This is a genomic window from bacterium, assembly GCA_016699595.1.
Lineage (GTDB): Bacteria > Patescibacteriota > Dojkabacteria.
In genome coordinates this window covers 576,715-634,385 of record CP064982.1, presented here as the reverse complement: position 1 = coordinate 634,385, position 57,671 = coordinate 576,715, and the positions used below count along the sequence as shown (strand labels likewise).

The window sequence follows — 57,671 nt, the reverse complement described above, 5'->3', positions numbered from 1 at the left end:
TAGTCATTTTTGGCATAGCTATTGCTCCAGTTGTAATAGTAGCAGCTGTCGTTATTGGCGGAGTATACCTGACACAAACTACACACGGAAAACAAATGGTGCGTACAACTGGTCAGTTAATAGATTCTAGTGTTAGGTCAATATCAAACGCAATATCTAACACAAATGCAGCAGCAACAACAGCGACAGGAACAGCAGGGGTAGCAAAGAGTATAGGTGATGGATGCAATATTCTGAAAAGTTGCAATACGAAAAAAAATAATAGTCAACAGAGGAGTGGTATTAGAAGTGTGGATAGCTCTACTGTCTATGAAGGGAAAGATGCTTCTGGAACCACTAAATATGTCGGAAGGACAACAAGAAACCCATTGGAAAGATTTTCAGAGCACCTTCGTTCATTTGGTACTGGGAAAGAGAATTTAACGTATTCCCCAGTAAGATCGAACTTATCCTTTACAGAGTCAAGAATATTTGAGCAACAACAAATTAATGAATACGGTCTAAATAACTTATCAAATCAACGGAACTCAATAGCCCCACAGTTTTGGGATGATTTTGGAATTTTTAAATAATTATTATCATGAAAAATTATACAGATCAAGCAATGGTTATCTCTTTTAATTTCGGTGTGAGTTCGTGGAATGAAATAAAGCCATATACTTTAAAAATATATGAACTAGAGGATAAATTAAAAACTATAATTGGTGATGAGTATGATGGACATGGTTTTTATGATGATGGGTTATGTCTATTATATTTTTATTCCAAAAATATTGTAGAAACATACCAGAAAATAAAGAAATTAATATATGAAATTCAATTGAAACCAATAACTGTTACACTATTCGACGAAAATAACACCACTATAACAATAGAAACGGTTGAATAGTGTTTGCAATTGATAAATGAGAATATATCTATTACATGGAAAACTCAAAAACTCAGAAATACAATTGACTTTATCGAGAAGGAAATAATTAATGGAAAGTGATGATATCTATTATAGAAAGATTGAACCACCGGAAGATATGATCTTTGATCTTAAGAGCGGTCGGGACTGGGGAGATTTGATTCATATAGGAGTGCAATAACCTTTGTATATTCGAAAAAATTCATACAAATTTTGAAAGATAATAAAATAACCGAATGGAAGGAATTTCCAATAAAAATATATGATATGAAGGGAGAAGAAGTTGATGGTTATACTGTTTTACTAGTAACTGGAAGAGCAAATGCAGATGCATATTATCGAATTAATAAAATTCTGAATATCATAGTTGATATGAACAGTTGTGACAATACTGATATTTTCCTAATTGGAAACAGAGGTGGAGCATATATATCAGAAAAGTTAGCAAAAATTTTACAGGGCCATAAAGAGTTAAAGAATATTGGATTTCAAAATCAGCATTAGAACTTACCGACAAGGGTGGTGCCGACTTATAATAAACACTATATATCATAATAGGCTTGATTGAAGATTTCTAAGTATAGATCCAGTTGAAGGAGGAACACAGAATGACTATGTGTACCCAGTTGATCCTGTGAATGGGAATGACTTTAGTGGACAAGCTGCAATAGTCATTTTTGGCATAGCTATTGCTCCAGTTGTAATAGTAGCAGCTGTCGTTATTGGCGGAGTATACCTGACACAAACTACACACGGAAAACAAATGGTGCGTACAACTGGTCAGTTAATAGATTCTAGTGTTAGGTCAATATCAAACGCAATATCTAACACAAATGCAGCAGCAACAACAGCGACAGGAACAGCAGGGGTAGCAAAGAGTATAGGTGATGGATGCAATATTCTGAAAAGTTGCAATACGAAAAAAAATAATAGTCAACAGAGGAGTGGAGTAAACATTGGATCCAATTCTGGATCTTCAGAAGGTTACACACAGTCATCGTTACAAAGGGGACAACAAATGCATTTAGAATATAAGGTTGGTCTAAATAATCCAGATGCAGGTTTATATAAAGAATATAGAGGCATCCAAGGTATACGCCCTGATTTCGTGGATTTTAATACAAGGACTATCTTTGAACTAAAACCAAACAATCCGTGGTCAATAACCAGAGGAATAAATCAATTAAATAACTATCAATCTATTTTTGAAGCACAAACCGGATCAGAATGGAATACAGTATTGGATCTATATTAATTTCACAACACAATGATAAAAACTGAAATAAATAAATTAATAACTTGTTTATTGATACCTTGTGGATTCAAGAGAAACGGTAATTATTGGTATAAAAACTTAGGTCAAATTTGTCAAATAATTAATCTACAAAAATCAGTATATGGTAATATTTATTACATAAATTGGGGATATAAATTTTTAAACGTTTCCTTGACAAATTCAAAATTTGATATTTTCTATAGGGTCTCCATTGAAGAAAAGGGACATATTGATGCAGATAAATTGAGTGTTGAACAGGTTAATGCTAATGTGTTGACAGCAATAAATAAAATTATAACTGAATTTGCTAATAACATGTCTGAGACTGAATTAATGGAACATCTGAAACAAGATAAGAGGAAACAAAATGAACTCATGTTATCTGTTAAGAAGTTCATTGGGATTGTTTAAAAATAAACACAAGCGGTAACATAGTCGATCGTTATGTGAGTTTTCCAGGAGGAATACTCTTGACACTGAAACAAACGAGTGACTATAGTATCTATACAAGTACGGGACACCTGCTATCAAAAGAAAGTGGAAGTATGTATAGATATGGACCATTTGGAGAAACTGTAACAATAAGTACAGACAAGTATGAGTATGGTGGATCAGCACTAAGACGAACTGAGAGAGACTTCAGTGTACAGTTCATCACAATGGGAGCGAGAGTATATGTACCAAACTTAGGAAGATTTCTAAGTATAGATCCAGTTGAAGGAGGAACACAGAATGACTATGTGTATGTGGTAGACCCAATAAATGCAAATGATTTTAGCGGACAAGGGTTCTTTGATGGACTATCAAATGTAGTAAATCAAGCAGAAAATTGGGTAAAAGAGAATAAGTGGGAAATAGCTAAGACTTCTATGATAGTAAAACATGATATTAAATAACTAGTTAATGGGTTATCTAAGGTTGCAAAATCATACCTCGCGAAAGCGGGGCTTTTTTTGCTATAATTTGAATGTGAATGATTTTTCTCAACTCAAAAAATTAGCTGATAAGTTATTATCAGAAACAAATTTAATTGAAGAATTAAAGAACTTTGGTGAAGTTGAAATTACTGTAAGTTACAAGTATGACTTAATGACAAAACCGGATATTGACATTCATATTTATAATAATGCGGAGTTAGACACTGCTAAAAACTAATTTCTGAGATTATTAACCAGGAGAAGTTTAAGTACCTTAGTTATCAAAACTTTCTGTATAAATATAAACCACATTTACCAATGGGAATTTATATTTCATTGATTGATAAAATAGAAAAGATTGCGTTTAATGTTGATATTTAGATTACTAATTCTAAAGTTGATTATGACAAGCAAAATATTCAAGCAACTAAGTTGAGAAAAAATTTAGATAAACAAGAATTTAATTTGAAACAAAAAAAATTAATACTAGCTTGCAAAAAATATATACAAGAAAATAGTTTAAAAAATTAGAAGTATGCAAGTTTATGATGCTGTAATTCATCAAAAATTAAAAACAATTTCAAAAATTATAGATTTTAACCATCAATTCCAATATTGATATTTTCTAAAAAGCTGAATTTACTATCATTCATCAATATCTTCGTAATTGATCCGGTAGAAGTTTCTGGTAGTTCAAGGTTTCTCCAACCAACATTTAAATCAATTTGCAAAATATTAGCTAAAAACATTTTTATAATTCCAGAATGAGTTATGATTATTACATCTTGAGTTTTAGCTGTAGTTGAAATTTCAGTGATAGCTTCAATTGCTCTAACATAAAATCTTTTTCCAGATTCTCCATTTGGCGGATAAAAATCAAGTGAACTTTTGAGCCATTCTGCATATGCAAGTGGAAAATCAGTTTCAAACTTTTGTTCATCATAACCTTCAAGATCACCAAAAAACATTTCAGATAAATCTGGAATTGGAACAATTGGTAGGGCAAGTTTACTTTGAACGATTTTTGCAGTTTGAAATGCTCTCTCAACTGGGGATGCATATATTTCAGTTGCATCAAGTTCAAATTCTCGAAGTTTAGCTCCAGCATATGCGGCTTCTTTTCTTCCATCGTCATTAAGTTTATACTGTGATCTAGCTCCGATCCAAATTTTATTTTTGTTTGCGTCAGTTTGTCCGTGTCGGACTAAGTAAATATGTTTCATAGTCGTTTTAAATTATATTATTATGCCTATTAACTTTTAATCTTTTAGTTTTCTAAATCTTACAATATTAAGAATTGTGAATATTATTATTGTTATTACTATTATCAAAAAAGAGGTGCCAAAACTAATTTTATGATCTAGAAAATACAAATCTATTCCATTTGTTTTTCTGTAAGTATCAATAATGTTGGTTGGAGCATTGTTAAAAACTTTCTTGATAGAATCATCTAGAAAAATTTGTCTTGCAATTGATGCAATATGTGAAGTTGGAAGTATGTTTGCAATAGTTTGAGCAAAATTTGGCATAATCCCAATTGGCATATAAACACCTGATAAAAAACCTAAGAAGGCACTCATAATCCCATTAATAATTCCAACTGATTGCATATTTCTCAAATATGAAATAATAAAAAGTAAAATTGTGCTCGAAAGAATCGATGACACTACAATCAAAATCAACATTTCAATAATTCTAATACTACTTAATAAGCTTCCACCTTGAGAAATTATGTAAATTTCAGCTAAGAGAAAAAGTATTATTGATAATAAGCTTGAAATTGTTACAGTAGATAAAACATATGAAAAAACAATTTTGATTCTATTTACGGGAGTTACCAAAAAATCTGAAGTTTTTTTATCTTCTCGATCTTCAACAAATCTGCTTAAAACACCGAAAGCCACAGTAACAGTTGCAATAAAAATAATTCCAGCCATAAGCCAACTATTGACTAAGTTTTCTATTCCAACTACATTTCCAATAGTTGATTTAACTGCATCAACTTGCGTTTTACCTAAAAATAAAATATATAATACTAAAATAATTAAAACCGAAAGAAAGGAGAAGAATACAGCTGACTTGTTTCTGAGAAATAATTTGAAATTTCGATTCGTTAAAGTTAGAATTTGGTTCATCTTATTTGTTTTCCTGTTAGATTTATAAAGACTTGGTCCATATTTCCTTCAATAATCTCAAAACTCTCTAGTTCAATCATAAATTTATTTACTAAATCAAATGCTTCAAAACAGTTTTGAGTTTGAATTTCTAGTGTATCTGCATTTTGTTGAAATTCAACATTACTTTTCTTCAGATCATTCATAAAATCTTTCAAATTCTTTGGAGCTAATCTCAATATACTTCTTGCATATTTCTGTTTCAAACTCATTGGAGTATCTTGAGCAATTATTTGTCCATTATCTATAATTGCAACTTTATCTGCATTTACTATTTCTTCCATATAATGAGTTGTAAGAAATATAGTCATTTGTTTTTCCTTTCTAATTTTATCTATAACCTCCCAAACTTTGACCCTTGTTTGTGGATCAAGTCCGGTAGTTGGTTCATCTAAGAATAAAACTTCAGGTTCATGTAACAAAGCTCTTGCTATATCAACTCGTCTTTTCTGGCCACCAGATAATTTACCATAATATTTTTCTAAAATATCTTTCATTCCAATCATTTCAGAAAGATAATCTAGTCTTTGTTGAAAAATATTATTACTCAAGTTATATAATTCTGATCTAATCTTTAAATTTTCTTTGACAGTTAGAAGATTATCTAAAATTGATGTTTGAAAAACGATGCCTATACTATTTCTGATTTTGTCATCTTCTAACCCAAGTTTGAAATTATTAATCAAAATATTATCAGCCTTATAATCTCCAAGAGTTGTTGATAAAATATTTATTGTAGTTGATTTACCAGCTCCATTTGGACCAACAAATGCAAATAAGCCTCCTTTTTCAACAGTGAAACTTATATTTTTAACGGCTTGAAACTCATCGTAAAATTTTGAAAGTTTTTGAACTATTATTGAATTTGACATTATTCCCATTTTAACACATTATTCAAGGTACTTCGTACATCATTATTATCTATATTTATGCCATTTCGGATTTGTCTTACAATCCTCTCTCCGTTAGTTTCATACAAGAGTTCGATTTTATAGCTCCCTGGATTACTTTGTATGCATTCTTTAATTTTATTTAGCAAATCCTTGTCCTTAATCCCTGTCAGATCAAGTATAGCTTTTCTAACTTTTGAACTAATGCTTTTTTGAGATATTTCTACTGATTCATCAGCCACAGTAGCTGAGGTATTATAATCAATATATTCTGGAGGTATATCCTCCTCACCATATTCATAATCAGAAGTACCATCAGTGTCAGCTCTATCATCGCTGTCATTTTTTTGAATTTTATCAAGCCCAATACTCAAATCATCAAAGTCGTTTATCAACTTCATCTCATCAATTATCAAACTCTTTTCAACTTCATCTTGGGCAGTTTCATCTGCAATGGTATTCTTACGTTCACGCTCTGAGAGTTTACCTGTGATTTCATAAACCTCACCTGCTTTTATATAGTCTTCTTTCCCTACTTTTTCCCATATTGAGTTAAATATAGCAGATTCAATTTGTAAATTCAGATCTTCGAGTTGCAAAAATGCCATCTCTTTATTGTCTCTTTTTGTGCGAATTTTCTTTATACTTTTGACTAGTAGCAGGGTTCTTATCTTTTTTCCTGACTTACTCTCAAGAATTTTTTGTACAGTTAGATAGTTTTTATTGTCAAAAATGTCTTGAAATTTCGTTAATGGATGATTTGAGAAAAATGTTCCTAGATACTCATTTTCCCAAGAAATCTTTTGTTTATCTTCAAAATCTTCGGTTGCTTCAAGTGGTGTAACAAAATTTGTTTTTCTTACTGCAAGTTCGTCAAATGCAAAAAGAGAGTCTTGAGCAAAAGTATCTTTGCCAGTTTTCTTATTTCTCTGCATGATGGCAGGTACAATCTTGAGAAGTTGCTTTCGATTGCCAAATGAATCAAGCGCTCCAATTTTGATCAAAATCTCTACAGTACTTTGAGTTAAATTCTCAGTACCAACTCGTTCAATCATATCATCCAAATTTGCAAAACTTCCAGACTCGTTACGGATATTGATAACCTCCTCGATTGCTTTGTGAGAAATACCTTTGACACCCCCAAGTCCAAACCTTATATTTCCATTTTCGATTGTAAAACTAATGCTAGAACTATTTATATCTGGTGGCAATACTTTCAAATTCATATGAATGGCAGTTTGGATATTTTGTTTTAATTTTTTATTGTCGCTTATTTCAACTTGCAAACATGCAGTTATGAATTCAATTGGATAGTTAGCTTTCAAATATGCAGTCTGGTAGGCAATCATTGCATATTGTGCAGCATGTGCTTTGTTGAATCCATAATCAGCGAATGGCTTCATATAGTTGTACAATGCTTCTGCGATCTCTTGAGAATAACCCTTCTTTACACATTTATCAATAAACTTTTTCCCTTCTGCCTCCATTATTTCATGAATCTTCTTTCCCATAGCTCGACGCAACATATCTGCTTCACCCATACTATACCCTGCTATATCTACTGCAATTCTGATAACTTGTTCTTGATAAATTGCAAGTCCATAAGTATTTTTCAATATCGGTTCAAGTTCAGGTATCAAGTAATCAACCTTCTCTTGTCCGTACTTCCTTTTGATATATGGCGTGATAAATCGCATTGGACCAGGCCTATAAACAGCAACCATGAAGCATAAATCATCGACAGTTGTTGGCTGTAGCTCTTTCAGGTACTTTTTCATACCTGAAGATTCCAACTGAAATACTGAGTCAGTATTGCCCTTCTTCAACAATTCAAAAGTTACTGGGTCATCTTGCGGAATATTCAATATGTCAATTTCAATATTATGATACTCTTTGACTAGGCTAATGCATTTGGAGATTATCGTAAAGTTTGCAAGCCCAAGAAGATCAAACTTCATAAGTCCCATCTCTTCGATAGGTTTCATTTCAAGTTGACATGTGACACGTCCTTCACTATCCAATTGTAGAGGAGCATACTCAACAACCGGGTGTGGAGTTATAAGCATGCCACAGGCATGAACTCCAGCTTGTCTAGGCATATCCTCAATCTTTTTTACAGTTTCGATCATCTCAATCAATCTGGGGTCTGAATTTACTAGATCTGCAAAATCTGGAACCTCACTCATCATCTTTTCAGCTTTGAAAGGTTGTCCAAACACTACAATTACCATTTTTGATAATTTATCAGCAGTTGCAAGTGGAATTCCCATAACTCTGCTCACATCTTTAATTGCAGCTCTAGTTTTCAATCTTCCAAGTGCCAGTATTAGAGAGCAATTCTCTTGCCCATATTTATTTTCAATGTACTCAATGATTTCTGTCCTCCTATCATCTTGTAAGTCACAATCAATATCTGGAGGGGAAGGTCTTTCTGGATTTAGAAATCTCTCGAAGTAAAGTTTCCACCTCAAAGGATCAATATCAGTAATTCCCGAAGTATAAGCAACCAATGCTCCAGCAACCGATCCTCTGACCCCAACCGTCATTCTTTGAGCTTTTGCCCAATTCATAAAGTCTGCAACTACTAAAAAGTAGTCATCATAACCTTTGTCATGTATGATTTCCAATTCAAAATCTAGTCTGTCTTTAATTTCCTTTGACAATCTAATTTCTAGCTCTGGTATTGCTTTCGTTCTATCAATAATTTCAGAATAAGTACTTTCATATTTCAATGCTTTGGTAAAAATTTGATTTATTTCATCCTGTGGCTCCCACCAAAGTTGTACATTTTCCTTTTCATAGTCAGTTTCATTTTGGTCAATAGGATATCTCAGGCTGGCTCCAATATAGCAAAGTGATTTCAACATTTGAAATGCAGAAATACCCGATATTTTATTTGGATACAATGGCTGTACCCTATCGTACTTTATATCATAAAACTCAATTGAGTCAGCAATCTCTTGTGTATTGGTTATCGCTGTAGGTATATCCGCAAATAACTGAAACATTTCTTCTGGAGACTTGACATAAAACTCTTCCGACCACTTTTTGTTTCTATTCGGGTCGCTCAGAAGTTTAGCATCCCGTATACACCAATTTATCTCTTGTACGCTTGATTCACCCTTGTTCAAATAATGAGCATCACAAGTAGCAATTACTTTGAGTCCAAGATCATTTGCAAGCTTAATCATTGTAGGAACTGCGTTCTCAAGCTCCTCAACCCCATTCCTTTGGATTTCAGAATAAAAATTTTCTCCGTATATTTTTTTGAAAAACTTTGCCCATGTGTAAGCTAGTTCAATATTGCCATGTAATAGGTTGCGGTTTACAGGGCTTGCGGCGCAACCAGTTGTCGCAATGATGCCCTCACTATACTTTTCAAGAATTTCCCTGTCAACTCGTGGTTTAGTATAGAATCCTTCAGTATGTCCGTAGGATGTGATCTTGATCAGGTTGTGGTAACCAACTTGATTTTTTGCAAGTAATGTAAGATGATATCTTTTCTTGTCCCTCTTTGAATCTTTGTCAAACCTAGAAAAAGGGGCTACATAAACTTCGCAACCTAGTATTGGTTTGATATCATTTTTTTTGCACTCGCTCCAAAATTCGTATAATCCATACATGTTGCCGTGATCTGTCATGGCACATGCATTCATATTCATCTCTTTTAGTCTTTTCACAAGTGGTTTAATCTTGATTAACCCATCAAGAAGTGAATATTCTGTATGTAAATGCAAATGTACAAAACTCATAACTGAGGTATTCTAGCAAAAATTTTGAGAGACTTCTGCTCAAATTCTTGAAGTTTTTCTTTCCAAAAGTTTGAGAATATGATATCATCAAATATACTTTTTAGGTCGCTTAGCTCAGTTGGCTAGAGCATCTCATTTACACTGAGAGGGTCAGAGGTTCGAATCCTCTAGCGACTATTTAATTCCTATGAATCCAAACAACCTTCCAATTCAAAAGCATGAAACTGCTGGATGCGTTTTGTACTTCAAAGAGAACTTGCAAATTTATACTATATTGATATTTAAATCTTGGTCAGAAAGTAATTTGGGCTACTTTATGCCAAAAGGTCATATTGAACCAGCTGAAACTATAGAGCAAACTGCAGTTTGTGAATCAATTGAAGAAACTGGATTTCAAAATATAAAAGTTCAAGAGTTTCTAACTGAAGAGAATATAAGTTATCCTTGGGAAGATGGATTTTGGCATGAAAAGAAAATTTATTGGTTTCTTGCTGAAGTAGATAAAAATAGTAGAAAAGAAGTAAATTTAACTGAAACAGAAGTTGGAATTCAACAGAAAGTTGAGATATTTCAAATTGATGAAGCTATAGAAAAGTTAAAGTTTGATAATGATAAAGAAGTTTTGAAATCAGCAAAAGAAAGAATCAAAGCAATTTACAAAAATGCAAAGTAAAGCAACTACAGTAAGTCAATATTTAAATGAACTTCCTGAAGATAGAAAAACTACATTCTTGAAATTGAGAGAAACTATTCTTTCGAATTTACCAGATAAGTTTGAAGAATGTATGAATTATGGAATGATAGGTTATGTTGTTCCTCATTCGATATTTCCTGAAGGATATTACTGCGATCCAAAACTTCCACTTCCGTTTCTTGCACTAGCGAATCAGAAAAATTCGATAAACTTTTATCATATGGGTTTATATGCCGATTCTAAATTACTCAATTGGTTTCAGAGTGAATATGCGAAAGTTTGTAAATCAAAATTGGATATGGGAAAAAGTTGCATTAGGTTCAAGAATTTAGATGATATACCATATGAATTAATTGGAGAACTAGTGAGAAAGATGAGTGCAAATGAATGGATTTTTCTTTATGAAAAAAATATCAAAAGATAAAATAATAATAATTCCTGGACTTGGTAATGATACAAAGTATTATAGTATCATTACTTCCTTCTGGAAGTATATTGGGTATGATGTAAGCATAATCTCAGTTGATTGGGTAAATTCAAATTTAACATTATCAAATGAGATACACAAAATAAAATCATTGAGAGACAAGTTGATCAATGAATCGATAAACAGCTCAAGAATAACTTTGATAGGTGTTAGTGCTGGAGGAAGTTTAGCTTTGAATACATACTTTTCATACCCAAATGATTTTCATAAGGTTGTAAATATTTGTGGAAGATTGAAAAGAGGGCAAGACACTAACTTTCAGTTAAGAGCAAAAACTAGTAAATTATTTAGAGAATCAGGTTTAAGTTGTGAGAATAAATTGAAAGATATTGAGAATTGTCAGAAAGAAAAGATACTAAGTATAAGTGCAAAATTTGGAGATGAGTTAGTTCCAAAAGAATGTTCTAAAGTTGATAATGTTCAGAACATAGAAATATTTAGTATAGAACATTTGATGAGTATATTTTTGAGCTTGACATTTTACTCAGCAGAAATTTTTAAATTTATTAATAAAGTTTAAAGTTACTCATATCTCAACGCTTCAATTGGACTCATTTTCGAAGCTTTGACACTCGGATAAATACCAAATATTATCCCAATTAAACTTGAAACTATAATTGGCAATATCACAGAAATTGGATCAAGTTCAAAGCTTAAACTCGCAACTTTGGAAACTATATAAAATACTGCAATTCCTAATCCAAGTCCGATTAAACCACCAAGTAATGTTACAGTTATAGATTCAGCTAAGAACTGTAAAAATATATCCCTGGCATTTGCACCGATTGCTTTACGAAGTCCGATTTCCTTGGTTCGTTCTTTAACAGTAATCAACATCACATTCATAATTCCAATTCCTCCAACTAGAAGTGATATTCCACCAATTGCGGCAAGAAAAATAGTCAATAGATTTGTTACATTGTTGAAGGTTTCAAGCGCATCTTGAGAAGTGTTTATGGTGAAGTTACTTTCTTTTGTATCGTCCAATCTGCGAACTTTGCGAAGCAGTGTTTCTGCTTCTAATTTTGCATTGTCAACATTTTCGCTATCAATAGCTTTCATCGAGATTGATAATGTGTCTTGATCTTGATCAACAAACTTTCTTAATGTTGACAAAGGAATAAATGATTCACTGAAACTCAAGAATCCATCCGATTTTGCCTTTACTCCGATTACTCTGTATGTAGTACCATTTATCCTTAGATTGTTACCAATGGGGTTTATATCATCTCCGAAAATATCATTTGAAGTGTCCTCGTCAAGTATAATCACCCTTTTGAAGTTTTGATTATCTTCTAGGTTGATTTCTCTCCCATATTTAAGTGTGTAACCCCTCACAAAAAAATAATCTTTAGTTGCACCTCTTATTGCCTGTGAATTTAGGGTCTTTTCTTTGTACTGTATATTTGCTGTGGTGCTAATTTCTTCTACTGCAGCTGCTATATATTTTTTACTTAAATTTAGAAAACTTTCAACTTCAGTTTGGGAAAAGTAATTATCTGATAAACTTCTATTTGATTGATTGAATGGCGATCTAGTATTGTTGCCAGCAACAATATTCAACAAATCTGATCCGAAAGATGAAATTTCATCCTCGATATATCTTTGTGCAGCTTTTCCTAAATTCAACAAAGTGACAACTGAGAATATTCCAATAACTATTCCAAGTAATGTCAAAGTAGTTCTTCCCTTGTTGTGTTTTAGGTTTTTTAGTGAATTATTTATCAGCTTGAACATGAGTTTGATTTGCAACAGCGAATCTGACTAATTCTTCGAAACTTGATTTATTATATTTCTCTCTAACTAATGATTTTAGTTCTGTTAATTGAGGGTAATTTAATAGAAAGTCATCTCCTTTTGATTCATCAGTCCAAAGAGAATTAAGTTCAGAGTCAAGCCCAAGTAATGCATTTGTTATTACTTCATTTACTCCCCAATATTTATACCAAATATCTGGTTTTGCATACTCGTTAGATTCTGGGAAATTGCGAAATAAATAATGCCATATAAAAATCATAGTAAGTTCATGCGCTGTGATTCTCATCTGATAAGCAGGTTCAGCTAATCCTATAGTAATTATTTGATTATCTTTAAATTCAGAGATACCTTCAGTAATCGGACTTAAATTTACTATATAATCATTATGTGGCCAATCTAGATTGATGATAGAATTTAACCTGTTAAAAAATTTATCGTTTATTTTATTCCAAGCTTTAAGATATTTAGGTACATTGTTCTCCAATATTTGTTGGCATTCAGTATAAGTTTTTAGAAAGTATGCAGATAACTTTGTACTATCTATTTTTCCTTTTTTTTCATCAAAAATATCTACTGGTGCATTCATGCTTTTAAGTCTTGAATCAACACCACTTGGGTCATTTTTGAGCAAATCGAGTGTCGCTTTCAGATCAAATTCTGGGTTTTGTTGAAACACTACCTTAGGCATATATTTTATTCGACTACAACTCCGTCTTTCAAATGAATTGTTCTTTTTGCAAACTTTGCTATATCTGGTTCGTGAGTTACGAGAATTATAGTATTTCCCGCATCATTCAACTCTTGAAAGATTTTCATAACTTCAATACTAGTTTTGGTATCAAGGTTTCCAGTAGGTTCATCAGCTAGTATGATCTTTGGGTTCATTACCAAAGCCCTTGCTATAGCTACTCTTTGAATTTGACCTCCTGAAATTTGATTTGGCATATTATCCGCCTTTTCTCGAAGTCCAACTCGAGCTAGTGCTTCAAAAGCTTTTTTTTGAGAATCTGAAGCATTATTGCTATATTCAAATGGAAGCAAGACATTGTCAATTACAGATAACTTTGGAAGTAAGTTGAAACTTTGAAATACAAATCCCATTTCAGAATTTCGAACTTTGGATAATTCATTATCACTATATTTAGCTATATTTCTTCCATTAAATATATATTCTCCAGAACTTGGTTTATCAAGTGCGCCGATTATATGCATTGTTGTAGACTTTCCAGAACCAGATGGTCCCATAAGTGCTACAAATTCACCTTCTTCAATTTTCAAGTTTATACCACGCAAAGCCTCATAATAACCATCTCCAATTTTGTATTTCTTTTTGATGTTTTTAAGTTCAATCATACTTCATAAAACATGTGCTTATTTTCTTTAAGTAATTCTTCAAACTCTTTCCATATTTCAACTAATTCTTCACATCGAGTTACCTTTGGAGCTTTTTTCGTAAGTAACATTTCAATAGTTACTTTATTTACTGTCCATGTTTTCCCATTATCTAGATAGATATTTAAAACTGGAATTATCTTTTCAAAACAATTTACAAACTTTGCTTCTTTATCAACTTCTTGTTCATAATCGTGTATCAGATTAGTTATATCTTTTGCGTCTGGAAATTCTGTTTCTATCTTTTTCAAAGCTTCAGCTTCCTTTTCAGCTTTTTGATCTCTATTTCCATAAAAATAAGTATCACCTGCGTAAGTTTCAACAAGGTCATGAACAAGAGCGTATTTGATAATCTTATCTAAATCATAGTCAAGTTTTTTGTATGAAACAAAGTACCAACAAAGTAATGCAACTTGAAGAGAATGTTCAGAATCGTTTTCCATCCTATCTTCATGATTTACAAAAATCATTCTTTTCACTTGTTGAAATTTATGAGTAAACTCAGTAAATTTAAGTAACTTTTGTAGGTCTGACATAATTAAGCTAAATTATTTATTGAATAAATTAAATCTGTTATTTGTTTTTACTTCTTTTTTTTCTAGAACTATTTCTTCACCTTCTTTAAGTCCAGAAATAATTTCAGCTTCTGTATCATTATTTATACCAACTTCAACTGGTCTTATCTCAAATACTTTCTCACTTGATTTAGTTCCATCATTATTACTAACTTCTTTTTCAGTTTCAATTTCAACTGAATATTTCGAAGCGGTAGACTTCAATGCGCTACTGCTAACTTTCAAAATATTATCTTTTGAGCTTATCACAATATCAGCGTCAAACGAAAAACCATTTCGCAAATTACCTTGATCATCAAGTTCTATTTTTACAGTGTAAGTTATGCTTTTTGTAAGTGAAGTACTTGCACTTGGATTTAGAGCAACTTCGCTAACTTTTCCATTTTTATCAAACCCATCAAAATGCAAAGTCACACTTTGACTTGGTTTAATTTTTGCTACATCATACTCTGAAACTTCAAGTTCTGCATAGAGTTTTTCTGAATTTATAGTAACTAAACTTCGTTGATAACTTGGAACTTCATCTGCAAACATATTTAAATTTGTGATAATTCCATCAATTGGAGAAACAATTTCACGATCAGCCCAAATGTTTGTAGTAAATTTTGCCAAAACTTGGTCTTTTGTAACTTTTTGACCTAGGGATACAGCCAATTCACTAACTTTTGTTTGAGTTGCTTTTGCAAATAAGCTAACTTGCCTTTCTGGTTTGATAGTTCCTGAAACTGAGACAAATTCTTGGATATTTCCAACTAAAACTTTTTCAGTAGTTGTTTCATAGTTTATTTTTGAGGATTTATTGTTGAGATAGAAATATATACCAAAACCCAAAATTAGTAAAACTGGCAATAATTTAATAATTTGTTTGATTGTTTTTGTGATAATATTCATTGTTATGCTTTTGAAGTTAAATTTATGACAAATATTATCATAAATGTCTTAGTTTATCTTCATTTTTCAAGTATGCTAGAACTTACAGTTGATAGTACAACTCAATATCTATTTGAGCAAGTCGCAAATGCTTCACTAAGACAACACTGCCTAAATGTTGGCAAGTGCATGAAATATTATGCCGAGAAACTGAAATCCAGTGAAATCAAAACTGATAAATTTACCGAAGAAGAGATTCAAAATATAAATCCTGAATATTGGCAGATTGCTGGAATTTTGCATGATTCAGATTGGGAATCAAGTCCGGACAAACATCCGGCAGTTATAGTTCAATATTTGAAAAGTATAAATTTCCCTATTGAAATAATTCAAGCAATAAATTCACATGCAGATATTGATTGGATAAATAGAGAAAATCTAAGTAATGAAGTCGAAGTTGTAGGAGGAATAATTCATCGCTCAATTCCAAGAGTTAGGATCATGGATAAATTTCTCTTTGCCTGTGATGAACTTTCTGGATTTATAGTAGCTGTTGGCAAAGTTAGACCAAATGGAATTTCTGACTTAGAACCAAAGTCAGTTATAAAAAGATTGAAAGAAAAATCTTTTGCCTCTGGAGTAAATAGAGATGATATCTATAAGTCAATTGAAGAAATAGGAATATCTCTTGAAGAACATATTGGCTTCCTGATAGAGGCACTGAAACAAAACTAAGTGTAGTTTTCTAAAACCTTAACTATATCCTCTAAAACCTTTTGTTTTTCTTGATGGCCATCAATGATGAAAATTTTTTCAGGAAATTTCTCTTTTAGCCAAAGATAATTTTCCCAAGCTTTGGTAAGTTTATCAACTTTCTCAAATAGCTCAATATCAAACCTATTTTTGTGAATTCTCTTCACACATTCTTCGGGATCAAGCTTTATAAAAAAAGTAAGATCAGGTAATTGTACATCTTTTTGAATGTCAAGTAACCAGTCTCTATCAATAGAAATGCCTCCAAATGCAACTGTGCTCCAGAGGTATCGATCCGTAATGACATTACTTACTTCTAGTGCAGGCAAGATAAATTTGTGCAAATGATGTAGTCTATCTGCAACGAAAAGTAACTGCAATGCAGTTGGCGGCATGTCAGAAATTGTTCCAGTTAGAGTTCCTCTGATCAATCCACCAATAACATTATCTGTAGGTTCCTTAGTAGCAATTGTTTTGAGACTTTTTTGATTTAAGTATTCGCTAAGTAATGAAGCTTGAGTTGAAGACCCACTTCCATCAAGCCCTTCAATATCAATAAAAAGATTTCTGCTTGGCATTTTGAGATTTTACATTATATTTTATACACTGCAAGAAGTTTCTATACTTGGCTATCCATTTCCTATACGATATAATTGAAGTGTAGGTCGCATGGCTCAGCGGTAGAGCACTTCATTCACATTGAAGGGGTCACAAGTTCAAATCTTGTTGCGACCATTAAATACCAAACCGGTTATGAACAAAATCAAAATAGTTACAATTTCTGGTGGAACAGGTGGATTTACGATTCTCAAAGGTTTGAGACAAATTCCGGAATTTGAAATTACATCTATTCTTCCTTCAACTGATTCTGGTGGTTCTACTGGAAGATTAAGGGACGAATTCGGCTACTTACCTATGGGAGATTTTCGGCAAGCTTTAGTCGCTCTTTCAGACAATGATGAAGATGAAAATACTCTTCGAGATCTCTTCTTGTACAGATTCGACAATGGAGAAACTGGACTTAAAGGACATAATGTAGGGAATTTATTACTAACTGCTTTGACTGATATGTATGGTGATGAACTTATAGCAATTGAAAAAGTTAGCAAATTGCTCAATGTGAATGGCAGAATACTTCCAATAACACTGAATAAGTGTGAACTTGTTGCAGAATACGAAAATGGCTCTACGCTGCTGGGAGAGCATTTGATTGACGAACCTCCATATCCACATGATGGTAGGCTGAAGATCATGAAACTATCTATTGATAGAAAAGTTGAGACATATGATGCAGTAAGAAATGCCATTATTTCTGCAGATGTAATTTTGATAGGTCCTGGAGACTTGTACACAAGCATTCTTGCAAACTTGGTGATTGATGATATTTCGAAAGTCATCTGTGATTCGAATGCCAAACTTTTTTATATTTCCAACCTTGTTACTAAGTATGGCCAAACATATAAATTCAGTCTGCAAGATCATGTGAGAGAGGTTGAAAAGTACCTTGGCAGAAGTATTGATACGATACTTTGGAATGATTCGAAACTACCAGAGGATATAGTTGAGAAATACAAGTTACAAAATGACTTTCCTGTAATTGATGATATGACAAATGATCTTCGAGTCAAGAAATCTGATTTTCTAGCAACTGAAACAATATCTCAAGTATCAGGCGATGTGATAAGTCGAAGTCTAATTCGCCATGATGGTGCAAAGGTTGCAAATTTCTTGCTAAAGGTTTTGGTAAACCGACAGTAGAAGCTTGTATGTTTGCAAAGCCAAATTTAGTCTGCTAAAATGATTACTCATGAGAGATCCCTACGAAATCTTGGGTGTTGCAAAATCTGCATCCAAAGATGACATCAAAAAAGCATATAGAAAATTAGCCAAAGAGTATCATCCAGATAGAAATAAAGCTCCAAATGCAGCTGACAAATTCAAAGAGGCAACTGATGCTTATGAAATGTTGTCAGATGATCAAAAAAGATCTGCATATGATCAGTATGGTTTTGCGGGTACTCAAGGATTCGGAGGAGCTGGAACAGGTGGGGTTGATTTCGGCGGGTTTCAGGGATTCGGTGGATTTGGTGGTGAAGGAATGGAATTTGATTTGGGCGATTTATTTGGCTCTATGTTCGGAGGAGGAGTGAGTAGAAGTAGGACAAATAGACGAGGCGAGGATCTAGCTATGAGACTTGAATTAAGTTTTATGGATGCTATATTTGGTACTGAGAAAAGTATTCACTACAAAAGAAAGATAGAGTGCCAACAATGTGGAGGATCGGGTGCACAGGCAGGCAAAACAGCTACAAAATGTAATAAGTGTAATGGGACTGGAAGAATGTCCAAAATCCAAAAAACTTTTTTGGGTCCTATGCAAACAGTCGTTGAGTGTGACAATTGTCATGGCACGGGAAAGATGATAGAACATAAGTGTGAGGTTTGTCATGGAGACGGTTTGGTAGATCACAGTGAAGAATTGTCAGTCAAAATCCCTAAAGGAACTCCGGATGGATTGAATCTAAGATTTGCAGGTAAAGGAAATGCCGGTAAGCATAATGCTGGTTATGGTGATTTGTTTTTGGAAATTGAAGTTCAATCGCATGAACTATTCGAACGAAATGGCAGTGATATATATGTTGATTACAAAATTCCACTAACTTTGGCAGTTTTGGGTGGTGAAGTTGAAGTTCCTACGGTTCATGGTCAAGTAACTATCAAGATTACAGCTGGAACTCAACCGGACAAAATATTGAGACTGAAAGAATATGGGGCTTTCAAGTTTCGAACTGAACAGAAAGGAGATGAATATATAAAGTTGAAAATTCAAATCCCAACAAAGTTATCAAGAAACGAAAAGGAGCTTTGGGAGAAGTTAAAAGCAACCATGGGGGAGTAGTAGATGTTGAATGTAGCGAGATATTGGTCAGGTAATTTCTAAAAGTTTATACCAATAACTTCAACATGGGAAATAAAAGAAATTAATTGTTTAGGTAAAATTTTGTTTTAGGGATAAAGTGAACTATAGTTATTTAGAAAGTCGCTTACTTAGTCTACCATATAGCACTATGCTTCCAGCAACCGTAACATTTAAACTTCTTTCTCCATAGATGCAAACGTTTCATTACATGCTTTTAGAACTTCTACAGGTAATCCATCATCTTCTGCATCAATTATATAAATTGCTCTCTTGGGATGAATAAATTCTGTTAAGTTAATTGCTTCGTGAGTTATTTCGATACCAATCAAATTGCAATCAAATGTTCTTTTCCGTGAATTATGCCAATTCCATAAAAACCATTTTTTCATAGTGGTTTGATAGTTTTTTCAAAAGTATTTCATATATCCTATTTTAGCAAATAATCACTTCTAATAATTCAGCGAACTCTTTAGTTCCAATATCATCTAAAAGGTAATGTCCATGATCTTTAAGATTTACTATTGTCCACCGAGGGCATTATGAAAAATCTTTAAATTTTCTTTTCCCTAGTCCTCTTCATTGTTGAAAGTAAACATAATTATTTTATTTATTCTATCTTTGATGGTTTCAACAATTTTGTAAGCGTAAAGTGCTTCGCTAAAATCCTTTCTTTATCAGGAAACTTCCAAGGAGTAACTAATATAAGTCCACAAACATTTCTTTTATTTCCCCCGAGCCGACGAACAAGAAATGCACAACCGCAACTATGGCCAACTAAAATTGTATTTTCGTCAACATCATACTTTTCAAATTGCGCTTTAATTTTTCATAATCAGGTTGCCAAGGCGAAGGTATAAGAGGAGTTTCTAATAATATTACAACTCTAATATTTAGTACGCTATCTTCTAGTAAAATAGTAGAATCTTGTTGTTTATCTATGATATCAATTTACCTAATATCAAATAAATGTAACATATTCTTGTTATATCTCATGATTGAAACAAAGTGTATTGAGAATGTAAAGTGGCGCAGAGAGTAATACAGTGAGTTTGAGTAAGGAACATGCTAATAAATAAAGTGGTGGAATTTATTTCGACTAGACGTAATCACTGTTACCATCAGTGAACCATTTAAGATTCTATGAATAACCTCAAAAATTGCACCATAGTCTATAATCAGAATTGGAAACGGTTTCTATATAAGTGAAGTCCTTATCATGGCTGAAACTTTTGTTGCTAATAACACAAATTTCACTATCTGTAGGAAAAGTTGTACTTGGATTCACTTTCTCAATCTTTTCGTCCAATACAATTTCATAAAACTTCCTATTTATATCCGGATAGTCATTAACTAAATATATTTGTTGTGGCTCTTTTTCAAATAATTTGTTGATTATCGGTTGAAACCCATAATTTTCAGTAGCATTTCTAGACTGATATTGATATCCACTTGGAGCAAAGTAATATGTGAGATAACCGATGATTTGAATGATAGTGAAAATCAACAGAGCATAAATAGTTTTTCTGTCCTTGATATACTCTAGTCCGGAAAAAACGAATGGTAGTGATGTGAGAAATATTATAAATCCTCTAAGTGAGTGGTAAGTATCATTAGTCAACGCTGTAGATATAGGTGAGACTATGAAAAGTCCGACAAGAACAGCATTGATCGGCTTCGAGATCAAAGTTTTTGTGTGCTTGAAATATAACAAGACAGCGACAAACATTACTACATATATTTCGCCGAAATAAATCGTTGAGTGCCTAGAATTTCTATCTCCAATGATAAGTAGATAAGAGAGATCGAAGTTTACAAAATAGTTTAATAAAAACTTGCCACTTTTTTCAAGTAAATTCAATTTAGGATTGTTTATGTAAGTAAGCGAATCAAATCTTCTGGTCAAAGCATTATCATTCACATAGCTAAAAGTCATCGCTGGCACAATGAGTCCAGCACCTATCACTACCAACAAAATAAGATGGCTTTTAGTTGCCCTTTTTTTTAGTAAGTATAAAAACAAAATCAGGAAAGCTAAAATTACGAACAAACGAGCTGTAGAATAAGAGTAATAACTAATGCCAAGTATAGAAGCTGCAAAAATCAGAAATTTGATTTTTCCTAAATTGTCATACCTTAAGATGAAATAGTAAAACCAAATCATAAAGCTTGCCATACTTATAACTTCGAATGAAATTCTTGAAATTTGGAATATAAATGGGCTAAAGGCAGTTACCAAAAGACCTAAGATCAAAACAAACTTGGAATGTGAAAAAACTTGTATAACTTTGTAACTACCTATAAAGAAAATTAACCAAAACAAAAAAGATGTCAATCGAAGCAGTTCAATATATCCAAGTCCAGAAGTAAACTTGAAAAGGAGGGCAGTTGTATAAATATAAATAGGATTTTTGTATTCTCCAAACGCTTCAAAATAAAGCGGCAAATGTTTCCCATGTTCATCAAATAAATTTTGTGAAATTAGATAAGCATTGTAGCCAATTGATGTTTCGTCCACATATAGATCAGGCAAGATAGTCGTTATTTTGTATGTATGAAAAAAGATTCCAACAAATAAGATTAATAAAAAAATCACGTTAGAACTTGTAATGATTTTTAGCTTTGATAATTTTATAATTATTTTACGGTTTAATATTACAATCCAAGTTTTCTAGCAACTCTAAGAAGTCTATTGTACTTGCTAACTCTTTCCCCCCTTGTTGGACCACATTTGATCCATTTGGCTTGAACACCAACTGCAAGATCTGCTATAAAATCATCATTACTTTCTCCTCCACCTCTGTGAGAAACTATTATTTCAATTTTATTATCTTTGGCAAGTTTACAAGTTCGAAGTGTTTCGGTTATAGTTCCAACCTGATTCGGTTTTATTATAACTGCATTGCAGCATTTACCCAAAATTGCTTTTTCAAGAAGTTCTGCATTACTTACAGTCAAATCATCTGCAACTATATATTCAAAATTGAGATTTTTCAAGCTATCTTCCCAACTCATAAAGTCAGTTTCTGAAAAAGGATCTTCCAAAAGTCCTAAAACACTTTTGTCAAACCTTTTATACAAATTCATAAGTTCAGAACTTGAGATATTATGCAAATTATCTTTAATTAAGGTGTAATTATTATCTTTATCACAAAACTCAGAAGCAGCAGCATCTATATAAATTTTTACATCATCAAAGCTATATCCGGCATTTGCAATAGCAATTTCAAGAATTTCCACGGGTTCAATGTTGCTAACAATTTTACTTGGTGCGAATGCACCTTCGTTTCCGACATTTGTATTGTAATTTCGTTTTTTTAATTCCTTTTTAACCTCAAGGTAAATTTCTTCAAGTATACGGATTTGATCAAGATAATTTACTGTGTCGTTTTGATAAGCAAGTGCATATTCTTGTAAATCTGTTGAATTATCTGCATGTTTTCCACCTTCTATCATAACCATATTTGGCATTGGCAAATATTCAACATATATTTGCATAAAATCAGAAATCAATTCGTAAATTTCTTTTTTTTCTGATTTTGCCTGGGTTTTGCAAATGGCTTGAGAAACTGAAAGAATTGCATTGCCACCAAGCTTTGACTTATCAAAAGTTGGATCTAATTCTAGAAGTAGTTTGTCAATTTCTAAAAACTCACATTCTCTGCCAATTATTTTAGGAACTATGATTTCATTTATATTTGAAATTGCTTGAAGCATACCATTCCCTTTGAATCTTGAATCACTTTTATCAACAAGTTGCATAGCTTCACGACTGCCTGCAGAAGCTCCGTAACTGATTGAGCTAAATTCAACAATACCGTTTTCAAGCTCAATGCGAACTTCAATTGTTGGAAGGCCGTTTGATGCTAGGATTTCATATGATTGAAGAGATTTGATTTTTGCCATATATACATAATTGTTATAAATATTATTTGTTATACTTAAGAAAACTACTATCTTTTGTAGCATTATTCATTGAGTTTACCATACCAAACATTACAAAGAAAATCAAATTTGAGGTGCCACCATAACTCAAAATAGGCATAGGTATTCCAGTATTTACTACGAAACCCATGTTGATAAATATATGAAGTGTCGTTTGTACTGCAATTGTGATGGCAAAGCTAGTCAAAAGAATCTTGTTTGTAGGATTCTCCATTGTATTTGCTAGATCAAGTATCCTCAGGAGTATTAACGAAAACAAAGTCAAAAGTCCAAGTGTTCCAAGAACTCCAAATTCCTCAGCGAATCCTGCAAAAAAAAAGTCATTGAAACTATACGGTAAATTTGGAATAGGTCCCTTGGACTGGATTCCTTGTAGGTAACCTGCCCCAAAAAAAGCACCATTCTGTATAGCTATCTTTGCATTGTCTTGTTGGTAACTTTGATCTTGACTTCTAGCTTCTTGTGATAGGAACGATTCTACTCTTGCCCTTTGATAATCATTTAGTACTTGTTTGTATGCATACTCGGTTAACGGAAGTAAGGATAAACCAAGGCAAACTGAGATTACCAGAACAAGTTTTGATGTATCTAGTAATTTTGAAAGCAAAATTGAAAAGCTCAACAATCCTGCAATAGAGAAGAAAAACTTAGACCCTAACTCAAAAGGAAAAAAGAAAAGGAGCAACGAAAATGATGATACTACAAACAAAGCAAGTACAAGAGGTTTCTTGTATGGCCAAAAATAAATTAAAACTAGGACTTGAATTATCGTTATCAAAACTGCACTACCAAGCGATGGTTCAAGAGAAATGAGAAAAAATGTTACCAAAATCAAGCCCAAGATCAACAATCCATATAGCCAAGCATCCTGCCTTTTTTTGACTTTTGTGAACAAATCAATCTCAAAAAAATGAGAGAGCAAAAAAGTAATTAGAACGAGATTTATGAGCTTGGTAAGTTCAGAAACTTGCACTTGTACAGGACCAAGTACAAACCATCTGTGAACATTTGCAATCTCGGGGGTAAATAGAACCCCAATCATTAAAAGAATGTTTACTAGGGCCAGCAAAAAGATTACTTGTTTCTCAAAAATAAAGTTTATATTGATTTGTGAAACCAATACATATGTTGTAAATCCTACAATAAGAAATACTGTATGCTTTATCAAAGTATTGCCTCCTAATGCTGGATTCTCAACTCCGAAAGTGAGAGAGTAATTCATTGTAATGCTTATAATCACGAGAACAACTATAGGTATGCTCAAGCGTATATCTATTTTTGAAAAAATATTTTTGATCATTTAGAATTATGTTTGATAATCTCAGCGTCAACAGCAGCAGATCTGATTTGCTTACCTATCTTTTGATGTTGATTATTTTTAGTTAAGACAATCTTTTTTGTACCTTTCAATATTTTATTTAAATCATCCTTGTCCTTCATAAACTGTATCAATGATACTATGAAGTAATTTGGAACAGTGCCGCCAGTTGTAAATTCAAGGAAAGTGTTTGAAATGACATCTGTACCCAATAAAATCAGTGGGACATCAGGGGTAAGATTTGGTATCTTATAGCCAAACTTTGAAGCCAGTTTAGATAGAAAATTAAATGTTTGAACAAGGTCAGTAATTATTGTTATAAAAGGAAGCGCGTCAGCAAGTACAAGGAGTAAGTTTACACACGTACGAAATATTACCTCTAAGCTTTTAGGATCTTTTTTGAAGTAGTTGTAAAGACTGAGGTACTTGTTCATAGTTTAATTTATCAAAATTGCTTGCTCATAAAATAGATGCCTTCTATGAGTGTTTGTATGTCATAACTGTCATTGTAAATACTAATGCTTGCTCTGCAGGTTGCCTTTAGACCAAGTTTTTTATGCGTGATATGCGTGCAATGTTGTCCTGCTCGAATACAAATATTAGCTAAACCATTCAAATATTGTGCTACATCATGTGGATGAATATTATTTAAAGTAAATGTGAAAATTGGAGCGTGAGTTTCGACATCCCAATTTGAAATTAACTTCAATTTTGGAATATTTGATAATTCTTGGTAGGTATATTCTGCTAAATTTTGAGTTTCATTTCTAATTTTTAACTTTTGTTGGGTAGTTAAATTATTTGCCTGCCTAAAGACTTCTCCAAGTCCAATTGCACCAGCTATATTTTGAGTTCCTGCTTCAAATCTTTCGGGAGTACTTTTATAAGTAATTTCCAAATTTTCACTATTATTTTCAATTTTTAGTTCCAGATTTTCGATAGTTCCACCGCCCAAATTTGTTTCAAGTTCACTAATTAAATCTAAATTGTTGATAATCAAAACACCAATGCCTGTTGCTCCGAAAACTTTATGACCTGAAAATGAAACAAAGTCAAATAATTTCAAATTTTCTATATCAAATTCTGGATCAAATAAAATGTGTGGAACGAGTTGAGCTGCATCGAGTGATAAAAGTATATTTTTATGAATGTTGGACGAAGGGTTATGGAGATTTTGAATTTTTTCAAAATTCAAAATCTCGCCAGTTACATTTGAACACCCTGTAATTGTCAATAAAGTGCTTTTGTTATAAATAGCCTGTGCAATGTTTTCATAACTAAAACTTAAATCATTGTTGATTTTTGCTATTTTGATATTTAAAGATTCGCCTTTACATTTATAGAACGGTAAGATATTTGAATTATGCTCAAGTTCTGTTGTGACAATTTGCTCAATGTCGAAGTTTTTACAACTTCGAGCAATTATATTTAATGAGTCTGTAGCTCCTGAGGTAAAAATGATTTGGTGTGGAGAAACATTGAAAAACTTGGCAATTTCAGCTCTAGCATTCTCAAATTCTTCAGTTGCCGTTTCTGATATCGTGTAAATTCCTCTATGAACATTTGAACAATAATTTAAATAATACTCATTCATTTTTTGAAGTACTGAATCTAGTTTCTGAGTAGTTGCAGCACTATCTAAGTAGATTAAGTCTTTGCCAAATTCTTTTTTGTAGTTTTCAAAAATCGGGAAATTGGATTTGTCCATAAAATAAATAATTCTTTATTTATCTCATACCAACTCTAGCCTTGCCTAAAGTTATGGAATTTGGAGATAAATATTATAATTATGTTAAAAATGCATCTACCAGTATTTTCTTTACCTCTTTTATTTCAATTCCTCTACTTTGCAAGTAATACATTTCATCCATGTTAAACTTTCGAATGCTTGCAGCATGTCCAGCTTTTACATTGTTTTCAAGTATTTCAAGAGCTGGGGTGATATTGATATGAGAATCAGGGTCCAGAACCATGACATCAAACTTCAAAAATGTTTCAACTTCGCTTGACCCTTTTGGAATTATAATTTTAACTTTCAGATTGAGTTTAGAACCGTTATCCAAAACAAACTTCAAAACTACCTTGTTTTTCACGCCCTTGTTAAAGATTAAATCTAATTCTGATTCTATATGTTCTGAACTCAGTAATTTCATAAAAAATAAATCATCTGAAGCTGAAATATTGAAAGTTTGTGTTTTGGTTAGTTCTAAGGTCATTAGATTCTACAACGTGATTTAAACGATGGGCTTTAATATTCAAAATTGCTAAATTTTAATTTTACTTTCTTCTCTCGTTTTTAAATTTTTCAGAACAAAATTACTTTCTTTAATTTCATCTTCTCCAACAATTGCAACAAACTTGAACCCAAGTTTTTCAGCTTTAGCAAACATACTTCCAGACATTTTTTCAATTTCCAAACCTGAAGTTACTGAGTAACCTTCCTGTACTAAATGATTTTTAAATTTATTCAAAACTTCAACATTTTCAACCAACATAGGCATATAAACTGTTTTGTTATCTTTCCCAAAATCTGGAAGTAAGTTCCAAGAAGTCAAAAATAGCTTCATAGGTTCATCTCCAGGTGCCATTCCAACTGCAGGAATATCATCTAATCCAAATATCTTTGCAAGTCCGTTGTATCTACCACCTCCAAAAAGGGAGCGAGTATTTTCGGAATTTTTATCAAAAAATTCAAATATAGTTCCATCGTAGTAGTCAAAGCCACGAATCATTGTTGGGTCAAACTTCAAAAAGTTTCCAAAACCCAATTGGGTTAATTTAGTGATGACTTGATTTAAATTAGATTTAATTTCATTTGGAACATTAAGTTCACTAAGTGATTTTGACTTTAAGAAATCTGTTATTATGTCTAAATCCCCGATATCTAACTTATCAAGTTCTTCTTTAAACTCCATATCTGTCAATTTTAAATATTTATCCATAAGTCTCACCAACTCAATTTTCTTTTCACAATCTTCGGTTACTTGAGATAAAATATAATCAATTATTTTGCGATCATTCAGTCTAACTTCAAACATATCTTCACTTGATTTAAACTTTTTCATTATTTCAATTCCTACTTGAATAATTTCAATATCAGCATTTATCGAATGTGTTCCAAAAATATCAAAATTCAACTGCCAAAATTCTCTATTTCTTCCTTTTTGTGGAGCTTGATTTCTATAAAAATTTGCAATTGAAAATAGCCGAATTGGTTTTGCAGTTTCTTTATAAATTTTTGTAACTAAGCGAGTTACACTTGGAGTCATTTCGGGACGCAATGCTAATTCACGACCTCCTCGATCTGTGATAATTGTAAGTTCTTTCCCACCTACATCTTCTCCAGATTTTACTCTATAAATATCTGCATACTCTAGAAGCGGAGTTAAGTATTCTTGATAACCAAACGAAGTGCAAACTTCTCTCCAAGTATCAAAGATATATTTACGAACTTTAAACTCTTCAGGCAACCAATCATAGGTTCCTTTAGGTGGTTGATTTGTAATTATGGCGTTGGACATGAGTCAATTATACTATAAATAATTCAAATACTAAGATTATATCTTAATTAAAGTTCAGTAAAGACTGATATTGATATAACCTTCCGTCTCACTTTGTGAGACACCTTCCTATGAGGAAGGATTTTAGAAGTTTACAAAACTAGTCGTGTAACCTATCGATTACACGGTTGCGATGAAAGTTGATTTCAGATGCAAGAAGAGTATTCGTTGCTGAATACTGTAATACAAAATGATAAAATTGAAAGTATGAAGAAATTTTTTGAAAAATCATTCCTAACCTACATTCGAATAATTGCAAAATTGCAACTTAAAAAATACAAGTTATTAAGTAAGAATTTAAAAATAATTGGGATTTCAGGTTCTGCTGGAAAGACTTCCACAATGGATGCACTTTATGCAGTATTGAAGACTAACTTTAAAGTTAAATATAGTTACAAAGCAAATTCAGAAACTGGAATTCCTTTAGACATTTTGGGAATTCAGCCACCAGAGGAATATTCTATTTTTGAATGGTTCAAAATTGCAGCTTTAGTAATTTTTAAACTTATCACAAACTGGCAAAAGTACGATATTTATATAGTGGAAATGGGAGTTGATGCAATAGAAGAACCTAAAAATATGAAATATTTGTTGAGAATTGTGGTTCCAGATATTGCAATATATCTCAATATAAATGCAGTTCATAGTAGTAATTATGAAACTCAAATTGAGAGATTTAATGAATCTGATGAAAGTTACAAAAATAAAGTTGAAGATGCAATTGCAAAAGATAAAAGTTTGCTTATCAGTTCAATTTCTGAAACGGGAGTTGTGATTTTGAATATGTCTGACCAAAGAGTTGCTAATTCAAAGAAACTTGCAAAGTGCAAAGTTATAGAGGTTTCACAAGATAATCAGATTCACTTTATCAAACTTGGCGATCAAATTTACCCAAAACATTATGATATAACTTTCAAAATTGCTCATGAAGTTGGAAAATTGTTTAATCTAACCGATCTTGAAATTGAGAATAACTTGATAACTAACTTTCATCTTGAACCGGGAAGATGTTCGATATTTGATGGGTTCAAAAACTCTACACTGATAGATTCAAGTTACAATAGCTCAAAAGAACCTTGTATGGATTTACTTGAATTATTGAAGTATTGTCATGTCGAAAATAGTTACAAAATTGGAGTTTTAGGCGATATGCGAGAACTTGGAAGCAGTTCAAAACTCGAACACACTAGTTTGGCCGAGTTTGCATTTAGCAATCAAGTTGCAGACGAATATTATTTAGTTGGACCAGAGATGAAAAATTACTTTTCAACTAAGCTAATCGACCTTGGTTTTGAAAAGGCTAAGATACATACCTTTGAAAAAGCTAGTGAACTTGCAAATAGTTTGATTGATTACTTGCAACATAGAGTTGTTTTGAAAGACAAAAAGCTAGTGATTCTCGTTAAGGGCTCGCAAAATACAATTTTCACTGAGATTGTAGTTGAACAATTACTTGCAAATCCTGAAGACAAAGCTAAACTTTGCAGACGAGGTAAATTTTGGGATGAAAGAAGAAAGAATTATTAAGTTAAGTTAAAATATTGAATTAACTATATAGTTTAGTTAAATGTGTTTCACTAGATAATTTGAAATTTCAAAGTAAAATCTACTTAGTTTTAATTTTTAGTTTAATAAATTTTCATAACTATGTCAGACCTAAATGAAATTCAAATGCAAATCATCAAAGAACTAACTTTCAAACCTAGTTATAAATTTTCAGATATAAAACCTTACAAAATAACTTCAGATAAGTTTTCATATCACTTGAAAGCTTTGCAAGATTTAAATTTGATTATAAAATCAGATTCTGGAGAATATAGTTTAAGTACAGAAGGCAAGAAATTTGCAACAACAATTGATATGGAAGTTAAGAAAGTTGAAAAGTTGCCGAAAAATTCAGTTCTTTTGATTGTCAAAAGAGATGATAAATTTGCAATTCAAAGAAGAATGAAAGAACCTTACATTGGATTTCTTGGATTTATCACTGGAAAGATCAAATTTGGAGAAACGCTGATAGAAGCTGCAAACCGTGAACTTGAAGAAGAATGTCAGATCAAAGCAAATTTCAAATATCAATACACTTTTCATGAGCTAACTTATCAAAAGTCAGATAATTTGCTTTTGGAAGATAAGTATTTCTACTGTATGGTTGGAGCATTTGTTTCAGGAGATTTGAGCAATACCGAGGGAGCCGAAAATGTTTGGATGAGCATAGAAGACTTTCGAAAAGCAGAACCTAAGTATCACAATGAAATTGAAATTTTAGAATTATATTTGGACAATTTTGAGAAATTATTTGAAAAGAAATATTTTATTGAAAAGTTCTGAAATTATTTAAGCTCAAAGTTTGTCAGAAAAAGTGCTTAAGCTTTACGCTATGAGTTGATCAACTCAAGCCTATGTAGCGAACATTAAGTTGAATGTCTCATATGGAAGTTCATTTTAGAGTTGCTTAGTTAATTATACAATTTGACTAGATTTAACTTAGAAAATCAATGACATTTTGTTTCACTTGTTCTACACTTGTATTTTCCTTGAACCATTCATATACATACTTCACATCGTCTGGGAAACATATTTGTCCTCTTCTGTTTGCAGGTGGTAAAAATGGAGCATCAGTTTCAAAAAGTACTTTGTCAGGAAAGTTTTGAATAGCAAATTTAGCTATACCCTGTAGTTCAAGATTCTTTGGGTATGTTATGATATTTGTAAAGCCAACATAACATCCTGATTCTAAAACCAATTTAGCTTCTTCTAAACTTCCAGTGAAACAATGCAATACAGCTTTTCCGTCAAATTTATCTAATAATTCGATCGCATCTTTTATACAACTGTGGAAACCTGCATCTTTACTATTTCTAGAATGAACGACAATAGGTTTGTCATATTTTTTTGCAATTTCGATTTGCATTTCAAAAAGTTCTTTTTGTATTGATAGATTACTAGTGTTATGGAAGTAATCAAGACCAATTTCTCCAACCACATCAATCTCAGTATTATTTTCTTGATAGAAACGATTGAGGGAGTTAAACTTATCATGACTTGCATCTTCTGGATGGATTCCGATTCCGATCTTTACAAAGTCTATATAATTTCTCTTGAGAGTCAAATTGGGTTCGAAATTGTCTGTATTTGTTGATAGTGAAAGTACGCCAACTAGGTTTGCTTCTTTAGCTTGTCCTATCAGTTCATGTGGGTTGTCAAAGTATGTCAAATGACAGTGTGTATCAAACATTTATTTTTTCTCAAGGTCAACATTGCTTATCTCATTGCGAGTAACTAAGCTATTGTCAATCAAAGTATAGACTGACCTATACTCGCCTAATTTTTCGTTATATTTGTAATAGTTTGAGTTGTAGAGGTCAATCCTCGTTTGCAGTTGGTCTATACTAGAATTGTAGTTACTCACTTGTAGGTTCACATCCTGAACTTTTTTATTGAAATTCTCAACTTGACTAATGTCATATAAATCCAGAGTTCTCCTATCTTCTTCTAGTTTTATCTTCGCTAAATCCAATTCATTTGCAAAAGTTTTTACTTGATCTGTTTGAGCTTGAATAACTTTTGATTCACTGTTTAGTGATTCACTCTCAATTTTCAACTCATCAGCAGTTTCATCAAGTTTTTTGAGAGGTAAGTAAAAACTATAAATGAGAGTCCTGTTTTGGAAAACTTTTAAGTAATGTCTTTCAAGTTCACTTGGTAATGTTTCTAACTCTGTAGCAACTCTCGAATGATATTCGCTCAACAACTGATCTTTAGTGTATAAGTTTAGTGCATTTGATAAAGTACTACTTTCTTGTGACTTTACAACGCTTTCTGATAATTTATCAACCTCTACTCTCTGCTTGTTATCAATTCTAGTATATACAAGGTGAAGGAATTCATGTGCAAGAACAGATTTTTTTATATCTTCAAGCCTAACATCATTCGTATCATATATGTACAAGGTGTTCTTGTCAGTATTTGCACAACCCAAAGCAATGTTTTCATAATTCCCACAAATTCTGTGTATCTCAATACCGTCAGATACAAAGACCAATTCTGAAGTGAGTAGTATCTTTTTTCCGTAATCAGTTAGTTCGAGTTGTTCTGCTAATGCTACTTTTTGATCATATTGTTCTAGGTCGCAGGAAACAAAACTTAGATTGATTAAAGTTTGTTTTATGTTGATAGAATCTTCTTTGCAAATGTTTGATTGCACTACCAGTATCTTGTACTTGATTTCATCTTTGATTCTTCGCAAATCATCCGTGTAATTGTAAGATATGGAATTGAAGTTGATTATCAATGCAAAAATAATGCTCAACAAAATTACTGAAAGTAGGTATTTGATAAATCGTCTAATTTTCATCTCTTGCAATTTTTGCAACCAAAATCTCTGGCTTTAGGCTTTCAAGGATATATGCAGCTTTTGCGGTAGTTTTGGGAATTATGGGTTTGTATAGTTCAGTAATAATTTTTAGTGCTTTGAAGCAATTGAGTAAGACGTCAGTTTTGAATTCTTGTGGTTTCTCCTTCTTCCATGGTTCAGTTTCAGTTACATACTTATTCACCAAGGTAGCAATGTCATTGATGATCACTGAATATTCAAAGATATTGTACTCTTCAAATTTTTGCTCAGCTCTATTTTTTAGTTGATTTACTTCATTCAATATAGCTGAATTATCATTAGTCACATTACTTGTCTTGATATTGTTTTTGACTATCAGAACAATCACCCTATTAAGCAAATTACCGTAATTGTCAGCAACTCTAGAATTGAACTGATCTACAAAACCTGCTTCATCATAAATTGCATTTCCAGTTGTACTCATGCAGGCTAGGAAGAAAAATCTTACTGCCTCACTCCCATACTTTTCAAGTTGTTCAAATGGAGAGATGACATTGCCAAGAGTTTTGCTCATTTTGCGACCATCAGATCCTAAGATCCATGAATGAACCAGGAGTTTGTCAGTGAATTTTATCTTACTTGATATCAACATCGCTTGCCAGATAATTGCTTGAAATCTTACATTATCGGCTCCACAAAGCTGTAAAAAGTAGAATTCTTCTCGCAAATCCCTGACATCGGTTATATCAAAGTGATCATCTATACTTTTTGAACCAAAGTATAGTGATCCGAGATAATTTGACAATGCATCAAACCAAACATACATAACTTGTGTATCATCTCCGGGAACAGGAATTCCCCAACTTAACTTAGCTTTGTCTCTTGAAATACTTATATCTTCGATGTTTTTGATAAATTCTTGAGCAAACTTTCTATCAGATTCAGGTATGACAAATTCAGTTTGGAGATAATCTGCAATGTGTTCTCTATATTTTGTAAGTTTGAAAAAATAGTTCTCTTCTTCAAGTTCAATGGGTTCTGTCCCATGATCTGGACATTTCCCATCTATCAAGTCTTTGTCTAGTTTGAAACTTTCACAGCCAACGCAATATAGTCCCTTGTACTTCTTTTTGTAAATATCTCCATTTTTCATCGCTTCATTCCAAAATGCAGTAGCAACTGGATAATGGTAGTCCTTGCTAGTTCTATAAAAAAAAGAGTATTCAACATCAAAACTTGTGCAAAATTCTTTGAATCTATCCGAATATTTTTTGGTAAATTCGTGTATGTCAAGGTTTTCTGATTTTGATTTATCCCAAATTTTTTGACCGTGTTCATCCGTTCCGACATTGAAATACACATTATCGTCACTAAGTCTTGCTTTGTAGTAGCGTGCTATAGCATCAGCTAAGACAAACTCTATAGCATGAGCTATATGAGGTTCTGCGTTGACATATGGTAGGGTTGTAGTAATGTATAGTTTTTTCATATCTGTAACTGAGTATCAAATTATCTCAAAGAACTTGACATTTGTAAAAGAAAGAGTAAAATGTATTTAAGTTTATCCAAATAATAATTACTTTGCTACCTAAATAGGTAGGATTTGATTTTATGATTGAGTCTAACAAAATGTCTGAACAAGAAAAACTTACAAAAAGTTTTATTACCAATCAAGCTAGACAGGTTTATTTTGGCTTTCAAGGTGAACCAATGAAATATGGACTAGATATTACAACCGAAAAAGATGATTCAAGAATGCTCGTATTGAAGCTTCCCCCAGAGGCTATTGAAAGAATTGCAAATAGAAGAAAAACGCCATTAACGGATGAACAAGTTGTAATTCTTCGTATCCCTATAGGGGATGATGTTGAATTTAATTATCAAGACGTACCAGCACAAATTGTGTCCAAGTTAAAACAAATCCCAGAAATTTCAGATAATGTTGGCAGGCTGTAGGAAATCAAATTCGAATAGCATATTATAGTGGTTAGCTATTCTAGCATTTGGGCATTTGGGGACTTAATCTATCTAACCAAACCAGCTTTTATTCTTCTAATTCCAGATGAACTTGCTTCTTCTTTCAAAATTTTGAAACTTCCAAATTAATTGCTTAAGAAACTAAGCTTTATTACTTGGGTTAATATTAATAATAAATTTTGCCATATTATTTTAATTTAAATTTATACAATTTTGCTTTCTTGCCAGAAACTGATAGATTATATTCTTTTAATTTCGCAAATTCATCTGGCATATTATTAACCTTAAAACTTGTTAGTAGTATCAATTCACCTTGATTATTTAACATTTTTTTAGTTTTGTTAAATAAATCATTATAAAACTTACTTACATTATCTAGTTTTTGTTCATTTCCCCAAGGTGGATCAGTTATGATCTTATCAAATTTTTGATTTTCATCTAACTTGAAGAAGTCCTGTTCGGTTCCTTGTTTTATATCAATTGAAGTAATATATTCAACCTTAAAATATTTGTAAGTTACTTCAGTTATCGCACCGCTTCCTGAAAAGGGATCCAAAACTTTATCACTTCGTTTTAGGTCTGCAAGCAAATTCATCATTACGCAAAGCTCTTCTCAAAGTTACCCTTTTGCATTTTTATCTTGATAATCTTGCTTTTTACTAATTTTCTGAGCAATATAAGCGTGGCACTGCTTTTCTATAAACCAAAATTCAGTTTCTGGTAAAGTGCGGTGAATTTTCATCTTTGTTGCTTTAGAAAAATAGTTTTCAGCAAGACTTTGAAAATTTGGCTTACTAACAGTTTGAGTATCAATACTAAGATATATTCTGAAAGTCTTTTTAAGTAGTATTGACTTTGAATTAACTTGATTTAGATTATTTATCAATCGATTTAGAAGATTCAAAAATTATATGATCAGCTTGAACTGAATTAACTTTATAATTTTGCAAAAATCGATTTAGGCCAATTTCGGTAATTTCGCTAAGTCCGTAGGTGAAGGTGGCAAGGTAGAGCCATGACTATGATTCAAGTTCATCAAAGTAATCCCCATCTATTCCTTTTATTTCAATATTATCTCGAACAGAAACACCTTGGTTGTATTCATGCATTAGTTCAACAAGTTTGTTTATATCAATCAAAATAACTTTTTGCGAAATGTCACGGATATACTCTAGTGCATTACTATTAAACTTTGATGTAGTTATAAAGATTCCTTCGTGAACTTTACCCATTGCACCTACAAAATTTTGAAGTTCAGTTCTTCCAACATTGTTGCTTAAATATCTTTTGGCTTGTACATAAATTTTTCTAAAACCAAGTTTATCTGCTTGGATTATTCCATCAATACCACCATCGTTACTATATTGAGTAACTTGACTAAATTCCTCAGTTCCATAACCCATAGCAATTAATAATTTTACAACTAATTTTTCAAATGCTTTGGGAGAAATTCTTTTGATCTGATCTTCAATTTCTGCATAAATTGTAAGTTTCTTTTGTTCAACTATTTGAGCTAAATGTTCGTCAGGTGTATAGTTTTCATTATTTATATTTGTAGCAGTAGCATTTGTTGAAGTTCTTAGTTCTGGATTCCAAAAGGCAGTTTCCATAACATCTGGATATAATTCCTTTATTTTATTTAAGTCTAAAGATTCAACTCCAGTTTTTAATAATTCTTTTCCACGTCGTGTAATTTTTGTATATCCCCTTTTAGGTGATTCAACTAATTTAGCTGATTTTAAGAATGTTATTGCCCAATCAACTCTATCAGATATTCTTGTCCAACCTGAATTTACTTTTTGTTTTCTCTCATCATCGGTTAAGTTAAAATGATCAGAAATTTTATCTATAAAATCTGTTCTATGGTGGATATTGTTGTCTGAATATAACTTCAATAAAGGCAACATTATTTGTAAATGTGTTGGAATTGACATATGTTTAAATGATGTATTAAGATTACTGCCTAACCAATCCAGCCTTTATTCTTCTAATTCCAGATGAACTTGCTTCTTCTTTCAAAACTTTGAAACTTCCAAATTTAGCTATATCTTTTGAATTTGCGACATGAGGACCGCCACAAAACTCAAGACTTATGATGCCTCCTTGTAGGAGGCTGTCTGAAAGACTGGAGGTTAAACCTTCCGTCGGGCTTTGAGTGACACCTTCCTTCCAGGAAGGATAAAATATTTTATAAACTGAAACCATATCTGGATACTTAGCTCCAAACTCATGCTCTGCACCAAGTTTCTCTGCTTCTTCTTTTTTCATTTCTAGTCTTTCAACTTGTAATCCTTGATCAATCCACTCTTGAACTTGGGATTCTATTTTTGCTAATTCTTCTGTAGTTAATTTTCTATCGAAATTGAAATCAATTCGAAGTCTTTCAGAAGTTATATTACTACCTTTTTGGTGTATATCTTTTGAGCATAAAACTTTTTGAAGTGCAGCGAGTAAAAGATGGTGAGTAGTGTGGAGTGCAGTTACAATCTCTGAATTGTCTGCAAGTCCACCTTTGAATTTTTGCTCAGAATTAGTGCGTGATAAATTGGAATGTTCTAGTTTTGCATTATCAAACTCGCTTTTCAACTTACTTTCATCAAAATCAACATTGTTTTGTTTCAATAATTCTAAACTTTGCTCAATTGGAAACCCGAAAGACTCATAAAGATAGAATAAGTCTTTTCCAGAGAATCCTATTTCGTTAGTATTCGTTTGTAAGAGAGCAATATTTGGATTTAAACCTTCCACCACTTTGTGGTTCCCCTTCCTAAAAGGAAGGATCAATTTTTCAAATTCTTTTATTCCACTTTCTAATGTCACCCTAAATTTATCTTCTTCTTTTTCAAGTTCTAAAATTATATTGGTTTTATTTGAAATAATTTGATCTTGATCTGAGTTCAAACCTATCATTATCTCGGCAATTTCTTTCACAAACTTATCTTTAATTCCAAGATTATAACCTTGTACTATCATTCTACGAATTAATCTTCGCAGGATATAGCCTTGATCTTTGTTACTTGGGAAAACTCCGTCAGCAAGTAGGAAAACTGAAGCTTTTATATGATCTGCAATTATTCTATAACTTCGCTTAAAACCTCTTCCGTCACCTTGTGCCACCTTCACAAAGGAAGTAGTTTTATACGGAATACCAGTTTTAGTAACTAGATAATCGATAACTTCACAATAAAGTGTAGTTTCAAATATATCAAACTTGTTTTCTGCGCACATCACAATTCTATCCAAACCACCTCCGAAGTCTACATTTTTCTTATGCATTTCTAACCAAAACCCACTCGGCGTTGCCGTATCCCCCTTAGCAATGGGGACTTCATATTTATACTGCATGAAAACATTGTTTCCAATTTCTACAAATCTCCCATTATCTCCATTTATATGTAATTTCTCTTCATATTCTTCAGCTTGAGTTCCCATATCATAAAATGTTTCACTATCTGGACCTCCAGGTTCTCCAGCAACTTCACCTCTTGTCCACCAATTTTTCTTTTTGGGATAACTAAATATTCTAAAGTTTGCATTTCCCTCTAGAGTTTCTGAGATTGAATATGGATCTGGATTATACTCTGCAACTACTCCATATTTTGCAAAAGCTTGCTTCCAAAGCTCGATAGATTCTTCGTCTCTTCGAGCTGACTCGTCACCTTCAAAAACTGAAACATATATTCGTTTTGGATCAAGTCCAAAATGCTCAACATAAAGCTCAAGTACAAACGGTATTTGTTCTTTTTTGAAAAAATCTCCTAAACTCCAATTTCCGATCATATGAAACAAGGTTAAATGTCTTGTATCTCCGATATCTTCAAGATCTTCAGTTCTAAGGCATCTCTGGACATTGCAAAGTCTAGTTCCGAGTGGATGTTTTTCTCCAAGTAAGTATGGCACAAGTGGAAACATACCAGAATTGACAAAAAGTAAAGTAGAATCACCTTGTGGAACAAGCGATAATCCTGGTATCTCTTTTGCGCCTTTTGACTGCCAGAAGTATATAAATTTGTTTTTGAGATCTGAAAATGTTGACATGATTAGTTATGAAATTCCCATTATATTATAATGATTATAGCACTATGAAGAAAATTCAGATCGTAAAGGTTAGCAATTATTATTACCTATTGTTTGACTAAATAAGTAAGTTTCAATTAATCGCTTTTATGGCTATTACTCTTAAATTTCTCAATAAAAATAGGTATCAAAGACAAAAGTACAATTCCAACCACGATCAATGTAAGATACTTGTCAATGATCTCTGCAGGAATTATTTTGCCAAAAAAGTACCCAATTAATGTGATACAAATTGCCCAAAGAAATCCGCCAAGTAAATTGAATTTGAAAAATACTTTTCTATCCATTCGAGAAGCTCCAGCAACAGTTGGGACAAATGTTCTGACCGCAGGTACAAACCTACAAAGTGTGATAGCTATGTGACCTTTTTGGTCAAAGAAATCTTTCGCCTTTTCAAGGTGTTGGCGTTTCAAAAACAGCCATTTTTCCCTTTTCATAAGTTGATCACCAAACTTTTCTCCGGTATAGTAACCTAAATTGTCACCTAGTACTGCTGCAAGAAATACAATAGGCAATAGTAGCCAAATATTGACATAACCCTGACTTGCTAATATTCCAGAAACCAAAAGTAAGGAATCCCCGGGGAATACAAAGCCAAGTAGAAATCCAGATTCTGCAAATATCATGCTAGTTACAGCTACATATCTCCATATTTCAGGAACGGATACCAGGAAGTCCATTGGATTTTTGATTAAGTTGATGAGTGTATTGATGATTTCCATAAAGTATTATCTTGTTTCAAATTTGAAGTTGATGATATTGAATATTAGTTTCATTATACAACAAACAAAAAAAGATGTTTAGAGCCTATGAAACAATTGCTAATGACTAATTGTACCCTTTCGCTTGAAGTTCAAACATCTCTTTGTATTTACCTTTCATGTTCATCAAATCTGCGTGCGAACCTGACTCAATAATTTTGCCTTTGTCTATAACAAAGATTTTATCTGCATTTCGAACGGTTGAAAATCTGTGAGAAATTATTATAGTTGTTTTGAAATTATTCTCAGTTAAGATATTATTGAAAATTTGATACTCGGCCATGGCGTCAATTGCTGAAGTTGGTTCATCAAGTATCAAAACATTCGGGTCTCGGTAAAACGCTCGAGCTAAAGCAATTCTTTGCCACTGACCACCTGAAAGATCTGTTCCACCTTCATAAGCTTTTGATAATACTTGATCATACTTTTTATCCAAACCCTCGATTATTTCTTTGCAATCAGCAAGTTTGACTGCGCGTTCAATTCTTTCTTCTTGAGCTATGCTATTTACTTCATCATTTCCACCAAGTGTAATATTTTCTCTGACAGTAAGTGCGTAAGAATTAAAGTCTTGTGATAGTGCACCTAAATTTGTGTACCAACTAGCTAGATCAATTTCTTTCAAATTTTTCCCATCTATCAAAATTTCACCTGAACTGACATCATAAATTCTAGTCAAAAGTTTCACAAAAGTAGTTTTGCCAGCACCATTTTCACCAACTAATGCAATATCTTCACCTGGGTTTATAGTGATATTTAGATTATCAAATACCTTTTTATCAGTTCCTGGGTAATGAAAAGAAACATTTCGAAATTCAATTTTTGGAGTTCTATATTGAAGTTTGTAGGCATTTGGCTGATTTACAATTTCATTTTTCAAGTTCATAATGTATTCAAAATCGTCTATATAAAGAACTTGATCATAAAGATTTCCGAGACTGCGAAAAAGCCCATTGGTTGCAGATGATAATTTTCCTACAGAACTAGAAATAAATGTAAATGTCCCAATTTCAATAGTTTTTGCGATTACACTTAAAATTAACTTGTATGTAACATATGCTGTCCCTCCTATTTCTAATAGTGTTGCTGATATCTGAATCAACAATTTGGATCTCAATGCTTTTCTCTGTTCATTAAGGAACATATCATACATATCTTTAAGCATATCAAACAATCTTGCCCCTGTTGAGAAAATCCTTATTTCATTTAGATAGTGTCGGTTTGTTAGGTAATGATTTATATCATAATACCTAGTCTTTGAGTCTCCTTTAGTTGCCCATATTCCCCAAATGTTTCTGCTAAATTTGATATTTGCAATTAAGCTTGGAATAAGTGTCAATATTACTACTATAACAAACCATGTATTGAAAGAAAAAATAGCTAGGACTGCAACTACTAGCTGGACCAAACTGTAAAACATCGATAAGGAGTTTGTTGTAAATGAGGCTAGTCTATGCTCTGGTACACCTTGGGCTTTGTTGTATTTCAAAATAAATTCATTACTCTCAAAGTTTGCAAGATCAAGAGTACTCAATTTTTTCACATAGTCAAATGTGGCCAATCTGGAAACTTCAAGATATGCTCTTTGTGTTACAAAATCATCAAGCTTCCAAGATATTGCAAGTACTATGTCTACAAAGATCATCAGTAAAAAAATCGAAACGAGGTTATGATAGGAACCTTGCGAATTTGTTATGAATAATAGTTCGCTCAATAGTTTGCCGAACAAGTAGCTCGTGGCGAATGGAAGTATAGCTTCAAGAAAGATCGCTATATAGGCAACAGTAAATAATACTGGTAACCTCTTAGCAAACCAAACTTGGTATCGAATAATTTTGTGTAAAATCTTGAAAAAAGGCTTCATTGTTGCGATTATACTAAAAGCAATCAAGGTTTTCATCAATGATATTTTGTAAAATTCTTAATGTATTTACATAGTATGTTAAAATCTTTGTTTGATACTATAAAGAGTATTTATCAAAGTTACTTTATAATGCCATACTAAATTCTATATTAAAATAATAACCTATGTTCAAATTCTTAGGAAACCTATTCGATTCAAACGAAAAACAAATTGAAAGACTTAGAAAAGTTACTTCAACTATAAATCTGCTTGAAAGCAAGTATGAAAATATGAGCTTTTCAGATATGCGACTTGAAATGGACAGTTATCGCTCAAAAGTTGCAGAATTAGTTGCAAAAATTCCTGAAACTGAAAAACAATCGATTCGAAAATATACAAAAACTCAACTTGAAAAGGAACTTGAAAAGTACTTAACTTCAATAATGCCTGAAGTTTATGCAATGATTCGAGAAGTTGCAAAGCGAAAATTTGACAGAAGACATTTTGATGTTCAACTTATGGCGGGAATTGTTTTAGCTGAAGGAAAAATTGCTGAAGTGAAAACTGGAGAAGGAAAAACTCAAATTGCATGGTTACCACTTGCTTTGTTTGGACTTACAAAAAGAGGTGCTCATTTAGTCACAGTCAATGATTATTTAGCTCGCTCTCACGGAGAATATGCAGGTCATATTTTTTCAGAACTTGGATTTAGTGTTGGAATTACTGAACCGAATAATAGTTATGTTTTTGTAACTCAAGATGAACTTGAAAAATTAGATTCAGAAAAATTTGCAGAAGCAGTCAAGCTTGATGTAAAAAACCCTGGTGATACTAGAGGGTTGAACTTGAAACAAGCTACGAAAAAGGAAGCATATAGTTGTGATATCGTGTATGCTACAAACAATGAGATTGGTTTTGATCATTTGAAAGACAATATGGTTGACAAATTGTCAGAACTTGTTCAAAAGGAATTATATTTCTGCATAGTTGATGAAGTAGATAGCATTTTGATTGATGAAGCAAGAACTCCCCTGATTATCTCTATGCCAGCAAGTAAGAGCAATCAAATGTACATGCAATTTGCAAACTTAGTTGAGTCTTTAGATTCCAAATATGTTGTGCTTGACGAAAAACATAGATCAGTAAATTTAACTGATGAAGGTGCAGAGAAAATTGAAAACGCACTTGGAATACAAAACTTATGGGAAGATTATCATATGGCACATCATCTTGATAACGCATTGAAAGCTAAGTATCTATTCAAAAAAGATGATGAATACATGGTAAAAAATGGAGAAATTTTGATAGTTGATGAGTTTACTGGTAGAGTTCTTCCAGGTAGAAGATATTCAGAAGGTTTGCACCAAGCAATCGAAGCAAAAGAAGGCGTCGAAATAAAACAAGAAAGCAAGACTCTTGCAACAATCACATTCCAAAATTTGTTTAGAATTTACAAACACCTTTCTGGAATGACAGGAACGGCTCTTACTGAATCAGAAGAATTTTTCAAAATTTACAATCTTGAAGTTATTTCAATTCCTACAAATAGACCAAATATTCGGCAAGATCAAACAGATGTAGTCTACAAAAATCAAAGGGCAAAGTTTGTAGCAATAGCAACAGAAATAGAAGAGGCACATAAGAAAGGACAGCCGGTTTTAGTTGGAACAACTTCAGTTGAAAAGTCAGAATATTTGTCGCAAATTCTTCGAACTATGAAGATACCTCATGAAGTTTTGAATGCCAAGTATCATGAAAGAGAAGCGCAAATAATTTCACTTGCAGGTCAAAAATCTGCAGTAACTATAGCAACAAATATGGCAGGTCGTGGAACTGATATTCGTTTAGAATCTGGAGTTGGTGAGGCTGGTGGGCTTTATGTTATAGGTTCAGAAAGGCATGAAAGCAGAAGAATTGACAATCAACTTCGAGGCCGAGCAGGTCGACAGGGAGATCCAGGAAAATCAAAATTCTTCTTAGCGCTTGATGATGAAGTTATGCGTATTCAAGGTGGTTTGATTGTGCAAAATTTGATGAATGCAACAAATGTCCCAGAAGATTTGCCAATTCAATCTGGAATTATCGGAAGGACAGTGGAATCAGCTCAAAGAAAAGTTGAAGGAAATAATTTTGACATTCGAGAAAACTTGGTCAAATATGATGATGTGATGAATAAACAAAGAGAAATATTTTATGAAAAGAGAAGGTCATTACTCAATCTGGGCTTAGAAGCTAAATTTGATAATAATGAATCTGAAATTTCTGATCCAATTGTTTCCGCTCGAGAAACGCTACTCAAAGATTTGAAGTCAAATATGCGTGAGTTTTCGAAAAGCATCTCTACAGATGATGCTTTTGCAAAACTTGAACTAATAGTTGGGATAGAACTTTTGCAAAAGCATTTTGATACAGAAGAAATCAAAAACAAATTGGATAAAATGCATGAACTAGAAATCCAAAATTATTTGACTGAGATGTTTGACAAGTTAATTGACTCAAGGTACAAGGAATCTGGAACTAAGTTTTTGGAAAATATTTACAGAGTTCAACTTCAAACAATGGATGAACTTTGGATGGAACACCTTGAAGCAATGCAGGATTTACGTTCAGGAATAGGTTTGAATGCTTATGCTCAAAGAGATCCATTGGTTGAATACAAGAACAAAGGATATACTTTGTTTGAGAATTTTATGCAAGAGACTAAGTATCAAATTGCAAGTAGAGTATTTCGTGTCCAAAACATTCAAAATGCTCAAGAGATTGATTTGACAAATTTATTGACAAATGCAGGTCAGTTCGAGGAATTTCTAAATTCACTTGGTGTTGATCAAAAAGATTTAGAAAACTTACAAAACAATACAAAAGGTCAAAATAGTTCTTTAGTTTCAAATGTTGAAGTTATTTCAAAACCTAATACTAAGGAATTAGATCCTAAATTTCAAAATGTAGGAAGAAATGATCCGTGTCCATGTGGATCTGGAAAGAAGTTCAAAAAATGCCATGGAGCAGAAGTATAAGGTTAATTAGTAATATTTAGCAGCCCACCCAATTAATTGGTAGGCTGCTTGAGAATAATATCTAATTCCGCTTTCAATTTCTCAAATTCAAAATCTTTTATGTTACTTTTCACCTGAACTACTATATTCACAGCATTTTCTTTCACATAGTGATTCAACAAATTCCTAATTCTTCTTTTACATTTATTTCTATCATGAGCTTTGCCAAATTTTGCAGAAATTATTACTCCAAGTTTTCCAATTTGATTTGGTTTAACTAAATTTTTACTTGGTTCATTATTCGATTGAGACTCACTTACATTTCCAACAAATTTTCCAGATTCATCATACATTGACTTAATTTTTTGGATATTAATTCTAGGCTTATCATGATAAGCTTCTACAATTTGTATAAATATTTTGAAATGCTCTGTTTCAATCTTTTTTGAATTTCGAAATACTTGCTTAAATTCTTTTTCAGTTTTGATCCGGTTTGACTTTGGAAGCATGGGTCTCATTTTACCATTGAATTTCAGTTTCATGATGAAGTTTCAAAAATTCATTACACTTTTTGAAATGATTATTACCAAAAAATCCATTGTTTGCTGAAAAAGGGGAAGGATGAGCAGATTCCAAAATTAAATGAGGATTACTTCCAGAGTTTGTAAGTATAATTTCTTTTTTACTTTTGGCAAAGTTTCCCCAAAGCATGAAAACTAGGTTGTTTCTATTACTTGCAAGGGCTCTTATAACTGCATCAGTAAAAATATTCCAACCGATTTGAGAGTGCGAGTTTGCAATGCCAGACTTTACAGTTAAACTGTTATTCAACAAAAAGACTCCTTGAGTAGCCCACCTGGTTAGATCAGGATTGTTTTTATTCTTGTAATTTTCAAAGTTAAATTCATTACGGATTTCTTTATAGATATTAGTCAAGCTTGGCGGAACTTTGTTTCCGAACTTACTAGAAAATGCCAAACCATCTGCAACTCCTGGAGTATGATAAGGATCTTGCCCTAAAATTACAACTTTTACTCTGTCAAATGGAACTAGGTTGAATGCGCGAAATATCCTTCTTGGTTCTGGAAATATTTCAAAATGACTATATTCGTTCTTTACCTTTTCAACTAATTTTTTGAAATATGTTTTTTCAAATTCATTTTGAAGTATTTCTCTCCAGGATGAATCAATTTGAACTTGCATAAAGAATTTTAACAGATGTATGAATCAAGTTGAATTATGTTTTCAGAAATGATATATCGATATATATCATTTTGTATTTAATGTCATAAATTGTTTGGCAAACTATATTAATTCAAAAAAATTGAATATTGCAAATGCGAGAAGTCGCCTTTCTGTTAAATTATTGCTTCTTGCTCTACTAGTAGCAATCTTTTTTTTATTAACTTTTGCAAAACCACTCAAAGTAACGATTAATGGTGACTTTGGAAACGATAAAACAAAAGCAACCAATTTCAGAATCTTAGTATTTGATAAAAATTCTTCCGATGCAAGACTAATAGAAAGTTGGGATTTTGATAATGTTGAAATCAGGAATGGTAAATTTGATATAAACATTAATCCGGGTATCTTTGCTTTGCCAAAAAAGTCATACTTGCAGCTCTGCTATTCAACCATGTCTGAAGATGGAAACGAAGTTTCATCATGTCAAGGACACGATGATGCAAAAGGCACATTTGACAATGTTGCTTGCAGTCGTAGGCTTATTCAACAAGGATTTATTGCAAATTTGAAAGGATTTTTTGGTACTCAAAATGATATTTCATTTTACCCAACATCGCTTGGATGCAAAGATATAGTGTACAGTGAATTTATCGGTACAAAATCAAATCTCAATTTGATTCAAGATTTGTCTGTAGGTAAATTCTTGAGTAATGACGAGAAAAGCGACTTGATTCAACAAAGAACGGAGTTTCTAGAAAGCGTTATTAGAAGTTATCTGCAAGGCGCAGAGGTAGAAGCCGCTTTTGCTAGTGACAATCAAAAGATCAGCTTAGAAGGTTCAAATTTAAGCATTGAAAGAGGGAATCAACTCGACCTTGCAAATATGATTTTGAAATTTAGCAAAGATAGTCAAGATTTGAAAATTATTGGCAATACAATAACTATATCAAATGGCAATTCTATAGTTTTGCCAAATCAAGTTTTGCAAAGCCTAAACTATAATAATGGCACTTTGACATTATCGAGTGGAAATTCAGTTATTATTCCTACAGATTCACAGGAATTAACAATTGATGGAAACATTGTCTCATTGACAAATGGTGGTTCGATAATACTGCCGGCATTGCCTGCAGAGTTATATTTGACAGGAGCTACTTTGTCTGAATTGCAATCAGGTTATAGGATTTTGACATTAACTCGTTCAGGAGGATTGCCTGATATTGCTCTAAATATTCCTGATGATAATGATATTTACACTTCTGGTTCAGGTTTAATTTTATCTTCAAATGTATTTTCTATTAAGCCTTGCTCAAGTGGAGAGATATTGAAGTATGATGGAAGTGATTGGATTTGTTCCCTAGATCTTGATGCCGATACAACCTATGCTTCTGGTGATGGTATAACATTAAACTCGAATGTTTTTAGTCTCAAAGCTTGTAGCACAAGTGAACTTCTCGTGTACAACGGTTCAAATTGGGTATGCATTCCTGAATCAAAGTATATTTATAGTGCAGGTAATGGTATTGGGATAGATTCATCAAATGAGATTTCGAATGCAGGTACATTGTCAGTTACAGGTTCAGGTGTGATAGGTGTAAGTAATGGGCAAAATCCTATAGTTACATTGAACCCATGTTCAAATGGAGAATTTTTAATATACAATTCAAGTTCATGGGCATGCACTTCATTTAATGATTTTGATAAATATAGTGATGATTTGACTATTCAAGATTCTGGTACTGGGGCAATCACTCATACAATCAATTTAACGGGACAGAATGGCACTCCTAGTTTATCGAAAAGTATAATTGATGCAGATTCACAAAATTTGAGCTATGACTCTCAAACTAGAACATTAGCCATAACTGGAACAAATGGTCACTCCATAGTAAATTCTATAATGCTACCGGCAGATAAGTTTTTGTCTTCTGCAACGATTTCAACAAGTGCAGTTACATCTGGTGGAACTTTAAGAACTTTGAATTTGACTATGTCAGATAGTTCAACTTATACTATTACATTACCAGATAATGATACTACATATAATGCAGGAAATGGAGTAAGTTTGATTGGAACTACATTTCAAATTGATGCACATACATGCGCAACAAACCAAAGGCTTACATGGAGCGGAGTAAGTTTTGATTGTGAGGATAGTTATTTTGTCGTAACTGACGGCTCAAATTCACAAAATATAAATCCAGGCTCAATGGTTACTTTCTCGGCAGTAGGTCCACTAAAAGCTGAAGTAATAGCAGTAAATACTGTAAGATACTCACTAAATTCTTGCAGTGATACTCAGATTCTTAGATATGACTTAACGACGAGCTCTTGGATATGTAGTAATACAACTAATGGCACATTGACAAGTCTCTCTACAGGAGTTGGGCTTACTGGTGGACCTATATCATCTACTGGAACTATTTCTGTAGATTCACCTGTTTGTTTATCAGATCAAAAACTTTCTTGGAATGGATCTAGTTTTGAGTGTGTTGCTGATATAGATACAAAGTACACTTCTGACAATGGTTTAACGCAATCTACGCTATCTAACTTCCAACTAGGAGGGAATCTTACGAAGAATACAGATATAAATCTGAATACCAATAGCTTAACCTTCTCGGGCACCGGTTTTGTTGGTATAGGGACTCCGTCACCTACACAGAAGCTGCATGTATCAGGATCTGTAAGGATCGAAGGAGCATTGTATGATTCAAGTAATGTAGCAGGTACAAATGGACAGTTCTTAAGTAGTACTGGAAATGGTACAGCTTGGACTGTATTAGCTCCAGGAGTATCTTTGTTACCTACAGCAAATGAAGGACAAACACTATATTTTGATGCAAATACAAGTGTATGGAAGTCTAACTCTGGTCTTTACTATGATGATGTAAATAGTAGAGTCGGAATTGGGACACCGACACCAGGGGCTAAGTTACTCGTAGCAGGAAATGAAAATATTGAGCAAGTAATTATAAAAGCAAGTGCCACTCAAACCGTAGACAAGGCTTTGATGCAATTTCAAGATAGCGCAGGCATTGCACTTCTTGAGATTACATCTAATGACGCATCGAATCTCTTTGCAGGGAATAATGCAGGGGATAGCACGACGCTGACAGGAGGTAGTTTTGGCAAGTTCAACGTTTTGATGGGAAATAATACTGGTACATCGATCACTACTGGTTATATCAACACTGCAATAGGCTATAATGCCTTGAGCTCAGTTAAAACTGGTACTGGAAATGTGGCAATCGGTGCAAATGTATTGTTCGGATCGTCTACCACTATAACTGATACTATAGCAATCGGCAATGGTGCAATGTACAATAACTCCAGTGCTACAAACAATAATGTGGCTATAGGTCATTATACATTACTTAAAACTACAGGTGGAAATAATACGGCAATAGGTGGTGAAGCTTTGAGATTTACTACTGGTCAAGTAAATGTGGCAATTGGACTTCAGTCAGGCAGGGGTACAGATAGTTTATCAACTTTCAGTAATACTACTTTAGTCGGATATCAATCAGGGTTATCTTTGACTACAGGTGGAAACAATACATTAATAGGTTATATGAATGGAAAAACTTTGACAAGCGGTGCCGACAATGTATTTCTTGGATACTTTACAGGTAGGTTAGAAACTACTGGTTCTAGGAATATATTAATTGGATATAATATAGATGCCCCAATATTGGATGGATCAAATCAGCTTAGTATAGGTAACTTGATTTTTGGGACAGGTATAAATGGTGTCAATACAAATATAAGCACCGGTTCTGTCGGTATAGGGACTCCTTCACCTACACAAAAGCTGCATGTATCAGGATCTGCAAGGGTAGAAGGAGCGTTGTATGATTCAAGTAATGTAGCAGGTACAAATGGACAATACCTTAAAACAACAGGTACTGGAACAGCATGGACAACGATACCAACACTACCTACAGCAACTGAAGGACAAACACTATATTATGACGCAAATACAAGTGTATGGAAGTCTAACTCTAGTCTTTACTATGATGATGTCAATAGTAGAGTCGGAATTGGGACAACACCTAGTTACAAATTGGATGTCATGGGAGATGTTAGGCTATCGCTAAATTCCAAATTATATATTGTTGATGCAAATCATTATGTAACTTCTATGCCAATAATGACACATTTCGATGGCATTAGTCGATATACGGATGTATGGGTCTCTCCTGCAACACAAGGTTGGGCTTTTTATGGAAACGATGGTGTACTCAAATTTGAAGTAGATGGTACTGCTGGAGATTCCTATATAAAGGGCATACTACATGTGAATGGCACAAATAGTTCTTACATTATGGGCAATGTTGGTATAGGCACTACCTCACCTACACAAAAGCTGCATGTATCAGGATCTGCAAAGATAGAAGGAGCATTGCAATTAGCTGGAGGTTCTATAGTTTCAGGTTCTTCACAAACATCTGGAATTGTATTTGGTGCCAATGGTATAGGCGATACAGACTCTGGAATCACATCATTAGCTGATGCTGAGCTAAACTTCTTTGTAGATGGAACTCAAGTAGCAAGATTTGTAGGAAGTGCAGGAACAGCAGAAAAAATTGGAGGAGGTGCTTGGACTGTTTTGTCTGACGAAAGGTTGAAAAAGGATATCAAAGATTTTGATATAGGTCTAGATGCTATTATGAAAATTGATCCAAAGACATTTAAATATAATGGCAAAAGTATATATGCACCAGATAATGACAAAAGTTATGTTGGACTTATAGCTCAAGACATCAATCAAACAGCACTAGGCCAATGGACGATTAGTCTTGGAGAAGATGGTTACTACAGGTATGATTCAAATGCGATTATATATGCTTTGATAAATGCAGTCCAAGAACAACAAGTTCAAATTGATACTTTAGCTAACGGGCAATCAAGTTTCAAAGTGCTTGTATCCAAAGTTCTCAATACAGAAGAGAAAATTGAGAAACAAGATCAAAAAATCCATGATCTTGAAGAAAGATTGGTTCAACTTGAGAAATCTTTCCAAACAATAGCAGATGTGAAATAAAATATTTTTGCATATTTTGCCTTGATATACTATAATTTAGTTATGAAAATAAAAGAAAAAGTACAAGGCAAAAACTTTCGAAAATTCTCACTACTTTTATTATTAGTAATGCTTCTCGGCTCAATATCAATAAATGTACTTCTGTACAAAAAGTGGGATGATGCTACTGCATGGGGTAACGCTTTGCAAGGAGAACTATATGAAATTAGAAAATTCGATCGAGTTGTTGCTTCATTGAAGAAAGTAATAAATGTAACCGATTCTTCACAACCCACAGTATTTTTCATTGAGGATGTAGATAAATTTAGGGAAGAGAATACAAACTTGAAGGATGTGCTCAAAGATATAAAAAACGGTGACGCCGTAATATCTTTCCAGACACAGGCATATATTTTCAGGGAATCTGAAAATAAAATCATAAATGTATTTTATTTGCCACAAGAACAAACAGCTACTCAGTAAAACGAAATTGGCTGGTTAATAATTGCAAATTATCTTTTTGTAAATTCTCCGTCAGGATTTCTTTCAGAGAAGACAATTCGCACTGGACATCCAATTAGATCAGCATCTGCAAATTTTTCTCCAGCTGCAGTATCAAATCTATCATCCCAAAGAGACTCTGTTTCATGCTCAACATAAAACTTTCTTGCATTCTGGAAACAAAGTTCAGATTCGGATTTTGCGAGTGTACATATATGATACTTGAAAGGGGCTACATTCTCTGGCCAAGTAAGTCCTTTTGGATCATGGAATTTCTCTGCAATCACACCCATAAGTCTTGAGACTCCGATGCCATAACTTCCCATGTGAACGTATTTTTTCACGCCATCTGAATTTGTATATGATAGATTAAGTAGTTTTGAGTACTTAGTTTCATTTGGAAATATGTTTCCCACTTCAGAGGCCTTGACCTTTTCTAGCTTTGAAAAATCAACTCCAAGTTTGTTTGCATTTTCCAGATCAACTTTTTTTGCCTTGTTCTCGTCGAGAATTTCAAGATTATAGGCAATTTTATTCGTTCTATCAATAAGTATCTCATCTTCTCCACTTTCAAGAATCATTTGAAATTCATGAGAAAAGTTATCTGTAAAATCTCCTCCCGAAGCTAATGTTACAAATGTATCGTTTCCAATTCCAAGCTCTTCAAATATATCTATGTATTTTTGTTTGACGATCTCATAGTATCTCATCAAATCCTCGTAAGTCGTATGAAATGAGTATAGATCTTTCATCAGAAATTCTCTTCCGCGCATAAGTCCAGATTTTGCTCTTGCTTCATTTCGAAATTTATTTTGGATTTGGTAAACATATATTGGAAGTTCAGATTCACCTTGGACAAACTCGGTAAGCATATTTGTCAATACATCTTCGTGTGTGCATCCAAGTATATATTCGTTTGTAGACTTTTGTTTTGAAACTTCATTTGCTCCAATTGTTTTCATAAGTACATCTACAGTATCAAGTCGATTTGTTTTCTCCCAAATATCTCTTGGTTGTAGTGCTGTCATTCGCATTTCACTAGCTATTTCGTCCATATGTTTGCGAACAACATTTGTAATTTTTTCCAAAACTCTAAGTCCAAGTGGGAGATAAATATATACTCCAGCCATTTGAGGTCTGATGAATCCACCTTTGATCAAGAGCTGTGCATTTTTTGATTCGATTTCTGAACTTATTTCTTTTTTTGTTTTTATGAAGTTTTTTGTGTATGTCATAGAATTTAGTTAAGTTTTTATATAATTAATTAGTAAGGAATGATGTTTTGAAACTTGTCTCTAATTATTCTCTTGTCAACATGTGAAGCAGGGTGAAAGTTTGGGAAAATTTCGATTTCTTGACAATTAAATTTATCATTATGCAATACAATTTCACTTAATTTTCTTTTATCTTCAATTCCTAAAATTGAAAAGACTTGTCTCAAAGATAGACCTCCTAAGGTCATTATCTTTTGAGGTTGTACTATTTCAATTTGTTTTTTAAGATAGTACCTTGATACTGCAAGAGATCTTTTTGCATCAAAATTAGTGCTTCCTCTAAATAAATTGCCAGATCTACAAAACATCACTGCAATTGTAAAAAAATAATTATCCCAATCTCGAAAATTCATCTGAGTATGATGCACTATCTCAAACCAATATTCAATAGATTTTTGTATAAACTTTTCTGTTCTTGAAGAGAATGTTTGATACAAGAATTTGTCATAGTCAAAATCTTTGCCTTTAGATTCTATTTCAAATGTGTCTATAAATTTTCTTTTCAAAATTGCGTACGGTCCCCAATCTTGACCAACTATCATAATTTTTGATTCTGAGTACTTCGGCCAGTCAAACCACTTATTTGGAATAAAGGTGGAGTACTTGAATTGGTTTATCAGGTTTTTATCATTATTAATTTCAAACATAGATTCACAAGCAGAATCTTGTGACATTTCTTGAATCAAATTTTGTAGTTGAACCTTTTTATCCATGTTGAGCTATTGAATTAACTTTCTGTAGTACATCTTTCATTGACTGAGAATACATTAGTCTCGTTGGTGGTGCAGCATATATAGTGACAGATCCTAACTTTACAACTGTTTCTCCTTTAAGTACATTTTGATAATTATACTTGATATTACTGATTGATTCGAATACATCTCTCTGAAAAGTGACGATTGTTCCACCATTATTCAAATAGTTTTGGATAACAAATCTAAGCCTTGCTTGTTCTTCTATATATATCTTTTCAAAAGCTTTTTGTCCAAACAGTTTCTTGATCCCTTGAACACCCGACCAAAGTTTATGACTTGCAGGGGTAGGCAATGAGAATAAGACTTCAATCCCGACTTGAAAATCAGAGGTATATTCTTCATCAAAAAAACGAGTTTTTATACCATCTAATCGAGAATTTATTTCGAGTATATTTGATTCTCTCAAAACCTTCCAAAACCTATGTTCCCCTTTATTATTTTCCTGGGCAAAACAAACGCTTTTATAAGTAGAGTGTGGTGCTGGATTTCCAGCGAGTAAAAGTAGTTTGGGCTTCCTTGAAGGTTTTTCTGGAATCCAGGATTTATGGTAATATTGAATTATATTTTTATCTTTACAAAAGACTTCTGAGTTCCAAATATCTGAATTCATAAAATCCAACCATTTAGATTCAAACCTAACTCTTTCAGTGCTATTATTAAAAACTTGATCTAAGTCGAGCCTACAAGTATATGACCCTAATTCTTTCTTTGTGTATGTAATAATACTCATTAAATATTTCAATTAACAAAAAAACCCTCAAGCGAAATCTAATTTGATTTAGAAATTGCTTAAGGGTTCAAATTTTGATTATAAATATCAAGCAAATTTATGCATTATACTTATAGTCACGAATTGGAACGGTACCACCTTAATATACTCTTTATTTTAACGAGTTGTTTCTCGCTTCCACTTTCCAAACTTAGGTCATTTGGATACTGCGTGAAAAATCGGAATTTGAGAGCGCCGGGACTCGAACCCAGAACCAATTGCTTAAAAGGCAACTGCTCTACCATTGAGCTACGCTCCCAAGGTGTTTAATTATTTTGAATCTTTTTATATAAAGTTAATAAACCTAATCTTCTGTAGCAACTGTAAATACTTCTTCACTTCTAGGTGTTTCTTCAATTACTTCGAATGCTTCTGGCTCTACATAGTTCTTATCTTCTGTGATCTTAAGTGCAGATTTTCCAACCCTCTCTCTCATATAAAAGATCTTGTTTCTTCGAACTTTACCTCGCTTTTCAACCTTTATCTCCGTAATTACAGGGGAATGCAAAGGAAGTATTTTTTCCACACCTATAGAATTTGCTCCAATTTTCCTAACGCAAAATGTAGCAGAAATCCCCGACCCTTTGACATAAAGAACAATGCCGGTGAAAGTCTGAGTTCTATTCTCGTCGATTTTGTATGTCACAGAGACAGTATCCCCGGTGGAAAAAGATGGCCATTTTCTCAAAAATGAATTTGTTATATCAGTATATTTATTCATAAAATTTCTTGAATTAAAATTTCTATACAATGTAACTAAAAAGTGATTTTACCAACAAAGGTTGAAATTATCAATCAAAAATTCTCTTTATGGCATCTGTTACTTTTTTTGGGTCATATCCTCTACTCAAACCAAATCTAAAAAGGTGCTCTTTTGATTTTCTCTTGTCATACTTTTCTTTCAAGGAGTCATACTTTTTTTCTAACAATTGTTGTATAATTTCTAGATCTTCTTCTATCTCAGATAAACTAAGTGTAATATCACTTCTATTGTATCCTTTTTCAAGCAACTTATTTTTTATATAATTTTTACCTTTTCCTTTATTTAGATACTTTTGTATATCAGTAATAATCATTTCACCTTCATTTAACAATTGCAAGTCTTCTAGCCTCTGGAGTTCTGCACTCCATATATTATCTTCAAATTCTAATGAAACTTTTCTTTTCCATATGTCTATCTTTCTTTTGAGTTGTGATCTATTTACCTTTTTACGATACAAGATATCCAGACATTTTTGATGCAATATTCCTAGTTCTGAATCTCTTTTGAAACTTTGGAAAGTGTTCTCATCAAATTCTTTGTCGATGTGAACTCTGTAACTCGCCAAAGTATTTGCTGTTGTCAAAATTTTCTCGAAATTGTCAAAATCTATAATAAACTTATTCCTTTTTATCAAAATTTTCGACACTTTGATCATTGCAATGTTATTCATGATAACTATAAAAATGATATTTAGAGCTTTATGATTTTTAGTAAATTAGTTTGAAATGTTGCGTGTGAGAATAGGTTATGGTCAAGGAGATGAAAATTATTTGTAATAATTTCTCTATTACTTTCAAACTTTTCAATAGTGTTACTGATGTCTTGGACAGTCATTTGGTCAAAAAGAAATGCATTTCCTGATTTGCCATCAAACTCTCTCACGAGTTCAACAACACCTCCTCTTTTATGAGCTATAACTGGGGTTAGACAGAAAATAGACTCAAGTGCAGTGATACCAAATTCTTCTCTATCCCCTCCAGCAGTGATAAATGCCTTAGCTTTGCGAAACAATTCAAACTTCTCCTTTTCGCTTACAAAGCCCCTGTATTCAATTAACTCATGAATTGGTAATGTTTTCTTGCTACTAGTAGTACTATCATTTTTAGGCATCAACGAACCTTTGCCTACCACAATAAGCTTTTTACCTTTATCAATGCAAGACTGAACTATTTCTGTGATACCTTTGTATTTTTCAAGCCGACCCACAAAAAGAAAAAAATCCTCTTTTTTGGTAGGGATAGCATTTTGTTCCAACTGTACAACTGGATAAACTACCTGAGCGTTTATATCAAATACCTTTCTGAAGTTTGACTGATTGAACTTTGAATTTGTAATAACTACATCAAATCTTTTTATGAAAAAGCTATCCAATTTATGCAAGAGTAATTTCAAAATATTTTTTGTAGGGAAAAACGAAAAAGAAGGTATCTTATGATAATAAGCAATTAGCTTTGCTTTAGATTTATGCCTTATGCACCAAGTTGCAGGTCCTGAAGTATTTGCAATGATAATGTCGAAATCATCTAGATCAAGAAACAAAAACGAGAGAAAAGCAATCTTTCGGTAAAATGGAATCAAGGATTTTCGTTTTGGTAGAAACTTTAGAAAGCTCTCTTTGTATGAGTGATTATTCAAAATGTCTACGAAGTTTTGAGGTAAAGCATCTTTCCAAAGAGTTGAAGTATAGATTTGTGCACTTGGAAAAACCTCCAATAAACTTAGTAGAACTTGCTCAGCTCCACCAAAAACTGTGAGATAATCGTGAAGTATAAGGATTTTCATAAGATTAATTCGGAGGGTGAGAGATTCGAACTCTCGCTAGGATTGCTCCTACTAAGGGTTTAGCAAACCCTCCCCTTCAGCCACTTGGGTAACCCTCCAATAGTTCTTAGAGTATACATCATAGATAACTTATCATCAAGTGATTTGGGTAAATTCTGAAATTTTGCAAGCAACCCAACCATAGGGAGCAGGAGAAGGATAGATAATTCCGAGCATCAATATCTTTATATATTATTCCAGATTTGATAGATGTACTGTGAGGTATTAGATGCGGGACCAACCGGGATCGAACCGGCAACCTCTCGCGTGACAGGCGAGTGCTCTAACCAATTGAGCTATGATCCCAAGTACAAACCTAACTATCATAGTTTTCAGAAGCCTTTGAATCTGAAGCACTTTTTAGTAATTCCTCTTCAAGTTTAGTAATCAACTTATTCAAATCTTCCAGTGTTATATCATCATTAACTAGTGTTGAATTATCTTGAGGCATATGAAATCATACCATAACAGAAGTAATTCGTCTACAAAAAACATCAAATACCGAGGACAGGACTTGAACCTGCATGATGTTACTCGCTACCACCTCAAGGTAGTGCGTCTACCATTTCGCCACCTCGGCTCATTTGTGATGTTTGATAATGACACACAAAATAAAGCAAGATCAACATCAAAATTATCTGTAACCGACAAATTCAACTGATATTGACACAGGGATATAATTATGATTTAATACGCAACTGATTGTAACAAACAATTACTGAAATGGCAAAGAAAAAAATTATCTCATCAAAGGCAAAGAATTCTCTGGTGTCTAATTCAACAAAATCAAATAAGGAAGCTATCATTACGAAGAAATCTCAAAGCAATACTACAAAGAGTAAGGGAAAAAGCTCTGTTATATCAAAAGAAATTCCCAAAAAGGATTTATCTTTTACAAAAGTTACTTTCAAAAAAACAAAACCCATTACAGAGACGTCGAAGGTAAATCAGAATAAAAGAATTAAAAGAAATAGAGACAATATTGGCAAGAAACCTACTCAGAATTCACAAATCAATCTAACTAGGAAATCTTCAAGCAAGTCAGAAGACTATGATACACTCTTTGATAATGAAAATCAGTCGGAAGATTTGGAAGATTTAACGTCAAAAAATTTGAAACAAAAAGATGTACGAGATGATGATTTCTTTTTGATACATGATGATACTCAAGAACATAATGTCGAGGATAAGGAAGATATCTTAGGCAAAATTGGTGATGATGAGGAGCAATTGCTTGACAATATTATAGGAGACTGGTCAGGAATAGATAATTTGCCTCCAGAACATTAAACTTATTGCAAATTATCAAATTAACTATTTATCATGAATATACAATATACCAAAACAAATAACGGTGGCTCGAAAATAACTTTCGATATAACTTTACAATATGATTTGTTTG

At 32.8% G+C, this 57,671-nt stretch carries 57 protein-coding genes and 6 tRNA genes (2 of these 63 only partly in view); 23 read left to right on the top strand and 40 right to left on the bottom strand.

Going from position 1 to position 57,671, the window contains the following annotated elements; genetic code table 11:
• From IPJ91_03165 to IPJ91_03135, 7 genes are all read left to right on the top strand, one after another.
• A protein-coding gene (locus IPJ91_03165; GenBank protein ID QQR93424.1) for a hypothetical protein crosses the window boundary here: on the top strand, positions 1–572 show its 3' portion. 133 nt of this gene lie to the left of the window's left edge; only the last 572 of its 705 coding nucleotides appear in the window; its start codon lies beyond the left edge, outside the window; it ends in the stop codon at positions 570–572.
• A gap of 8 nt (positions 573–580) precedes the next feature.
• Positions 581–889: a hypothetical protein gene (locus tag IPJ91_03160; GenBank protein ID QQR93423.1), complete on the top strand. Its 309-nt coding sequence runs from the start codon at positions 581–583 to the stop codon at positions 887–889.
• A gap of 234 nt (positions 890–1,123) precedes the next feature.
• Positions 1,124–1,414 (top strand): hypothetical protein, encoded by a 291-nt coding sequence (locus tag IPJ91_03155; GenBank protein QQR93422.1) that lies wholly within the window; start codon positions 1,124–1,126, stop codon positions 1,412–1,414.
• Between the two features lie 112 nt (positions 1,415–1,526).
• Positions 1,527–2,165: a hypothetical protein gene (locus IPJ91_03150; GenBank protein QQR93421.1), complete on the top strand. Its 639-nt coding sequence runs from the start codon at positions 1,527–1,529 to the stop codon at positions 2,163–2,165.
• A gap of 12 nt (positions 2,166–2,177) precedes the next feature.
• Positions 2,178–2,597, top strand: coding sequence for a DUF4304 domain-containing protein (locus tag IPJ91_03145; protein QQR93420.1), 420 nt, complete (start codon positions 2,178–2,180; stop codon positions 2,595–2,597).
• A 134-nt stretch (positions 2,598–2,731) separates the two neighbouring features.
• Positions 2,732–3,082 (top strand): hypothetical protein, encoded by a 351-nt coding sequence (locus IPJ91_03140; protein QQR93896.1) that lies wholly within the window; start codon positions 2,732–2,734, stop codon positions 3,080–3,082.
• 73 nt (positions 3,083–3,155) lie between these two features.
• Positions 3,156–3,341 carry a hypothetical protein gene (locus tag IPJ91_03135; GenBank protein ID QQR93419.1) on the top strand — a complete coding sequence of 62 codons (186 nt, stop codon included), beginning with the start codon at positions 3,156–3,158 and terminating at the stop codon, positions 3,339–3,341.
• A gap of 358 nt (positions 3,342–3,699) precedes the next feature.
• On the opposite strand, the gene IPJ91_03130 is transcribed toward IPJ91_03135, so the two are convergent.
• The 4 genes from IPJ91_03130 to dnaE are packed head-to-tail and all read right to left on the bottom strand — an operon-like array spanning position 3,700 to position 9,919.
• Positions 3,700–4,326: a histidine phosphatase family protein gene (locus IPJ91_03130; protein QQR93418.1), complete on the bottom strand. Its 627-nt coding sequence runs from the start codon at positions 4,324–4,326 to the stop codon at positions 3,700–3,702.
• Between the two features lie 36 nt (positions 4,327–4,362).
• The gene (locus IPJ91_03125) at positions 4,363–5,238 is read right to left on the bottom strand and encodes an ABC transporter permease (GenBank protein ID QQR93417.1); all 876 of its coding nucleotides are present in this window, start codon (positions 5,236–5,238) and stop codon (positions 4,363–4,365) included.
• The gene (locus IPJ91_03120; GenBank protein ID QQR93416.1) at positions 5,235–6,149 is read right to left on the bottom strand and encodes an ATP-binding cassette domain-containing protein; all 915 of its coding nucleotides are present in this window, start codon (positions 6,147–6,149) and stop codon (positions 5,235–5,237) included. Before IPJ91_03120 ends, IPJ91_03125 begins: the two co-directional genes overlap by 4 nt.
• Positions 6,149–9,919: a DNA polymerase III subunit alpha gene (gene dnaE, locus IPJ91_03115; protein ID QQR93415.1), complete on the bottom strand. Its 3,771-nt coding sequence runs from the start codon at positions 9,917–9,919 to the stop codon at positions 6,149–6,151. Before dnaE ends, IPJ91_03120 begins: the two co-directional genes overlap by 1 nt.
• A gap of 103 nt (positions 9,920–10,022) precedes the next feature.
• On the opposite strand from dnaE, the gene IPJ91_03110 reads away from it, so the two are divergent.
• The 4 genes from IPJ91_03110 to IPJ91_03095 all read left to right on the top strand — a co-directional run bounded on the left by IPJ91_03110 (position 10,023) and on the right by IPJ91_03095 (position 11,620).
• Positions 10,023–10,096, top strand: a tRNA-Val gene (locus IPJ91_03110).
• A gap of 10 nt (positions 10,097–10,106) precedes the next feature.
• Positions 10,107–10,592: an NUDIX domain-containing protein gene (locus tag IPJ91_03105; GenBank protein QQR93414.1), complete on the top strand. Its 486-nt coding sequence runs from the start codon at positions 10,107–10,109 to the stop codon at positions 10,590–10,592.
• A complete protein-coding gene (locus tag IPJ91_03100) occupies positions 10,582–11,037 on the top strand; it encodes a DUF1801 domain-containing protein (GenBank protein QQR93413.1) in 456 nt (151 codons plus the stop codon). The genes IPJ91_03105 and IPJ91_03100 overlap by 11 nt, the downstream gene beginning before the upstream one ends.
• The gene (locus tag IPJ91_03095; protein QQR93412.1) at positions 11,015–11,620 is read left to right on the top strand and encodes a hypothetical protein; all 606 of its coding nucleotides are present in this window, start codon (positions 11,015–11,017) and stop codon (positions 11,618–11,620) included. Before IPJ91_03100 ends, IPJ91_03095 begins: the two co-directional genes overlap by 23 nt.
• Positions 11,621–11,622: 2 nt before the next feature.
• On the opposite strand, the gene IPJ91_03090 is transcribed toward IPJ91_03095, so the two are convergent.
• The 5 genes from IPJ91_03090 to IPJ91_03070 are packed head-to-tail and all read right to left on the bottom strand — an operon-like array spanning position 11,623 to position 15,716.
• Positions 11,623–12,837 carry an ABC transporter permease gene (locus IPJ91_03090; protein QQR93411.1) on the bottom strand — a complete coding sequence of 405 codons (1,215 nt, stop codon included), beginning with the start codon at positions 12,835–12,837 and terminating at the stop codon, positions 11,623–11,625.
• Positions 12,818–13,534 carry a hypothetical protein gene (locus IPJ91_03085; protein QQR93410.1) on the bottom strand — a complete coding sequence of 239 codons (717 nt, stop codon included), beginning with the start codon at positions 13,532–13,534 and terminating at the stop codon, positions 12,818–12,820. The genes IPJ91_03090 and IPJ91_03085 overlap by 20 nt, the downstream gene beginning before the upstream one ends.
• A gap of 17 nt (positions 13,535–13,551) precedes the next feature.
• Entirely contained in the window at positions 13,552–14,211 is a 660-nt protein-coding gene (locus IPJ91_03080; GenBank protein QQR93409.1) for an ABC transporter ATP-binding protein, read from the bottom strand.
• Positions 14,208–14,786, bottom strand: coding sequence for an HD domain-containing protein (locus IPJ91_03075; GenBank protein QQR93408.1), 579 nt, complete (start codon positions 14,784–14,786; stop codon positions 14,208–14,210). The genes IPJ91_03080 and IPJ91_03075 overlap by 4 nt, the downstream gene beginning before the upstream one ends.
• Positions 14,787–14,798: 12 nt before the next feature.
• Positions 14,799–15,716: an HlyD family efflux transporter periplasmic adaptor subunit gene (locus tag IPJ91_03070; protein QQR93407.1), complete on the bottom strand. Its 918-nt coding sequence runs from the start codon at positions 15,714–15,716 to the stop codon at positions 14,799–14,801.
• Positions 15,717–15,788: 72 nt separating this feature from the next.
• Between IPJ91_03070 and IPJ91_03065 the strand changes: the two genes are divergently transcribed.
• A complete protein-coding gene (locus IPJ91_03065) occupies positions 15,789–16,430 on the top strand; it encodes an HD domain-containing protein (GenBank protein ID QQR93895.1) in 642 nt (213 codons plus the stop codon).
• On the opposite strand, the gene tmk is transcribed toward IPJ91_03065, so the two are convergent.
• Positions 16,427–17,026, bottom strand: coding sequence for a dTMP kinase (gene tmk / locus IPJ91_03060; GenBank protein QQR93406.1), 600 nt, complete (start codon positions 17,024–17,026; stop codon positions 16,427–16,429). The two genes, IPJ91_03065 and tmk, sit on opposite strands and share 4 nt — an antisense overlap.
• Positions 17,027–17,111: 85 nt before the next feature.
• Here tmk and IPJ91_03055 point away from each other — a divergent pair.
• The 3 genes from IPJ91_03055 (at position 17,112) to dnaJ (ending at position 19,347) form a co-directional block, all read left to right on the top strand.
• Positions 17,112–17,183: transfer RNA gene (locus IPJ91_03055), tRNA-Val, on the top strand.
• Positions 17,184–17,201: 18 nt separating this feature from the next.
• Complete coding sequence (locus IPJ91_03050; protein ID QQR93405.1) at positions 17,202–18,206, top strand: YvcK family protein; 1,005 nt, start codon at positions 17,202–17,204, stop codon at positions 18,204–18,206.
• A gap of 49 nt (positions 18,207–18,255) precedes the next feature.
• A complete protein-coding gene (dnaJ, locus tag IPJ91_03045) occupies positions 18,256–19,347 on the top strand; it encodes a molecular chaperone DnaJ (GenBank protein QQR93404.1) in 1,092 nt (363 codons plus the stop codon).
• A gap of 191 nt (positions 19,348–19,538) precedes the next feature.
• Here dnaJ and IPJ91_03040 read toward each other — a convergent pair whose 3' ends face one another.
• The 9 genes from IPJ91_03040 to hisS all read right to left on the bottom strand — a co-directional run bounded on the left by IPJ91_03040 (position 19,539) and on the right by hisS (position 28,149).
• Positions 19,539–19,757, bottom strand: coding sequence for a hypothetical protein (locus IPJ91_03040; GenBank protein QQR93403.1), 219 nt, complete (start codon positions 19,755–19,757; stop codon positions 19,539–19,541).
• Between the two features lie 218 nt (positions 19,758–19,975).
• Positions 19,976–20,191 carry an alpha/beta hydrolase gene (locus tag IPJ91_03035; protein ID QQR93894.1) on the bottom strand — a complete coding sequence of 72 codons (216 nt, stop codon included), beginning with the start codon at positions 20,189–20,191 and terminating at the stop codon, positions 19,976–19,978.
• Positions 20,192–20,518: 327 nt separating this feature from the next.
• Positions 20,519–21,883 carry a hypothetical protein gene (locus IPJ91_03030; GenBank protein ID QQR93402.1) on the bottom strand — a complete coding sequence of 455 codons (1,365 nt, stop codon included), beginning with the start codon at positions 21,881–21,883 and terminating at the stop codon, positions 20,519–20,521.
• A gap of 137 nt (positions 21,884–22,020) precedes the next feature.
• Entirely contained in the window at positions 22,021–23,271 is a 1,251-nt protein-coding gene (gene eno, locus IPJ91_03025) for a phosphopyruvate hydratase (protein QQR93401.1), read from the bottom strand.
• A gap of 22 nt (positions 23,272–23,293) precedes the next feature.
• Positions 23,294–24,610, bottom strand: coding sequence for an FtsW/RodA/SpoVE family cell cycle protein (locus tag IPJ91_03020; protein ID QQR93400.1), 1,317 nt, complete (start codon positions 24,608–24,610; stop codon positions 23,294–23,296).
• Positions 24,607–25,062 carry a hypothetical protein gene (locus IPJ91_03015; protein QQR93399.1) on the bottom strand — a complete coding sequence of 152 codons (456 nt, stop codon included), beginning with the start codon at positions 25,060–25,062 and terminating at the stop codon, positions 24,607–24,609. The genes IPJ91_03020 and IPJ91_03015 overlap by 4 nt, the downstream gene beginning before the upstream one ends.
• Positions 25,063–25,073: 11 nt before the next feature.
• A complete protein-coding gene (locus IPJ91_03010; GenBank protein ID QQR93398.1) occupies positions 25,074–26,336 on the bottom strand; it encodes an aminotransferase class V-fold PLP-dependent enzyme in 1,263 nt (420 codons plus the stop codon).
• A gap of 79 nt (positions 26,337–26,415) precedes the next feature.
• Complete coding sequence (locus tag IPJ91_03005) at positions 26,416–26,844, bottom strand: SufD family Fe-S cluster assembly protein (protein QQR93397.1); 429 nt, start codon at positions 26,842–26,844, stop codon at positions 26,416–26,418.
• A 48-nt stretch (positions 26,845–26,892) separates the two neighbouring features.
• Positions 26,893–28,149, bottom strand: a complete 1,257-nt coding sequence (gene hisS, locus IPJ91_03000; GenBank protein QQR93396.1) for a histidine--tRNA ligase — start codon at positions 28,147–28,149, stop codon at positions 26,893–26,895.
• A gap of 246 nt (positions 28,150–28,395) precedes the next feature.
• Between hisS and IPJ91_02995 the strand changes: the two genes are divergently transcribed.
• The gene (locus IPJ91_02995) at positions 28,396–29,715 is read left to right on the top strand and encodes a hypothetical protein (GenBank protein ID QQR93395.1); all 1,320 of its coding nucleotides are present in this window, start codon (positions 28,396–28,398) and stop codon (positions 29,713–29,715) included.
• A 120-nt stretch (positions 29,716–29,835) separates the two neighbouring features.
• Positions 29,836–30,516: an NUDIX domain-containing protein gene (locus IPJ91_02990; protein ID QQR93394.1), complete on the top strand. Its 681-nt coding sequence runs from the start codon at positions 29,836–29,838 to the stop codon at positions 30,514–30,516.
• A gap of 151 nt (positions 30,517–30,667) precedes the next feature.
• Here IPJ91_02990 and IPJ91_02985 read toward each other — a convergent pair whose 3' ends face one another.
• From IPJ91_02985 to IPJ91_02975, 3 genes are read right to left on the bottom strand one after another with little or no spacing between them, the layout of a single operon-like run.
• Complete coding sequence (locus tag IPJ91_02985; protein ID QQR93393.1) at positions 30,668–31,423, bottom strand: TatD family hydrolase; 756 nt, start codon at positions 31,421–31,423, stop codon at positions 30,668–30,670.
• Entirely contained in the window at positions 31,424–32,542 is a 1,119-nt protein-coding gene (locus tag IPJ91_02980) for a hypothetical protein (protein QQR93392.1), read from the bottom strand. It lies immediately after the preceding gene.
• Positions 32,532–34,010, bottom strand: a complete 1,479-nt coding sequence (locus tag IPJ91_02975) for a methionine--tRNA ligase (GenBank protein QQR93391.1) — start codon at positions 34,008–34,010, stop codon at positions 32,532–32,534. The genes IPJ91_02980 and IPJ91_02975 overlap by 11 nt, the downstream gene beginning before the upstream one ends.
• A 140-nt stretch (positions 34,011–34,150) precedes the next feature.
• Between IPJ91_02975 and IPJ91_02970 the strand changes: the two genes are divergently transcribed.
• Positions 34,151–34,477 carry a hypothetical protein gene (locus IPJ91_02970; GenBank protein ID QQR93390.1) on the top strand — a complete coding sequence of 109 codons (327 nt, stop codon included), beginning with the start codon at positions 34,151–34,153 and terminating at the stop codon, positions 34,475–34,477.
• 68 nt (positions 34,478–34,545) lie between these two features.
• Here the strand turns inward: IPJ91_02970 and IPJ91_02965 are convergent, their stop codons facing one another.
• The 6 genes from IPJ91_02965 to IPJ91_02940 form a co-directional block, all read right to left on the bottom strand.
• Positions 34,546–34,608 (bottom strand): hypothetical protein, encoded by a 63-nt coding sequence (locus IPJ91_02965; GenBank protein ID QQR93893.1) that lies wholly within the window; start codon positions 34,606–34,608, stop codon positions 34,546–34,548.
• Between the two features lie 77 nt (positions 34,609–34,685).
• Positions 34,686–35,096: a methyltransferase gene (locus IPJ91_02960; protein ID QQR93389.1), complete on the bottom strand. Its 411-nt coding sequence runs from the start codon at positions 35,094–35,096 to the stop codon at positions 34,686–34,688.
• 421 nt (positions 35,097–35,517) lie between these two features.
• The gene (locus IPJ91_02955) at positions 35,518–36,432 is read right to left on the bottom strand and encodes a restriction endonuclease (GenBank protein QQR93388.1); all 915 of its coding nucleotides are present in this window, start codon (positions 36,430–36,432) and stop codon (positions 35,518–35,520) included.
• A gap of 22 nt (positions 36,433–36,454) precedes the next feature.
• Complete coding sequence (locus tag IPJ91_02950) at positions 36,455–38,536, bottom strand: alanine--tRNA ligase (GenBank protein QQR93387.1); 2,082 nt, start codon at positions 38,534–38,536, stop codon at positions 36,455–36,457.
• A gap of 116 nt (positions 38,537–38,652) precedes the next feature.
• Positions 38,653–39,255 carry a DedA family protein gene (locus IPJ91_02945; GenBank protein QQR93892.1) on the bottom strand — a complete coding sequence of 201 codons (603 nt, stop codon included), beginning with the start codon at positions 39,253–39,255 and terminating at the stop codon, positions 38,653–38,655.
• 148 nt (positions 39,256–39,403) lie between these two features.
• The gene (locus IPJ91_02940; GenBank protein QQR93386.1) at positions 39,404–41,236 is read right to left on the bottom strand and encodes an ABC transporter ATP-binding protein; all 1,833 of its coding nucleotides are present in this window, start codon (positions 41,234–41,236) and stop codon (positions 39,404–39,406) included.
• 128 nt (positions 41,237–41,364) lie between these two features.
• On the opposite strand from IPJ91_02940, the gene IPJ91_02935 reads away from it, so the two are divergent.
• A complete protein-coding gene (locus IPJ91_02935; protein ID QQR93385.1) occupies positions 41,365–44,196 on the top strand; it encodes a preprotein translocase subunit SecA in 2,832 nt (943 codons plus the stop codon).
• Between the two features lie 32 nt (positions 44,197–44,228).
• Here IPJ91_02935 and rnpA read toward each other — a convergent pair whose 3' ends face one another.
• Both rnpA and IPJ91_02925 read right to left on the bottom strand, forming a co-directional pair.
• On the bottom strand, positions 44,229–44,693 hold the full coding sequence (rnpA, locus tag IPJ91_02930) for a ribonuclease P protein component (protein QQR93384.1): 465 nt from the start codon (positions 44,691–44,693) through the stop codon (positions 44,229–44,231).
• 1 nt (position 44,694) lies between these two features.
• Complete coding sequence (locus tag IPJ91_02925; GenBank protein QQR93383.1) at positions 44,695–45,378, bottom strand: uracil-DNA glycosylase; 684 nt, start codon at positions 45,376–45,378, stop codon at positions 44,695–44,697.
• Between the two features lie 94 nt (positions 45,379–45,472).
• Between IPJ91_02925 and IPJ91_02920 the strand changes: the two genes are divergently transcribed.
• Together IPJ91_02920 and IPJ91_02915 are read left to right on the top strand one after the other, a co-directional pair.
• Complete coding sequence (locus IPJ91_02920; protein QQR93382.1) at positions 45,473–50,407, top strand: tail fiber domain-containing protein; 4,935 nt, start codon at positions 45,473–45,475, stop codon at positions 50,405–50,407.
• 42 nt (positions 50,408–50,449) lie between these two features.
• Positions 50,450–50,869: a hypothetical protein gene (locus IPJ91_02915; protein QQR93381.1), complete on the top strand. Its 420-nt coding sequence runs from the start codon at positions 50,450–50,452 to the stop codon at positions 50,867–50,869.
• Between the two features lie 29 nt (positions 50,870–50,898).
• Here IPJ91_02915 and IPJ91_02910 read toward each other — a convergent pair whose 3' ends face one another.
• The 10 genes from IPJ91_02910 to IPJ91_02865 form a co-directional block, all read right to left on the bottom strand.
• Positions 50,899–52,122, bottom strand: a complete 1,224-nt coding sequence (locus IPJ91_02910) for a prolyl-tRNA synthetase (GenBank protein ID QQR93380.1) — start codon at positions 52,120–52,122, stop codon at positions 50,899–50,901.
• A 29-nt stretch (positions 52,123–52,151) separates the two neighbouring features.
• Positions 52,152–52,874: a uracil-DNA glycosylase family protein gene (locus IPJ91_02905; protein QQR93379.1), complete on the bottom strand. Its 723-nt coding sequence runs from the start codon at positions 52,872–52,874 to the stop codon at positions 52,152–52,154.
• On the bottom strand, positions 52,867–53,646 hold the full coding sequence (locus IPJ91_02900) for a hypothetical protein (GenBank protein QQR93378.1): 780 nt from the start codon (positions 53,644–53,646) through the stop codon (positions 52,867–52,869). The genes IPJ91_02905 and IPJ91_02900 overlap by 8 nt, the downstream gene beginning before the upstream one ends.
• 226 nt (positions 53,647–53,872) lie before the next feature.
• A tRNA-Lys gene (locus IPJ91_02895) sits at positions 53,873–53,944 on the bottom strand.
• Between the two features lie 45 nt (positions 53,945–53,989).
• Positions 53,990–54,406 carry a 50S ribosomal protein L19 gene (rplS, locus tag IPJ91_02890; protein QQR93377.1) on the bottom strand — a complete coding sequence of 139 codons (417 nt, stop codon included), beginning with the start codon at positions 54,404–54,406 and terminating at the stop codon, positions 53,990–53,992.
• Positions 54,407–54,476: 70 nt separating this feature from the next.
• Positions 54,477–55,118 carry a regulatory protein RecX gene (locus tag IPJ91_02885; GenBank protein ID QQR93376.1) on the bottom strand — a complete coding sequence of 214 codons (642 nt, stop codon included), beginning with the start codon at positions 55,116–55,118 and terminating at the stop codon, positions 54,477–54,479.
• A gap of 20 nt (positions 55,119–55,138) precedes the next feature.
• Complete coding sequence (locus IPJ91_02880; protein ID QQR93375.1) at positions 55,139–56,230, bottom strand: glycosyltransferase; 1,092 nt, start codon at positions 56,228–56,230, stop codon at positions 55,139–55,141.
• A gap of 10 nt (positions 56,231–56,240) precedes the next feature.
• Positions 56,241–56,328, bottom strand: a tRNA-Ser gene (locus IPJ91_02875).
• Positions 56,329–56,501: 173 nt separating this feature from the next.
• Positions 56,502–56,575, bottom strand: a tRNA-Asp gene (locus IPJ91_02870).
• A 193-nt stretch (positions 56,576–56,768) separates the two neighbouring features.
• Positions 56,769–56,849, bottom strand: a tRNA-Leu gene (locus tag IPJ91_02865).
• 143 nt (positions 56,850–56,992) lie between these two features.
• Here IPJ91_02865 and IPJ91_02860 point away from each other — a divergent pair.
• Together IPJ91_02860 and IPJ91_02855 are read left to right on the top strand one after the other, a co-directional pair.
• Positions 56,993–57,559, top strand: coding sequence for a hypothetical protein (locus tag IPJ91_02860; protein ID QQR93374.1), 567 nt, complete (start codon positions 56,993–56,995; stop codon positions 57,557–57,559).
• Positions 57,560–57,592: 33 nt separating this feature from the next.
• Positions 57,593–57,671, top strand: the 5' end (the start) of a protein-coding gene (locus tag IPJ91_02855) for a hypothetical protein (protein QQR93373.1). It continues 878 nt past the right edge of the window; the window shows 79 of its 957 coding nt (coding positions 1–79); the start codon lies at positions 57,593–57,595; its stop codon lies beyond the right edge, outside the window.

Coding starts and splice junctions, on each gene's coding strand:
- IPJ91_03160 (QQR93423.1), top strand. CDS start 581: ATGAAAAATTATACAGATCAAGCAATGGTTATCTCTTTTAATTTCGGT.
- IPJ91_03145 (QQR93420.1), top strand. CDS start 2,178: ATGATAAAAACTGAAATAAATAAATTAATAACTTGTTTATTGATACCT.
- IPJ91_03140 (QQR93896.1), top strand. CDS start 2,732: ATGTATAGATATGGACCATTTGGAGAAACTGTAACAATAAGTACAGAC.
- IPJ91_03130 (QQR93418.1), bottom strand. CDS start 4,326: ATGAAACATATTTACTTAGTCCGACACGGACAAACTGACGCAAACAAA.
- IPJ91_03125 (QQR93417.1), bottom strand. CDS start 5,238: ATGAACCAAATTCTAACTTTAACGAATCGAAATTTCAAATTATTTCTC.
- IPJ91_03120 (QQR93416.1), bottom strand. CDS start 6,149: ATGTCAAATTCAATAATAGTTCAAAAACTTTCAAAATTTTACGATGAG.
- dnaE (QQR93415.1), bottom strand. CDS start 9,919: ATGAGTTTTGTACATTTGCATTTACATACAGAATATTCACTTCTTGAT.
- IPJ91_03105 (QQR93414.1), top strand. CDS start 10,107: ATGAATCCAAACAACCTTCCAATTCAAAAGCATGAAACTGCTGGATGC.
- IPJ91_03100 (QQR93413.1), top strand. CDS start 10,582: ATGCAAAGTAAAGCAACTACAGTAAGTCAATATTTAAATGAACTTCCT.
- IPJ91_03095 (QQR93412.1), top strand. CDS start 11,015: ATGAAAAAAATATCAAAAGATAAAATAATAATAATTCCTGGACTTGGT.
- IPJ91_03090 (QQR93411.1), bottom strand. CDS start 12,837: ATGTTCAAGCTGATAAATAATTCACTAAAAAACCTAAAACACAACAAG.
- IPJ91_03080 (QQR93409.1), bottom strand. CDS start 14,211: ATGATTGAACTTAAAAACATCAAAAAGAAATACAAAATTGGAGATGGT.
- IPJ91_03075 (QQR93408.1), bottom strand. CDS start 14,786: ATGTCAGACCTACAAAAGTTACTTAAATTTACTGAGTTTACTCATAAA.
- IPJ91_03070 (QQR93407.1), bottom strand. CDS start 15,716: ATGAATATTATCACAAAAACAATCAAACAAATTATTAAATTATTGCCA.
- IPJ91_03065 (QQR93895.1), top strand. CDS start 15,789: ATGCTAGAACTTACAGTTGATAGTACAACTCAATATCTATTTGAGCAA.
- tmk (QQR93406.1), bottom strand. CDS start 17,026: ATGCCAAGCAGAAATCTTTTTATTGATATTGAAGGGCTTGATGGAAGT.
- IPJ91_03050 (QQR93405.1), top strand. CDS start 17,202: ATGAACAAAATCAAAATAGTTACAATTTCTGGTGGAACAGGTGGATTT.
- dnaJ (QQR93404.1), top strand. CDS start 18,256: ATGAGAGATCCCTACGAAATCTTGGGTGTTGCAAAATCTGCATCCAAA.
- IPJ91_03040 (QQR93403.1), bottom strand. CDS start 19,757: ATGAAAAAATGGTTTTTATGGAATTGGCATAATTCACGGAAAAGAACA.
- eno (QQR93401.1), bottom strand. CDS start 23,271: ATGGCAAAAATCAAATCTCTTCAATCATATGAAATCCTAGCATCAAAC.
- IPJ91_03020 (QQR93400.1), bottom strand. CDS start 24,610: ATGATCAAAAATATTTTTTCAAAAATAGATATACGCTTGAGCATACCT.
- IPJ91_03015 (QQR93399.1), bottom strand. CDS start 25,062: ATGAACAAGTACCTCAGTCTTTACAACTACTTCAAAAAAGATCCTAAA.
- IPJ91_03010 (QQR93398.1), bottom strand. CDS start 26,336: ATGGACAAATCCAATTTCCCGATTTTTGAAAACTACAAAAAAGAATTT.
- IPJ91_03005 (QQR93397.1), bottom strand. CDS start 26,844: ATGACCTTAGAACTAACCAAAACACAAACTTTCAATATTTCAGCTTCA.
- hisS (QQR93396.1), bottom strand. CDS start 28,149: ATGTCCAACGCCATAATTACAAATCAACCACCTAAAGGAACCTATGAT.
- IPJ91_02995 (QQR93395.1), top strand. CDS start 28,396: ATGAAGAAATTTTTTGAAAAATCATTCCTAACCTACATTCGAATAATT.
- IPJ91_02990 (QQR93394.1), top strand. CDS start 29,836: ATGTCAGACCTAAATGAAATTCAAATGCAAATCATCAAAGAACTAACT.
- IPJ91_02985 (QQR93393.1), bottom strand. CDS start 31,423: ATGTTTGATACACACTGTCATTTGACATACTTTGACAACCCACATGAA.
- IPJ91_02980 (QQR93392.1), bottom strand. CDS start 32,542: ATGAAAATTAGACGATTTATCAAATACCTACTTTCAGTAATTTTGTTG.
- IPJ91_02975 (QQR93391.1), bottom strand. CDS start 34,010: ATGAAAAAACTATACATTACTACAACCCTACCATATGTCAACGCAGAA.
- IPJ91_02970 (QQR93390.1), top strand. CDS start 34,151: ATGTCTGAACAAGAAAAACTTACAAAAAGTTTTATTACCAATCAAGCT.
- IPJ91_02960 (QQR93389.1), bottom strand. CDS start 35,096: ATGATGAATTTGCTTGCAGACCTAAAACGAAGTGATAAAGTTTTGGAT.
- IPJ91_02955 (QQR93388.1), bottom strand. CDS start 36,432: ATGTCAATTCCAACACATTTACAAATAATGTTGCCTTTATTGAAGTTA.
- IPJ91_02950 (QQR93387.1), bottom strand. CDS start 38,536: ATGTCAACATTTTCAGATCTCAAAAACAAATTTATATACTTCTGGCAG.
- IPJ91_02945 (QQR93892.1), bottom strand. CDS start 39,255: ATGGACTTCCTGGTATCCGTTCCTGAAATATGGAGATATGTAGCTGTA.
- IPJ91_02940 (QQR93386.1), bottom strand. CDS start 41,236: ATGAAAACCTTGATTGCTTTTAGTATAATCGCAACAATGAAGCCTTTT.
- IPJ91_02935 (QQR93385.1), top strand. CDS start 41,365: ATGTTCAAATTCTTAGGAAACCTATTCGATTCAAACGAAAAACAAATT.
- rnpA (QQR93384.1), bottom strand. CDS start 44,693: ATGAGACCCATGCTTCCAAAGTCAAACCGGATCAAAACTGAAAAAGAA.
- IPJ91_02925 (QQR93383.1), bottom strand. CDS start 45,378: ATGCAAGTTCAAATTGATTCATCCTGGAGAGAAATACTTCAAAATGAA.
- IPJ91_02915 (QQR93381.1), top strand. CDS start 50,450: ATGAAAATAAAAGAAAAAGTACAAGGCAAAAACTTTCGAAAATTCTCA.
- IPJ91_02910 (QQR93380.1), bottom strand. CDS start 52,122: ATGACATACACAAAAAACTTCATAAAAACAAAAAAAGAAATAAGTTCA.
- IPJ91_02905 (QQR93379.1), bottom strand. CDS start 52,874: ATGGATAAAAAGGTTCAACTACAAAATTTGATTCAAGAAATGTCACAA.
- IPJ91_02900 (QQR93378.1), bottom strand. CDS start 53,646: ATGAGTATTATTACATACACAAAGAAAGAATTAGGGTCATATACTTGT.
- rplS (QQR93377.1), bottom strand. CDS start 54,406: ATGAATAAATATACTGATATAACAAATTCATTTTTGAGAAAATGGCCA.
- IPJ91_02885 (QQR93376.1), bottom strand. CDS start 55,118: ATGAATAACATTGCAATGATCAAAGTGTCGAAAATTTTGATAAAAAGG.
- IPJ91_02880 (QQR93375.1), bottom strand. CDS start 56,230: ATGAAAATCCTTATACTTCACGATTATCTCACAGTTTTTGGTGGAGCT.
- IPJ91_02860 (QQR93374.1), top strand. CDS start 56,993: ATGGCAAAGAAAAAAATTATCTCATCAAAGGCAAAGAATTCTCTGGTG.